50 protein-coding genes (1 of these 50 running past the window's edge) are annotated in these 56,949 nt (G+C 60.2%); 29 read left to right on the forward strand and 21 right to left on the reverse strand.

Annotated features, from left to right (window positions below; genetic code table 11):
* The first annotated feature begins 61 nt into the window (after positions 1-61).
* A complete protein-coding gene (gene secB / locus RCCGE510_RS17595; protein ID WP_007632102.1) occupies positions 62-544 on the forward strand; it encodes a protein-export chaperone SecB in 483 nt (160 codons plus the stop codon).
* 81 nt (positions 545-625) lie between these two features.
* Here the strand turns inward: secB and dnaQ are convergent, their stop codons facing one another.
* From dnaQ to RCCGE510_RS17620, 5 genes are read right to left on the reverse strand one after another with little or no spacing between them, the layout of a single operon-like run.
* Positions 626-1,348, reverse strand: a complete 723-nt coding sequence (gene dnaQ, locus RCCGE510_RS17600) for a DNA polymerase III subunit epsilon (RefSeq protein ID WP_007632106.1) — start codon at positions 1,346-1,348, stop codon at positions 626-628.
* Positions 1,341-1,952, reverse strand: a complete 612-nt coding sequence (coaE, locus tag RCCGE510_RS17605) for a dephospho-CoA kinase (protein WP_007632109.1) — start codon at positions 1,950-1,952, stop codon at positions 1,341-1,343. Before coaE ends, dnaQ begins: the two co-directional genes overlap by 8 nt.
* Positions 1,952-2,809, reverse strand: coding sequence for a shikimate dehydrogenase (locus tag RCCGE510_RS17610; protein WP_007632111.1), 858 nt, complete (start codon positions 2,807-2,809; stop codon positions 1,952-1,954). The genes coaE and RCCGE510_RS17610 overlap by 1 nt, the downstream gene beginning before the upstream one ends.
* The gene (locus RCCGE510_RS17615; RefSeq protein WP_007632112.1) at positions 2,802-3,401 is read right to left on the reverse strand and encodes a Maf-like protein; all 600 of its coding nucleotides are present in this window, start codon (positions 3,399-3,401) and stop codon (positions 2,802-2,804) included. Before RCCGE510_RS17615 ends, RCCGE510_RS17610 begins: the two co-directional genes overlap by 8 nt.
* Positions 3,402-3,434: 33 nt before the next feature.
* Positions 3,435-4,256 carry a pyruvate, water dikinase regulatory protein gene (locus tag RCCGE510_RS17620; RefSeq protein WP_007632114.1) on the reverse strand — a complete coding sequence of 274 codons (822 nt, stop codon included), beginning with the start codon at positions 4,254-4,256 and terminating at the stop codon, positions 3,435-3,437.
* Between the two features lie 400 nt (positions 4,257-4,656).
* Between RCCGE510_RS17620 and hemE the strand changes: the two genes are divergently transcribed.
* The 8 genes from hemE (at position 4,657) to RCCGE510_RS17660 (ending at position 13,455) form a co-directional block, all read left to right on the forward strand.
* On the forward strand, positions 4,657-5,703 hold the full coding sequence (gene hemE, locus RCCGE510_RS17625) for a uroporphyrinogen decarboxylase (protein WP_007632115.1): 1,047 nt from the start codon (positions 4,657-4,659) through the stop codon (positions 5,701-5,703).
* 2 nt (positions 5,704-5,705) lie between these two features.
* Positions 5,706-6,242, forward strand: a complete 537-nt coding sequence (hemJ, locus tag RCCGE510_RS17630) for a protoporphyrinogen oxidase HemJ (RefSeq protein WP_007632116.1) — start codon at positions 5,706-5,708, stop codon at positions 6,240-6,242.
* A 197-nt stretch (positions 6,243-6,439) separates the two neighbouring features.
* Positions 6,440-7,705 carry a transcription termination factor Rho gene (gene rho / locus RCCGE510_RS17635; RefSeq protein ID WP_085989767.1) on the forward strand — a complete coding sequence of 422 codons (1,266 nt, stop codon included), beginning with the start codon at positions 6,440-6,442 and terminating at the stop codon, positions 7,703-7,705.
* A gap of 126 nt (positions 7,706-7,831) precedes the next feature.
* The gene (gene mnmE / locus RCCGE510_RS17640; protein WP_007632123.1) at positions 7,832-9,142 is read left to right on the forward strand and encodes a tRNA uridine-5-carboxymethylaminomethyl(34) synthesis GTPase MnmE; all 1,311 of its coding nucleotides are present in this window, start codon (positions 7,832-7,834) and stop codon (positions 9,140-9,142) included.
* A gap of 70 nt (positions 9,143-9,212) precedes the next feature.
* Positions 9,213-11,090, forward strand: coding sequence for a tRNA uridine-5-carboxymethylaminomethyl(34) synthesis enzyme MnmG (gene mnmG, locus RCCGE510_RS17645; protein WP_007632124.1), 1,878 nt, complete (start codon positions 9,213-9,215; stop codon positions 11,088-11,090).
* A gap of 25 nt (positions 11,091-11,115) precedes the next feature.
* Entirely contained in the window at positions 11,116-11,733 is a 618-nt protein-coding gene (rsmG, locus tag RCCGE510_RS17650; RefSeq protein WP_007632126.1) for a 16S rRNA (guanine(527)-N(7))-methyltransferase RsmG, read from the forward strand.
* A gap of 19 nt (positions 11,734-11,752) precedes the next feature.
* Positions 11,753-12,547: a ParA family protein gene (locus RCCGE510_RS17655; RefSeq protein WP_007632129.1), complete on the forward strand. Its 795-nt coding sequence runs from the start codon at positions 11,753-11,755 to the stop codon at positions 12,545-12,547.
* A gap of 26 nt (positions 12,548-12,573) precedes the next feature.
* Complete coding sequence (locus tag RCCGE510_RS17660; RefSeq protein ID WP_007632132.1) at positions 12,574-13,455, forward strand: ParB/RepB/Spo0J family partition protein; 882 nt, start codon at positions 12,574-12,576, stop codon at positions 13,453-13,455.
* Between the two features lie 62 nt (positions 13,456-13,517).
* Here RCCGE510_RS17660 and holA read toward each other — a convergent pair whose 3' ends face one another.
* The 3 genes from holA to leuS are packed head-to-tail and all read right to left on the reverse strand — an operon-like array spanning position 13,518 to position 17,710.
* Entirely contained in the window at positions 13,518-14,558 is a 1,041-nt protein-coding gene (holA, locus tag RCCGE510_RS17665) for a DNA polymerase III subunit delta (RefSeq protein ID WP_007632143.1), read from the reverse strand.
* Positions 14,559-14,568: 10 nt separating this feature from the next.
* Positions 14,569-15,090 (reverse strand): LPS assembly lipoprotein LptE, encoded by a 522-nt coding sequence (lptE, locus tag RCCGE510_RS17670; protein ID WP_007632145.1) that lies wholly within the window; start codon positions 15,088-15,090, stop codon positions 14,569-14,571.
* The gene (gene leuS / locus RCCGE510_RS17675; RefSeq protein WP_007632147.1) at positions 15,080-17,710 is read right to left on the reverse strand and encodes a leucine--tRNA ligase; all 2,631 of its coding nucleotides are present in this window, start codon (positions 17,708-17,710) and stop codon (positions 15,080-15,082) included. The genes lptE and leuS overlap by 11 nt, the downstream gene beginning before the upstream one ends.
* Positions 17,711-17,911: 201 nt before the next feature.
* Between leuS and RCCGE510_RS17680 the strand changes: the two genes are divergently transcribed.
* Both RCCGE510_RS17680 and RCCGE510_RS17685 read left to right on the forward strand, forming a co-directional pair.
* Entirely contained in the window at positions 17,912-18,571 is a 660-nt protein-coding gene (locus tag RCCGE510_RS17680; RefSeq protein ID WP_007632149.1) for a YggS family pyridoxal phosphate-dependent enzyme, read from the forward strand.
* Between the two features lie 82 nt (positions 18,572-18,653).
* Positions 18,654-20,564 carry a propionyl-CoA synthetase gene (locus RCCGE510_RS17685; protein ID WP_007632150.1) on the forward strand — a complete coding sequence of 637 codons (1,911 nt, stop codon included), beginning with the start codon at positions 18,654-18,656 and terminating at the stop codon, positions 20,562-20,564.
* Between the two features lie 171 nt (positions 20,565-20,735).
* Here RCCGE510_RS17685 and RCCGE510_RS17690 read toward each other — a convergent pair whose 3' ends face one another.
* A complete protein-coding gene (locus RCCGE510_RS17690) occupies positions 20,736-21,440 on the reverse strand; it encodes a DUF1013 domain-containing protein (protein WP_007632151.1) in 705 nt (234 codons plus the stop codon).
* Between the two features lie 228 nt (positions 21,441-21,668).
* On the opposite strand from RCCGE510_RS17690, the gene acs reads away from it, so the two are divergent.
* On the forward strand, positions 21,669-23,624 hold the full coding sequence (gene acs / locus RCCGE510_RS17695; protein WP_007632152.1) for an acetate--CoA ligase: 1,956 nt from the start codon (positions 21,669-21,671) through the stop codon (positions 23,622-23,624).
* A 192-nt stretch (positions 23,625-23,816) separates the two neighbouring features.
* Here acs and RCCGE510_RS17700 read toward each other — a convergent pair whose 3' ends face one another.
* Positions 23,817-24,041 (reverse strand): DUF1674 domain-containing protein, encoded by a 225-nt coding sequence (locus RCCGE510_RS17700; RefSeq protein WP_007632153.1) that lies wholly within the window; start codon positions 24,039-24,041, stop codon positions 23,817-23,819.
* A 110-nt stretch (positions 24,042-24,151) separates the two neighbouring features.
* Here RCCGE510_RS17700 and htpX point away from each other — a divergent pair, with 110 nt between their 5' ends.
* The 4 genes from htpX (at position 24,152) to purH (ending at position 30,113) form a co-directional block, all read left to right on the forward strand.
* The gene (gene htpX, locus RCCGE510_RS17705) at positions 24,152-25,114 is read left to right on the forward strand and encodes a zinc metalloprotease HtpX (protein WP_007632154.1); all 963 of its coding nucleotides are present in this window, start codon (positions 24,152-24,154) and stop codon (positions 25,112-25,114) included.
* Positions 25,105-26,493, forward strand: a complete 1,389-nt coding sequence (locus RCCGE510_RS17710) for an RsmB/NOP family class I SAM-dependent RNA methyltransferase (protein ID WP_037079108.1) — start codon at positions 25,105-25,107, stop codon at positions 26,491-26,493. Before htpX ends, RCCGE510_RS17710 begins: the two co-directional genes overlap by 10 nt.
* Positions 26,494-26,674: 181 nt before the next feature.
* Positions 26,675-28,348, forward strand: a complete 1,674-nt coding sequence (locus tag RCCGE510_RS17715) for a heparinase II/III family protein (RefSeq protein ID WP_007632158.1) — start codon at positions 26,675-26,677, stop codon at positions 28,346-28,348.
* Positions 28,349-28,499: 151 nt separating this feature from the next.
* On the forward strand, positions 28,500-30,113 hold the full coding sequence (gene purH, locus RCCGE510_RS17720) for a bifunctional phosphoribosylaminoimidazolecarboxamide formyltransferase/IMP cyclohydrolase (protein ID WP_007632161.1): 1,614 nt from the start codon (positions 28,500-28,502) through the stop codon (positions 30,111-30,113).
* 139 nt (positions 30,114-30,252) lie between these two features.
* Here purH and RCCGE510_RS17725 read toward each other — a convergent pair whose 3' ends face one another.
* Together RCCGE510_RS17725 and RCCGE510_RS17730 are read right to left on the reverse strand one after the other, a co-directional pair.
* Positions 30,253-31,641, reverse strand: coding sequence for an MFS transporter (locus RCCGE510_RS17725; protein ID WP_007632163.1), 1,389 nt, complete (start codon positions 31,639-31,641; stop codon positions 30,253-30,255).
* A 23-nt stretch (positions 31,642-31,664) separates the two neighbouring features.
* A complete protein-coding gene (locus RCCGE510_RS17730; RefSeq protein WP_007632164.1) occupies positions 31,665-36,437 on the reverse strand; it encodes an NAD-glutamate dehydrogenase in 4,773 nt (1,590 codons plus the stop codon).
* 276 nt (positions 36,438-36,713) lie between these two features.
* Between RCCGE510_RS17730 and pdxY the strand changes: the two genes are divergently transcribed.
* The 3 genes from pdxY to RCCGE510_RS17745 all read left to right on the forward strand — a co-directional run bounded on the left by pdxY (position 36,714) and on the right by RCCGE510_RS17745 (position 40,032).
* Positions 36,714-37,589: a pyridoxal kinase PdxY gene (pdxY, locus tag RCCGE510_RS17735; RefSeq protein WP_007632165.1), complete on the forward strand. Its 876-nt coding sequence runs from the start codon at positions 36,714-36,716 to the stop codon at positions 37,587-37,589.
* A gap of 71 nt (positions 37,590-37,660) precedes the next feature.
* A complete protein-coding gene (locus RCCGE510_RS17740; RefSeq protein ID WP_007632166.1) occupies positions 37,661-38,302 on the forward strand; it encodes a carbonic anhydrase in 642 nt (213 codons plus the stop codon).
* A gap of 110 nt (positions 38,303-38,412) precedes the next feature.
* Positions 38,413-40,032: a GGDEF domain-containing protein gene (locus RCCGE510_RS17745; protein ID WP_007632168.1), complete on the forward strand. Its 1,620-nt coding sequence runs from the start codon at positions 38,413-38,415 to the stop codon at positions 40,030-40,032.
* 117 nt (positions 40,033-40,149) lie between these two features.
* Here RCCGE510_RS17745 and RCCGE510_RS17750 read toward each other — a convergent pair whose 3' ends face one another.
* The 3 genes from RCCGE510_RS17750 to RCCGE510_RS17760 form a co-directional block, all read right to left on the reverse strand.
* A complete protein-coding gene (locus tag RCCGE510_RS17750) occupies positions 40,150-40,971 on the reverse strand; it encodes a lytic transglycosylase domain-containing protein (protein ID WP_007632169.1) in 822 nt (273 codons plus the stop codon).
* A 270-nt stretch (positions 40,972-41,241) separates the two neighbouring features.
* A complete protein-coding gene (locus RCCGE510_RS17755; RefSeq protein WP_007632170.1) occupies positions 41,242-42,276 on the reverse strand; it encodes an aspartate-semialdehyde dehydrogenase in 1,035 nt (344 codons plus the stop codon).
* Positions 42,277-42,387: 111 nt separating this feature from the next.
* Positions 42,388-42,618, reverse strand: coding sequence for a hypothetical protein (locus RCCGE510_RS17760; RefSeq protein WP_037079111.1), 231 nt, complete (start codon positions 42,616-42,618; stop codon positions 42,388-42,390).
* A gap of 68 nt (positions 42,619-42,686) precedes the next feature.
* Between RCCGE510_RS17760 and RCCGE510_RS17765 the strand changes: the two genes are divergently transcribed.
* The 5 genes from RCCGE510_RS17765 (at position 42,687) to RCCGE510_RS17785 (ending at position 49,010) form a co-directional block, all read left to right on the forward strand.
* Complete coding sequence (locus RCCGE510_RS17765; protein ID WP_007632172.1) at positions 42,687-44,441, forward strand: alkaline phosphatase; 1,755 nt, start codon at positions 42,687-42,689, stop codon at positions 44,439-44,441.
* Between the two features lie 66 nt (positions 44,442-44,507).
* On the forward strand, positions 44,508-44,972 hold the full coding sequence (locus RCCGE510_RS17770; RefSeq protein WP_007632173.1) for a hypothetical protein: 465 nt from the start codon (positions 44,508-44,510) through the stop codon (positions 44,970-44,972).
* Between the two features lie 6 nt (positions 44,973-44,978).
* Positions 44,979-45,671 (forward strand): ATP-binding cassette domain-containing protein, encoded by a 693-nt coding sequence (locus RCCGE510_RS17775; protein ID WP_007632174.1) that lies wholly within the window; start codon positions 44,979-44,981, stop codon positions 45,669-45,671.
* Positions 45,668-46,936: an ABC transporter permease gene (locus tag RCCGE510_RS17780; protein WP_007632176.1), complete on the forward strand. Its 1,269-nt coding sequence runs from the start codon at positions 45,668-45,670 to the stop codon at positions 46,934-46,936. Before RCCGE510_RS17775 ends, RCCGE510_RS17780 begins: the two co-directional genes overlap by 4 nt.
* 187 nt (positions 46,937-47,123) lie before the next feature.
* A complete protein-coding gene (locus RCCGE510_RS17785; protein WP_007632178.1) occupies positions 47,124-49,010 on the forward strand; it encodes an MFS transporter in 1,887 nt (628 codons plus the stop codon).
* A gap of 112 nt (positions 49,011-49,122) precedes the next feature.
* Here the strand turns inward: RCCGE510_RS17785 and lpxE are convergent, their stop codons facing one another.
* Entirely contained in the window at positions 49,123-49,857 is a 735-nt protein-coding gene (lpxE, locus tag RCCGE510_RS17790) for a lipid A 1-phosphatase LpxE (RefSeq protein ID WP_007632180.1), read from the reverse strand.
* Positions 49,858-50,135: 278 nt separating this feature from the next.
* Positions 50,136-51,248, reverse strand: a complete 1,113-nt coding sequence (leuB, locus tag RCCGE510_RS17795; protein WP_007632183.1) for a 3-isopropylmalate dehydrogenase — start codon at positions 51,246-51,248, stop codon at positions 50,136-50,138.
* 170 nt (positions 51,249-51,418) lie between these two features.
* Here leuB and RCCGE510_RS17800 point away from each other — a divergent pair, with 170 nt between their 5' ends.
* The gene (locus RCCGE510_RS17800) at positions 51,419-52,351 is read left to right on the forward strand and encodes a pyridoxal-phosphate dependent enzyme (RefSeq protein ID WP_037079114.1); all 933 of its coding nucleotides are present in this window, start codon (positions 51,419-51,421) and stop codon (positions 52,349-52,351) included.
* 60 nt (positions 52,352-52,411) lie between these two features.
* Here the strand turns inward: RCCGE510_RS17800 and leuD are convergent, their stop codons facing one another.
* From leuD to RCCGE510_RS17815, 3 genes are all read right to left on the reverse strand, one after another.
* Positions 52,412-53,020 carry a 3-isopropylmalate dehydratase small subunit gene (leuD, locus tag RCCGE510_RS17805; protein ID WP_007632187.1) on the reverse strand — a complete coding sequence of 203 codons (609 nt, stop codon included), beginning with the start codon at positions 53,018-53,020 and terminating at the stop codon, positions 52,412-52,414.
* A gap of 133 nt (positions 53,021-53,153) precedes the next feature.
* Positions 53,154-53,576, reverse strand: a complete 423-nt coding sequence (locus RCCGE510_RS17810) for a glyoxalase/bleomycin resistance/extradiol dioxygenase family protein (protein WP_007632188.1) — start codon at positions 53,574-53,576, stop codon at positions 53,154-53,156.
* Between the two features lie 109 nt (positions 53,577-53,685).
* The gene (locus RCCGE510_RS17815; RefSeq protein WP_007632190.1) at positions 53,686-53,919 is read right to left on the reverse strand and encodes a hypothetical protein; all 234 of its coding nucleotides are present in this window, start codon (positions 53,917-53,919) and stop codon (positions 53,686-53,688) included.
* Between the two features lie 140 nt (positions 53,920-54,059).
* Between RCCGE510_RS17815 and RCCGE510_RS17820 the strand changes: the two genes are divergently transcribed.
* Positions 54,060-54,965: a CoA ester lyase gene (locus RCCGE510_RS17820; protein ID WP_007632192.1), complete on the forward strand. Its 906-nt coding sequence runs from the start codon at positions 54,060-54,062 to the stop codon at positions 54,963-54,965.
* Positions 54,965-55,171 carry a DUF1737 domain-containing protein gene (locus RCCGE510_RS17825; RefSeq protein WP_007632194.1) on the forward strand — a complete coding sequence of 69 codons (207 nt, stop codon included), beginning with the start codon at positions 54,965-54,967 and terminating at the stop codon, positions 55,169-55,171. The genes RCCGE510_RS17820 and RCCGE510_RS17825 overlap by 1 nt, the downstream gene beginning before the upstream one ends.
* A gap of 26 nt (positions 55,172-55,197) precedes the next feature.
* Here RCCGE510_RS17825 and RCCGE510_RS17830 read toward each other — a convergent pair whose 3' ends face one another.
* Positions 55,198-55,635 carry a metallopeptidase family protein gene (locus tag RCCGE510_RS17830; RefSeq protein WP_007632199.1) on the reverse strand — a complete coding sequence of 146 codons (438 nt, stop codon included), beginning with the start codon at positions 55,633-55,635 and terminating at the stop codon, positions 55,198-55,200.
* 160 nt (positions 55,636-55,795) lie between these two features.
* On the opposite strand from RCCGE510_RS17830, the gene RCCGE510_RS35615 reads away from it, so the two are divergent.
* Together RCCGE510_RS35615 and RCCGE510_RS17840 are read left to right on the forward strand one after the other, a co-directional pair.
* A complete protein-coding gene (locus RCCGE510_RS35615) occupies positions 55,796-56,740 on the forward strand; it encodes a hypothetical protein (protein ID WP_007632204.1) in 945 nt (314 codons plus the stop codon).
* A gap of 10 nt (positions 56,741-56,750) precedes the next feature.
* Positions 56,751-56,949, forward strand: partial view of a DNA polymerase Y family protein gene (locus RCCGE510_RS17840; RefSeq protein WP_276310659.1) — the start only. Its footprint extends 1,247 nt past the window's final position; 199 of the gene's 1,446 nt are visible here — the first part of the coding sequence; its start codon is at positions 56,751-56,753; its stop codon lies off the right edge, out of view.

Raw genomic sequence — 56,949 nt, forward strand, 5'->3', positions numbered from 1 at the left:
TAAGCCCCTCCCTGAAATGTTAGATGGCGGCACCATTCCCATGCCCCTCGAGGAAAAGCCAATGGCAGACGATAACAACAGCAACGGTGCGGCCAGCCCCACCCTTTCGATCCTTGCGCAATATACCAAGGATCTCTCCTTCGAAAATCCGGGTGCGCCGCGTTCTCTGCAGGCCCGCGACAAGGCCCCGACGATCAACATCAATGTGAACGTCAACGCCAACCCGCTTTCGGATACGGATTTCGATGTCGTGCTGTCGCTGAATGCCGAAGCCAAGGACGGCGACAAGACGGTTTTCCATACCGAACTCACCTATGGCGGCGTTTTCCGCGTTGCCGGTTTCCCGCAGGAACATATGCTGCCGGTTCTCTTCATCGAGTGCCCGCGCATGCTCTTCCCCTTTGCCCGCCAGATCATCGCCGACGTCACCCGCAACGGTGGTTTCCCGCCACTGATGATCGACCCGATCGACTTCACGCAGATGTTTGCCCAGCGCGTTGCCGAAGAACAGGCCCGCGCCAAGGTTGAAGCCGTTCCGAACTGAGCGGATCTTTCGTCTTGAAAATGTGAATGCCCGGGCTGGTCCCGGGCATTTTCAATTGCGGCTGGTTCAATTGCGACTGGTTTAATTGAGGTTGGCGTATTTCGCCCAGATGCTTTTTTCACCGAGCTTGGCGACGAGCGCCCCATGCGCCTGCTCCTCGGTCTGGCTGAGGCGGGTGCCAAGCGGGCGGGGCCGCTCCAGCACTCCGGCAATCACCACATCGTCTTCCTCGGCCATATCGCCACGACCGTTCTGACCTGATGTCGCGCCCATGCTCAGGCCGAAAGCTGCCTGCCTGCCGCCGATCATTTCGATATAAACTTCGGCAAGCAGTTCGGAGTCGAGCAGCGCGCCGTGTTTGGTGCGGTGCGAATTATCGATGCCGTAGCGCCGGCAGAGCGCGTCGAGCGAATTCGGTCCCATCGGATGTTTGCGCCGCGCCATCGACAGGGTATCGACGACCCGCTCCGGCAGGATTGGCGGCAAACCGATCCGCGCCAATTCGGCATTGATGAAACCCATATCGAAGGTGGCGTTGTGGGCAATCCACTTCGCATCGCCGAAGAAGGTAAGGATTTCTTCGGCGACCTCCGCGAAAGGCTGCTTGTCCTTCAGGAATTCATCGGTGATGCCGTGCACGGCGAGCGCATCCGGGTGAACCTTCTGATCGCCGGGATTGATGAAGATATGGATGACATTGCCCGTGGGGAAATGGTTGAACAGCTCGATGCCGCCAATTTCGATGATACGGTCGGCGCGGCTGTCGAGACCGGTGGTTTCCGTATCGAAGATGATCTCACGCATTCCGGAAATCTCCCTTGGCAATCCGCGTTTTCAGGTCGGCGATAATCTCTAGCACCCGTTCCTTGGTCTCCGCGATCCTCTGGCTGCTGTCGATCAGATAATCCGCCCGGCGCCGTTTTTCCGCGTCCGGCGTCTGGCGTGAGAGAATCATCTCGAATTTTTCCTCGGTCATGCCTTCGCGCGCAAGCACCCTCTCGCGTTGAATCTGTGGACTGGCGCTGACGACGACGACGACATCCACTCTTTTCTCGGCGCCGGTTTCGAAGAGCAAAGGAATATCGAGCAATACCATCTCCGCGCCGGCAGCGCGCTGCCGCGCCAGAAATTCCGCCTCGCGTTTGCGAACCAGCGGATGGACGATCGCTTCCAAGCGTTTGAAGCCATCCGGATCGAGGGCAAGCTGGCGGCCGAGTTCATGTCGGTCGACCGCGCCATCCTTCATCGTTCCGGGAAAAGCGGCATCCACTCGCGGTGCGGCCTCGCCGGTATAGAGATCGTGGACCACCGCATCAGAATCATTCAACGGGATTCCCGCTTCGGCGAAGAGCTTTGCCGCCGTCGATTTTCCCATGGCGATAGAGCCGGTAAGACCGATCGTCAGCATCAGTGGGCTTCCATATCGGCGATGATGAGTGCACGCAGTGCCGCGTCGACGACGGGACGCCGGCCGAACCATTTCTCGAAGCCGGGCACCGCTTGATGCAGCAGCATGCCGAGACCATCGACGATGGGAAATCCCTGCTCTTCCGCCTGTGCCAGGAGCGGCGTCTTCAAAGGGACATAGACGATGTCGGTCACGACGGCGTCGGCTGCAAGCGGCGTGAAATCGAGTTGCGGCGCCGGCTCGCCGTCCATGCCGAGCGAGGTGGTATTGATGAAGAGGCCGGCACTCTTCATGACTTCCGTCAGTGCTGCCGCCGGATGGGCGTAAACCTTCGGGCCAAAACGATCCGCCAGTTCACGCGCCCGTTCGACGGTGCGGTTGACGACGTGGATTTCTCTGAAACCACGATCACGGACCGCCTGGATGATCGCCCGGCTGGCGCCGCCGGCGCCAAAGACGACCGCCGTGTCATGCCGGTCCCAGCCCGGATGGCGTTCGTCGAGATTGGCGATAAAGCCGCGACCGTCGGTGTTCGTCGCGTGCAGGGCGCCATCCTCCAGCCAAAGCGTGTTTGCGGCGCCGAGCTCGCGCGACAGCGCGTCGGGTTTGTCGGCAAGCCGGAACGCCAGCTCCTTGTGGGGAATGGTGACATTGCCTCCGGCAAAGCCCGAACTGCCATCCTTCATCGTGGCAATGAAATCGGCAAAGGCCTCGGGTGCTACTTCATGCGCGCGGTAGCTGCCTGGCAGGCCGAGCGTCTTCAGCCAATATCCGTGGATCAACGGCGAGCGCGAATGCTTGATGGGAAAACCGGTGACAAACGCTTTCGGCCCGAATGTTTCACGTGAATCACCCATCGATCGCTCCGAGGTCTCGCAATTTTTTTAAGAGCGGCAGCATCGGCAGGCCGAGAATGGTGAAATAATCCCCCTCGATTTTCTCGAACAGCTGAATGCCCTCCCCCTCCAACTGATAGGCGCCGACGCTGGAAAGCGCTCTGTCGCCGACCCGCACCAAATGCCTGGCGATGAAATCTACCGTCAAGGGCCGCATCGTCAGCTCCGCCTGGGCGAGATGTTGCCACAAGACGACGCCATTGCTGACGATCGCGACAGCACTGTTCAACCGGTGGGTCACGCCGGAAAGGGCCTCAAGGTGGTTGGCAGCGTCGGCAATATTCCGCGGCTTGTGGAAGACGCGGTCGCCGAGCGACATCGTTTGATCCGAACCGATGACCAGCCTTTCCGGAAAACGGCTGCTGACGTCCTCGGCCTTGGCCTTGGCCAGGACAAGAGCCACTACATCCGGCTTGGCGCCGGCTTCTTCCAATGGCGCTTCGACCGCCCGTTCATCGATGCCTGCGGCATGCGCCTCGAACGATAGGCCGGCATTTTCCATCAGCATCCGCCGAAAGGGGCTCGACGATGCAAGGATGAGTTTCTGCGTCATGGGTTCCTCGGAGTACCGGCTGCCGGTCAGCGCTTAGCGCAGCTTTGGGCGCAGGGCAACGATTGCCGCGGCGGTTTCCTCGATTGAGCGGCGAGTCACGTCGATCAACGGCCAGTTATGGCGGGCGCAAAGCGAGCGGGCATATTTCAGCTCCTCGGAAATCGAAGCGCGATCGGTATAGTGTTCGCGATCGAAGCCATGTGTGGCGCCGAGGATGCGATTTTCCCGCACCTGGGAAATACGGTCGGTGGTGGCAATCAGGCAGACGATCAGCGGTTTGGCGGCGACGAACAGGCTCTCCGGCAACGGCACGCCATAGACGATTGGAATGTTCGCCGTCTTGATGCCGCGGTTGGCGAGGTAAATGCTGGTCGGTGTTTTCGACGTGCGGCTAATGCCGATGATGACGACATCGGCATCGTTGTAATCATCCGGCATCTGGCCGTCATCATGATCCATGGTGAAATTCAACGCTTCGATACGCGCGAAGTAGCCGGCATTCATCACATGCTGGGCTCCGACCCGACGGCTTGATGGGGCACCGAGATAGATCTGGAACGCATTCATGACCGGCTCCAGCACATTCACCGAGGCAACCCCCATCTCGACGCAGCGCTCATCGATCAGGCTCGCAAGCTCCCGGTCGACGATCGTATAGAGCACGATGCCCGGTGCATCGTCGATCGCCTGCAAAACCGGCAGCAGCTGCTTGCGGTTGCGGATCAGCGGATAGACATGTTCGATCGGCTGGGCGGATCTGAACTGTGCCGATGCGGCGCGGCCGGCGGAGATGAGAGTCTCTCCCGTTGAGTCAGAAATCAGATGCAGATGAAAGAAGTTCGTTCTGTTCTCCACGTTATTTTCCGCTGCCTGTTGAAAAGACTGGATGAAACAGAGCTAAGGCGGCGAGGCAGTGTCGGGCAAGGGAAAACATGCCTGTTTATCCACATTTCGAATTTTGCGGATCGGTTTCTGCTTGCCTTGTGGAAAATGGGGAACAAGGGGATTTGTCGAGAAGAGGTCCACAGCTTATCCACAAGCACGGGGAAAATCATCGGTCCGCAAGGATCTGGAATCATTTTCAGATTCGGTTTCTCCCCGGACTTTCGACCAAATGGCAAAATCCTTTTGATGCTTTTTGCCGGCACGCGACAAATGGCATCGGCGGTGGATAGATTTTAATCCTTGATAGACACCGACTCTAAGAAATAGAAACCTTTTAAAATATCTTTGATTTTTTATAGGGAAGAAGCGCTTGAACGACACGCGCCGAAAGATCATGAGGGTTCTCGAGGGCGAAAGCCTCTCCCCTCCGCCGCTCTGGCTAATGAGGCAGGCGGGACGATATCTCCCGGAATATCGAGAGACGCGGGCAAAGGCAGGAAGTTTCCTCGATCTTTGCTACACGCCGGATTATGCCGTCGAAGTGACGTTACAGCCAATCCGCCGCTATGGCTTTGATGCAGCCATCCTGTTTTCCGATATCCTCGTCATCCCCGATGCAATGAAGCGGAATGTCCGGTTCACCGAAGGCCGTGGGCCGGAGATGGATCCGATCGATGAAGACGGTATCGGCAGGTTGAATGGGGAAGCAGTTGTCGATTATCTCAGCCCGGTTCTGGAGACGGTGCGGCGGTTGCGTGAGGAGTTGCCAACTGAGACCACCCTGCTCGGCTTCTGTGGGGCCCCCTGGACGGTTGCGACCTATATGATTGCCGGACACGGCACGCCGGATCAGGCCCCTGCCCGTCTCTTCGCCTACAGGCATCCCCGCGCCTTCGAACATTTGCTGATGCTGCTTGCCGACGTGTCGGCCGATTATCTCGTCGCTCAGATCGATGCCGGCGCAGACGCCGTGCAGATCTTCGATTCCTGGGCTGGCGTTCTCGGCGCGAGAGAGTTCGAGGCGTTCGCGATCAAGCCGGTTGCGCGGATGATCGCTTCGGTCAAAGCCCAGCGCCCGCACGCCCGCATCATCGCCTTTGCTAAGGGCGCGGGCTACCAGCTGAAGACATACCGTCAAAAGACGGGTGCAGATGCAATCGGCCTCGACTGGTCGGTGCCGTTGGCCTTTGCCGCCGAACTTCAGAAGGACGGACCGGTTCAGGGAAACCTCGATCCAATGCGCGTCGTTGCCGGTGGCCGGGCGCTGGAAGAGGGTATCGACGATATTCTGCAGCATCTCGGCCACGGCCCGCTGATCTTCAATCTCGGCCATGGCATCACACCGCAGGCCGACCCCGAGCATGTGCGCCGGCTGGTCGATCGCGTGCGGGGCGGCCAAATGCGAGGCGGGAACTGACGATGGAAAAGCAGACCGATCGCAGGGCCGGCGCTTACGCCCGCCGGCGGGCGCATTTTGCGCTGGCCTTCTTCGCGCTGATGGCGGTCGGACTTTTTGCCTGGAACCCGGATAATCTCTATCTCTGGATCAAGGCGCTCCATATCATCGCAGTGATTTCCTGGATGGCCGGGTTGTTCTACATGCCGCGGCTGTTCATCTATCACACCGACGCGGAACCCGGTTCGGTGCAATCGGAAACCTTCAAGGTGATGGAACGTCGGCTGCTTCGAATCATCATGACACCAGCCATGATGTTGACCTGGATTTTCGGCCTCTATCTCGCCTGGTCGGTCTATGGATTCCAGGGGGGCTGGCTGCATGCCAAGATCGGTCTCGTCGTGCTTTTGACCGGTGTTCACGTGTTCTTCAGCCGCGCCGTCAGAGCTTTCGAACGGGACGAGAACCGCCGCACCGCACGCTATTGGCGTTTCATGAACGAGGCGCCGACACTGTTGATGATCGTAATTGTGATCCTCGTCGTCGTGAAGCCGTTCTGAGGCAAAATCAGCTCCAGGTTAAATTTGCTTCATTTTAAGCAGCCCTCTTGCGGCGACGATTGCGACTCGCTATTTTCCGCGCATCTCATCTACGTGGCATGTGTGTAGAGTTCAGTCGTTTGCGAGCCCTTCGCAATACCGAATACGACCCAACATCGCCTTCCCCCTTCGAAATTGAAAAGAGTATTGGTCACTTCATGGCTGAAATGAAGCTTCAGGAACTTAAGAGCAAATCCCCGACGGATCTTCTGGCTTTCGCCGAATCGCTCGAGGTCGAGAATGCCAGCACGATGCGCAAACAGGAATTGATGTTTGCCATTCTGAAGATGCTTGCCAGCCAGGATGTCGAAATCATCGGCGAAGGGGTCGTCGAAGTGTTGCAGGATGGTTTCGGCTTCCTGCGTTCCCCCAATGCAAACTACCTGCCGGGTCCGGACGATATTTATATCTCGCCGTCGCAGATCCGCCGTTTCTCGCTGAAGACAGGCGATACGGTCGAGGGCCCGATCCGCGGGCCGAAGGAAGGCGAGCGGTATTTCGCGCTGCTCAAGGTCAACACCATCAATTTTGACGATCCCGAAAAGATCCGACACAAGGTTCATTTCGACAATCTGACGCCGCTCTATCCGAACGAGCGCTTCAAGATGGAACTCGATGTTCCCACCACGAAAGATCTGTCGCCGCGTGTGATCGACCTGGTGGCGCCGCTCGGCAAGGGCCAGCGTGGATTGATCGTCGCACCGCCGCGCACCGGTAAGACCGTGCTGCTCCAGAACATTGCCCATTCGATCACCGCGAACCATCCGGAATGCTATCTCATCGTTCTGCTGATCGATGAACGCCCCGAGGAAGTGACCGACATGCAGCGCTCGGTTCGCGGCGAAGTCATCTCCTCGACCTTCGACGAACCGGCTGTGCGTCACGTGCAGGTGGCCGAGATGGTCATCGAGAAAGCCAAGCGCCTTGTCGAACACGGGCGTGACGTTGTCATCCTGCTCGACTCGATCACCCGTCTCGGCCGCGCCTATAACACCGTCGTTCCCTCCTCGGGCAAGGTGCTGACCGGCGGCGTGGACGCCAATGCTCTGCAGCGGCCGAAGCGCTTCTTCGGCGCGGCGCGTAATATTGAGGAAGGCGGCTCGCTGACAATCATCGCGACGGCGCTGATCGATACCGGCAGCCGCATGGACGAAGTGATCTTCGAAGAATTCAAGGGTACGGGCAACTCCGAAATCGTCCTCGATCGCAAGGTCGCCGACAAGCGCATCTTCCCGGCGATGGACATCCTGAAGTCCGGCACGCGCAAGGAGGACCTGCTCGTTCCACGCCAGGATCTGCAGAAGATCTTCGTGCTCCGCCGCATTCTGGCGCCGATGGGCACGACCGATGCGATCGAGTTCCTCATCGACAAGCTCAAGCAGACGAAGAACAATTCCGACTTCTTCGACTCGATGAATACGTAGTCCTTAGCCGGATTCATCCGGTGATTTGCGCTCATGAGAGCTGGCGACATCGTCACGATGTTGCCAGCTTTTTCTATTTGAGAGGATCTCGAATCAGATTCCAACCGACGGAACAGCGACCCGACCATGATCAATGATACGATATATGCGCTCTCGAGCGGCGCACCACCGTCGGGCGTTTCGATCGTGCGCATCAGTGGCCCGTTAACCAGGGCTCTATTGACCCGGCTTATCGGATCGGTTCCGGCAGACCGATATGCCTCCTACAGAACGATTCGGACTCGTAACAATCAGCCGATTGACAATGGTCTGGTGCTGTTTTTTCCTGCCCCGAACTCATTTACCGGCGAGGACGTTGCCGAACTGCAGATCCATGGCAGCAAGGCCGTGCTGGCTGCGCTGTTTCACGCCCTTGGCGATGTTCCAGGTGTTCGGATGGCGGTCGAAGGAGAATTCTCGCGCCGGGCTTTTGAAAACGGCAAGCTTGATCTGGTCGAGATCGAAGGGCTTGCCGATCTGATTAGTGCCGAAACCGAGATGCAACGACGCCTCGCGGTCGAACAGAGCGCCGGTGGGCTTTCGGCTATTTACGATTCGTGGGCGGAACGATTAACCCGTGCCCGAGCGTTGGTTGAGGCGGAACTTGACTTTCCCGATGAGGACGATGTCCCCGGTTCGGTATCGGATATGGTCTGGATCGATATGGAGGCGCTTCGGCGCGATATGGAGCATCACCTGGCTGCGGCCTCGGCCGGCGAGGTTATCAGAGACGGTTTCAAGGTTGTCATTGCCGGCGCGCCGAATGCTGGGAAATCCAGCCTTCTGAATGCTCTGGCACGCCGCGATGTGGCGATTGTCACCGAGATTGCCGGTACCACGCGCGATGTCTTACAGGTCGATCTCGACATTGACGGCTACCTGATCAAGCTCTACGACACAGCCGGCCTGCGTGAGGCGGATGACAGGGTTGAAATCGAAGGCGTACGTCGCGCCCGTTTGGCCCTGCGTGACGCAGATCTCGTTCTGCTGCTGGTCGATATGGCAAACCCCGTCGTCCCTGGTGACTTGGACCAGACCTCTGCGCATGTTACGGTTGGAACGAAGAAGGATCTTGTTGATACGTCGGATCACTATGATCTTCGGATCTCGACGGCGACAGGCGATGGTTTACCGGAATTGCGACGGCTGATCGGTGATATCGTTGCCGAGCGAGTTGGCGGTCTATCCATGGCGATTCCCAGCCGGCAACGGCATAAGGATTCGCTGGCGAAATGTTTGTCGGCGCTGGATGCGGCGGTTGCTCAAACAGCCCTGAATCTGGAACTGCGCACCGAGCAACTTCGAGTTGCCTCGGAGTTTTTAGGCAGAATTACCGGCAGAGTGGATGTCGAGCAGTTGCTCGGAGTAATCTTTTCGGAGTTTTGTATCGGCAAATGATTCACGTGAAACGCGGACCGATGTCCGCGTGGGTTTCACGTGAAACGTCTGACGTTTATGGAGTTGATATATGACTGACAATGTCTACGACGTGATTGTCATAGGCGGCGGCCATGCAGGGTCGGAAGCTGCCAACGCAGCAGCGCGCCTTGGCGCCAAAACTGCCTTGGTGACCCATAAACGCGACACAATCGGCGTCATGTCGTGTAATCCGGCGATCGGTGGGCTTGGCAAGGGCCATCTGGTTCGCGAGATCGACGCGATGGATGGCTTGATGGGTCGGGTCGCCGACGTTGCCGGCATTCAGTTCAGGATGCTGAACAAGAAGAAGGGCGCGGCTGTCCGCGGACCGCGAACGCAAGCCGATCGAAAACTCTATCGTTCGTCCATGCTGACGGCGATCGAAGCAACACCCGGTCTGGAGATTGTCGAGGGCGACGCCTTTGATCTGGATGTTGTTGATGGACGCGTCACCGGCGTCATCATGAAGGACGGTCGGACTTTTAGGTCTCCGGCGGTCGTTTTGACAACCGGCACCTTTCTTCGCGGCCTTATTCATATCGGTTCGGAGAAGACACCGGCTGGTCGTGTTGGGGAAGCGCCGTCAATCGGGCTGTCGGCGACATTGGCCAGGCTTGGATTGCGGCTGGGACGATTGAAGACCGGCACGCCGGCGCGGCTGGATGGGAAGACCATCGACTGGCACGCCGTCGGTCGCCAAGGAGCTGACGAGGAGTTGGTGCCCTTCTCCCTGATGACAGACGCGATCACCACCAGGCAGATCGAATGCGGGGTGACCAGGACGACCGAAGCCACGCACCGAATCATCGTCGACAATATCATGCGGTCGGCAATGTATTCCGGTCAGATCGAAGGTGTCGGGCCTCGTTACTGCCCATCGATCGAAGATAAGTTGGTCAAATTTGGAGAGCGGGATGGACATCAGGTCTTTCTTGAGCCCGAAGGTCTGGACGATGATACCGTCTATCCGAATGGCATCTCGACTTCCCTGCCAGCTGAAGTGCAGGCTGCATTCATCAAGACAATTCCCGGTCTGGAAACAGCGAGGATCCTTCAACCCGGTTATGCGATCGAGTATGATCATGTCGATCCCAGAGAGTTGACGCCATCGCTCGAGGTCAAGCGGCTGACAGGCCTATTTCTCGCCGGTCAAATCAATGGCACGACCGGCTATGAGGAGGCGGCGGCTCAAGGTCTGGCGGCGGGATTGAATGCTGCATTGCGAAGTTGCGATTCGGAACCGTTTCATTTTAGCCGGACAAATTCCTATATCGGGGTGATGATCGACGATCTGACCTCTCGCGGCATTACGGAGCCGTACCGGATGTTTACGTCGCGCGCCGAATATCGACTGACATTGCGGGCTGATAATGCCGACGTCCGCTTGACGCCGCTGGCGATGCAGCTTGGATGTGTGGGCAGCGAACGTAAGCAGCGATTCACGCGGTACCAGACCGAGATTGACGCAGGCCGGGCACTGTTGCAGTCGCTGACGGTTACACCGACTGAGGCGCGGCGCGCAGGTTTGAACATTAATCGCGACGGCCAGCGACGAACCGCCTATGATCTGCTCTCCTATCCGAATTATGATTTCGACACCCTTCGGAATATCTGGCCCGAGAATTTCGGTGCGATTGCTCCTAAGGTGGCGGAGGCATTGGCAGTCGAAGCGGGCTATTCCGTTTATCTGGATCGGCAAGCCGCGGCGATTGTCGATCAGCAACGCGACGAAGCCTGGCACATACCGGCTAATTTCGACTATGCTTCGCTCTCTGGCCTGTCGAATGAGCTCAAGGCAAAACTTGGTGCCGCTCGCCCCTTTAACATTGCCCAGGCTGCAATTGTTGAAGGAATGACCCCGGCAGCGATCGCCTTGCTGCTCGTGCACTTGCGTCGACGCCAGCCTTCCTCGCGTCAAAGCGCCTAACCACACGATTCGAGAGTCTTTTAGAATGGAATTGAACGGTTTGCGTGTTTCACGTGAAACACAGGAACGGCTGCAATATTTTGCGGCGCTCTTTCAAAAATGGGCAAAAACCATCAATCTGGTGGCGCCGTCGACGCTCGGTGACCTGTGGGACCGGCATATTGCGGACAGCAGCCAGGTGTTTCAGATCCATCACAAGCCGACGACCTGGGTCGACCTCGGCAGTGGAGGGGGTTTTCCGGGCGTCATCACGGCGATCTTTCTCGCCGAACTCCAAGACGGATGGGTGCATCTGGTCGAAAGCAATCATAAAAAGGCAGCCTTCCTGAGAACAGCTCTGCGAGAAACACATGCTCGAGGGAGTGTGCACAGCATACGAATCGAAGATGCCCATGCGAAAATCGGTGAATGCGGGGCTATTTCAGCTCGGGCGCTCACCGATCTCGAAGGACTGATCGAATATTCTGCGCCGTGGATGCAGGGTAAGAAGGACTGCCGCGGCTTCTTTCATAAAGGCCGGGATTACCTGAGGGAAATCGACAAAGCACGTGGTCGGTGGGAATTCGATCTGTTAGAACATAGAAGCGCCGTCGAGCCGGAATCTGTTATATTGGAAATATCGAATCTCCGGCGCTTGGTTTAACAGATCGGATATTGCGGCAATGGCTGGCGAACGACATCGGATTATCACCATCGCAAATCAGAAAGGTGGGGTTGGTAAAACGACCACCGCAATCAATCTGGCAACGGCGCTTGCTGCGATTGGCGAGCGCGTCTTGATCGTCGATCTCGATCCGCAGGGTAATGCCAGTACTGGCCTTGGTATCGACCGCCGTGACCGCAAGCTCTCCTCTTACGATCTGATGATTGGTGAACGCGGTGTCACTGAGGTGACGCTGGAAACAGCGGTTCCCAACCTTTCTATCGTTCCTTCGACGATGGATCTGCTCGGTGTCGAGATGGAGATCTCCCAGCAGAGCGATCGGGTGTTCAAGTTGCGCAAAGCCCTATCTTCACCTGAAGCGCAGGCGTTTTCATATATTCTTCTCGATTGCCCGCCCTCGTTCAATCTGCTGACGATGAATGCTATGGCGGCCGCGCATTCGGTGTTGGTGCCCCTTCAATGCGAATTCTTTGCATTGGAGGGATTAAGCCAGTTGCTTGAGACTGTCAGCCAAGTTCGGCGGACAGTTAACCCGCGCCTGGATATTCAGGGGATCGTCTTGACGATGTTCGATGCGCGCAACAATCTTGCCCAGCAAGTGGTCAATGATGTGCGCACGCATCTCGGTGATAAGGTTTACCACACGTTAATTCCGCGCAACGTCCGGGTTTCCGAGGCGCCATCTTACGGCAAGCCGGCCATTCTCTATGATCTGAAATGCGCGGGCAGCCAGGCCTATCTGCAGCTTGCCTCGGAGGTCATCCAACGCGAGCGCCAAAGACTGGCCGCGTGATTATCATTTCAGAGGTAGTTTAAATCATGAATGACGATGTATCGAAAAGGCGATTGGGTCGCGGCCTTGCGGCACTGATTGGAGAAATGGATCAGCCTGTCCCCGTCGAAGCTGAACGGACGATCAGTGCCGACAGGATGATCCCGATCGAGTTCGTCAGTCGTAACCCCCGCAATCCTCGTCGCTTCTTTGATGACACCGAACTGCACGATCTCGCTAGCTCCATTCGTCAACACGGCATCGTTCAGCCGATTGTCGTACGGACGATGGACCGCGACCGATATGAAATCATTGCCGGCGAGCGACGCTGGCGTGCTGCTCAGCTCGCCGGACTGATTGACATTCCCGTCATTGTCCGCGACGTGGATGACAAGACGGCGCTGGAGATCGCCATTGTCGAAAACGTACAGCGGGCGGATCTCAATGCTCTCGAAGAGGCGTTGGGCTATGAACAGCTTATTGCTGAGTATGGCTATACGCAGAACGACCTTGGCGAAATTATCGGCAAGAGCCGCAGCCACGTGGCAAATTCGTTGCGGCTGTTGAAGCTGCCCGATCCGGTTCGCGACCTTCTTGCCGCCGGCAGCCTGTCGGCCGGGCATGCACGGGCGCTGGTTTCGACGCCTGACCCCACAGGCCTGGCCCGTACGATCGTTGCCAAGGGCATGTCGGTGCGCGACGCGGAAAAGCTGGCGCAGAACAATATCAAGGCACAGTCCGAACCGCAGCTGGCCGCCCCGCGGCGAGATCAAAAGGATTCGGACACGCTGGCCTTGGAGCGGACGCTTTCCGATGCGCTCGGCCTTGATGTTGCGATCAATCACAAGACCAGCGGCGGTCAGATTAAAATTTCCTATAAGTCGCTAGAACAACTCGAAGAAATTTGTCGTTTGCTTGAGAGACGATAATGCACGTTGCCCGAAAGTGTTTGGTAGTTTCGGGACAACGACAGGCATTGAAACAACGAGCGTCAGGCAGATTTACGCCCGGATTGAAGGGTGGTGGAGAGAAGCGTTTGCATTGCAACGCTGTCCTCCAGCACCTGTCGCCGTCGGCTCTGCAAAATGGCCGCCTGCAGACGATTGGATTCACGAGCGATGCTTTCCGCTGTCCATTGGCGCAGTGCCTGTTCGATGATCGGCTTGCGGCGGAAATGCAGGTGACGACCCATGGTCTGCATGATTTGGGGTGTCTGCAGACGTTTATCGTCCATTTCGGCGCGCATCGTATCGAGAAGCTGAAACTGTTTCAGACATGCCTGGAGCACGAGAAAAATCGCGGTTTTCGAGCTGCTGATTTTCTGCATGGCGTGCAGAAAACCGTTGAGATCGCCACTCAGGATAGCGTCAACGGCATCGTCGACGGAGATCGCACTGGCGTCACCGATTATTTCGGTAACGTGATGTTCTTCGACCGTATCGAGGCCGCGACAATAGAGGGCAAGCTTGCGCACCTCGTTGCGTGACGCGATGCGGTCACCGCCGATCAGTGCGATCAGCGCCTGGCGCGCAGCTGGCGTGATGCCGAGCTTTTCGGCGCCGAGTTCAGCGTCGATCAAGCCATTCAAGGCACGGCTGTCATCGGCGTAAGACGGGATCGTCATGATCGATCGCGCGGTCTCGGCCGCCTTGCGCAGCAGGGAGCTCTTCCTCAAGTCACCGGCTTCGACGATCAGATGCGCGGCTTCAAGCGGTTTTTCAGCCAGCAGCGCCAAGGGATCGACGAGATACTTTTCATTGGCGGCGCCGCGGATCCAAATCAGTTTCTCACCACCGAACAGTCCGATAGACTGAGCTTCGTCGAGCAACCGCCCCGGATCCCTTTGCAGGTCGCCGATATCGAGTTTGGTCAGCGAGAAGGGATCATCGAGGGCGACCCCAGTCTTGCCGGCAAGCAGGGCAGCACGCTCAGAAACGAGGCCGCGGTCCGGCCCGTATATGACGAATATCCGATAGTTCCGCGCCGATTTCTGCAGGAAGGTGTCGAATTCGTGGGATTTTATCTCGGCCACATCACCGCCCTCAGCGGCTGAGCGCAGCGGCGATATCGGCTCCCACGAATTCCGCCACCTGATCCGCCGCCCTGTTTTCGGCATCACGGATTGCCCGCTGCTTGGCGAACTGCTGGTCGGGGAAATCCACCAGCGCCGTGGTCGCGCGGCTGCCGGCCTTGATAACGTGATTATCGGTCGCTGCGCGTAGCGTATAGGTGACGCTGACGGTCACACGACCGGCACGTGAGGTATCGGCCGAATCCCGAAGCAGCGTATCGGCGACAGACGACGTGGTGTGCATCTCGACCTGATATTCCGGTTTTTCAGGTTCGCCGGCGCCACGTGAGGCCAGGAAGATCAAGTGATTGCGGACCTGCTGCTCGACCCGGCTTGCTGCCGGCGAAAAGCCGACCGAGGAAAGCTTTTCGATGACACCGGAACTCTCGGAGTAAAGCGGTCGGACCTGGCAGGCGGAGAGAAAAGCCGCCGAGGCAAAGATCATGGCGATGCCGGCATTGCGGACCAGCTTGCAAGCGATATCAGACGACAATGTTTACAATCCTTTGGGGAACCACGATGATCTTCTTCGGTGCCTGTCCGTTCAGCGCGTTCTTCACCGCATCCAGCTCCAGCACGGCGGCGGTGACGGCATTCTGATCTGCGTCGCGAGAAATTGTCAATTCAGCGCGTTTCTTGCCGTTGATCTGTACGGGCAGGACGACATCATTTTCGATGACGAGCGTTTCGTCGTATCGCGGCCAGTCGGTTCGGGCAAGCAGCCCTTCATTGCCGAGTGCCGTCCAGCATTCCTCAGCCAGATGCGGCGTCATCGGCGCGACCAGCTGGATCAGGATCTCGGCGGCATTACGCACTGCCGCTCGATAGGTGACATCACCCTCGCCCGCCGCAACCCTGGTCATCGGCGCCGCCAGCGCGTTGACGAGTTCATAGATTCGGGCGACGGCCTTGTTGAACCAGAGCTTGTCGTAATCGTTCTCGACGGCCTTCAGCGTCCTGTGGGCGGCCTGCGAGATCGACAGCGCGTCCCCCTCGGTTGCCGGCGCAGGCGCGATGGCGGAAAGCGCGTCCGCGGCTTCGGAAACCAACCGCCACAGACGCTGGGTGAAACGATGGGCGCCTTCGACGCCGGCTTCGGACCAGATGACGTCACGCTCGGGTGGAGAGTCCGACAGAACGAAGAAACGGGCGGTATCGGCGCCATAAGAGGCGATGATATCGTCGGGGTCGACGACGTTCTTCTTCGACTTCGACATCTTCTCGATCGAGCCGATCGCAATTTCCTCGCCCGTCGTCAGGAGAAGGGCGCGGCGTTGGCCGTCGATCTCCTCGATGCGGATGTCGGCCGGCGCCACCCATTCCCGGCCGCCGCCGGTCCCGCGGCTATAGGTCTCGTGCACCACCATGCCCTGGGTGAAGAGACCCTTGAAAGGCTCGGTGGCGGCAACATGGCCGGTCTCGCGCATGGCGCGGGTGAAGAAGCGGGAATAGAGCAGGTGCAGGATCGCGTGCTCGATGCCGCCGATATACTGGTCGACCGGCAGCCAACGGTTAGCCGCCTCAGGATCTGTCGGTTTTCCCTCCCAGGGCGCGGTAAAACGGGTGAAATACCAGCTCGAATCGACGAACGTATCCATCGTATCCGTCTCGCGGCGAGCGCCCTTGCCGCAGTTCGGGCAGGAAACGTGACGCCAGGTCGGATGACGGTCGAGCGGGTTGCCAGGCTGGTCGAAGGTGACGTCGTCAGGCAGCTTGACCGGCAGATCCTTCTTCGGCACCGGTACGACGCCGCAGTCATCGCAGTGGATGACAGGGATCGGGCAGCCCCAATACCGCTGACGGGAAATGCCCCAGTCGCGCAGACGGAAGTTGACCTTGCGCTCGGCCTGCGGCGTATTGCCGAGCGAAGCGGCCGACAGCCGGTCGGCAACGATATTGAAGGCTTCCTCGGTCGTCTCGCCGTCGAGGAAACGCGAATTGATCATCACGCCCTCGCCGTCATAGGCGGTATCGCCGACGGAAAAGCTTGCCGCATCGCCATCCCTCGGCATGACGACAGGCACAACAGCCAGGCCATATTTCCGAGCAAAATCAAGGTCGCGCTGGTCGCCCGAGGGGCAGCCGAAGATCGCGCCCGTGCCGTAATCCATCAGGACGAAATTGGCGATGTAGACCGGCAGTTCCCAGGTCGGATCAAGCGGATGCCGGACGCGGATACCGGTATCCATGCCCTTTTTCTCGGCGGTCTCAAGGGCGGCCAATGACGTGCCGGCGCGGCGGCACTCCTCGCAGAAGGCTTCGATCTCCGCGTTCTTGGCGGCAGCATCCTTTGCCAATGGATGATCGGCGGCAATTGCCAGGAAGGAGGCGCCGAACAGCGTGTCCGGCCTCGTCGTATAGACGGTGACCTCGCTTTCGCCGGCAGGTGCCGTTTCCGGCACGATCTCCCAGCGGATCGCCAAGCCTTCCGAGCGGCCGATCCAGTTCTTCTGCATCAGGCGGACTTTTTCAGGCCACTGGTCGAGCGTATCCAGCGCGTCCAGCAGATCCTGGCTGAAATCGGTGATCTTGAAAAACCATTGCGTCAATTCGCGCTGTTCGACCAGCGCACCGGACCGCCAGCCGCGGCCATCGATCACCTGCTCGTTGGCGAGCACGGTATTGTCGACAGGATCCCAGTTGACCTTCGACTGCTTGCGATAGACCAGGCCCTTCTCCAGGAAATCCAGGAAGAGATGCTGCTGATGCTGGTAATATTCAACATCGCAGGTGGCGAATTCGCGGCTCCAATCCAGCGAAAGCCCCATGGCCTTCAACTGCGCCTTCATCGAGCCGATATTCTGGTAAGTCCACGAAGCGGGATGCACGCCGCGCTCCATGGCGGCGTTCTCCGCCGGCATACCGAAGGCGTCCCAACCCATCGGATGCAATACGTTATAGCCGCGTGCGCGTTTGTAGCGGGCGACGACGTCGCCCATGGCGTAATTGCGGACATGGCCCATATGGATGCGCCCCGACGGATAGGGAAACATTTCGAGGACGTAATATTTTTCGCGCGGATCTGAATTGTCGGTCTCGAAGACCTTGTCTTCATTCCATTTCTGCTGCCAGCGAGGCTCGGCGTCGCGCGGATTATAACGTTCGGTGGCCATGGTATTCGACATTCCGGAAAATCAGGGGAGGTTGGTCGAGACCTTCACCATGAAACCACGGTAGCGTCAAGTTTTGCAGGCGCTGCAAGCGGCCGATCTTCATCGCGGCTGGGCGATTTCGCTTGGGCGGGTCTTGGCAAGCACAGATTGGCTGGTTAGTTCATTGCCAATCCTTTCATGCTGGTATGTCGAGGCAGAACGATGGAACTTCAAGAACGCTTGAACGACGTGCGGTCGCGGATTGCGGCTGGGGAACGCCAGGCGGGTCGTCCGGCTGGTTCCGTCCAGCTCGTCGCGGTGTCGAAGACCTTCGAGGCCGAGGCGATCGGCCCGGCCATCGAAGCCGGACAGCGTGTCTTCGGCGAGAACCGTGTGCAGGAAAGCCAGGGCAAATGGCCGGCGCTGAAAATCAAACAACCGGACATCGTGCTGCACCTGATCGGACCGCTGCAATCGAACAAGGCGGCGGATGCGGTGGCGCTCTTCGACGTTATCGAGACGGTGGACCGGGAAAAGATCGCCCGCGCGCTTGCCGAGGAGATGAAGCGGCAGGGCAAGACGCCACGGCTCTACGTCCAGGTCAATACCGGGCTGGAACCCCAGAAGGCCGGCATCGCGCCTCACGACACGCCAGCTTTCGTCGCCCTCTGCCGCGAAGAACTCAGCCTTTCCATCGAGGGTTTGATGTGCATTCCGCCGGCCGAGGAAAATCCTGGGCCGTATTTCGCCCTGCTGGCAAAGCTCGCGCTCAGATGCGGCGTCGGAAAACTGTCCATGGGCATGTCAGGCGACTACGAGACGGCAATCGCCTTCGGCGCCACCAGCGTGCGTGTTGGATCGGCAATTTTCGGCACGCGCTGAAACCCTGCTTTCGTTGGGCTTCCTGTTCCCCTCAATGCCGCCTAGATTGAGGTCGAGGCTTGCATGTCCTGGGGAGGAGCAGATGCAGAACGGCTATCTTCAAGCCTATGCGGCTTGGAAACGCGATCCCGAAGCCTTCTGGCGCGAAGCAGCCGACGATATCGACTGGTTCAAACCGCCTGAACAGGTATTTTCATCCGACGAAGGCGTCTATGGCCGTTGGTTCTCAGGGGCCGAAACCAACACCTGCCACAATTGCCTGGACCGGCATGTGACTGCCGGGCGCGGCGGCGAGACGGCGATCATCTTCGACAGTGCGATGACCGGCGAGAAGCGCGGCTTCACTTACGACGAAGCGCTCGACGAAGTGAAAGCCATCGCCGCGGCGCTGGTCGACCTCGGCATCGGTAAAGGCGATCGTGTCATCGTCTATATGCCTATGGTCCCACAGGCGGTCTTTTCGATGCTTGCCTGCGCCCGCATCGGTGCGGTTCACTCGGTCGTCTTCGGTGGCTTCGCCGCCAGCGAGCTTGCGGCCCGTATCGATGATTGCGGTGCGAAGCTGGTGATCACCGCGAGCTGCGGGCTCGAGCCCGGCCGCATCGTCGCCTACAAGCCTCTGGTCGACCAGGCGATTGCGATGGCGCATTCGAAGCCGGAGCGCTGTCTGGTGCTGCAGCGGCCGGAGCTTCGGGCAAATCTCGCCAGAGGTCGCGACCAGGATTTCGAGGCGACGGTGGCGCGGCATCGCGGCGCCGAGGTCGCCTGTGTTTCGGTCAAGGCGACCGACCCGCTCTACATCCTCTATACCTCGGGCACCACCGGGCAGCCGAAGGGCGTCGTGCGCGACAATGGCGGCCATCTGGTCGCGCTCAACTGGTCGATGCGAAATATCTACGGCTTGAAGCCGGGCGAGGTCTTCTGGACAGCCTCGGACATCGGCTGGGTCGTCGGACATTCCTATATTGTCTATGCGCCGCTGATATCGGGCGTAACCACGGTGATCTACGAGGGAAAACCGGTCGGCACGCCGGATGCTGGCGCATTCTGGCGCATCGTTTCGGAGCATAAGGTGCGTGTTCTCTTCACCGCGCCGACGGCGTTCCGCGCCATCCGGCGGGAAGACGGTGACGGTGAACTGATGCGCCGATATGCAATGCCGGATTTACGGGCGCTGTTTCTTGCCGGCGAGAGGGCGGATCCGGAGACGCTGAAATGGGCGGAACGCATGCTCGCCATACCCGTCATCGATCACTGGTGGCAGACGGAGACCGGCTGGCCGATGGCAGCCAATCCGCTCGGCCTCGGCGCCCTTCCCGTCAAGCACGGTTCGCCGGCGCTGCCGATGCCAGGCTATGATATCGCCGTGCTCGACGATGCCGGCCATTCGATCGAGGCGGGGACGCTCGGCAATATCGTCGTGAAGCTGCCCTTGCCGCCGGGCTGCCTGCCGACCCTCTGGAATTCCGACGAGCGTTTCCGATCGGCCTATCTCGACGAATTCCCGGGTTACTACAAGACCGCCGACGCCGGTTATATCGACGAGGACGGCTATCTCTTCATCATGTCGCGTACCGACGATATCATCAATTGCGCCGGTCATCGGCTCTCCACAGGGGCGATGGAGGAAGTCTGTGCCCGCCATCCCGATGTCGCCGAATGCGCGGTGATCGGCGTGATCGATACGTTGAAGGGCCAGGTGCCGTGTGGCTTCCTGGTGCTGAAACGGAATGTGTCCCGAGACACGACGGCAATCGAATCAGAGGTCGTGGGAATGATTCGCGATGCGATCGGACCTGTCGCCGCCTTTAAGATGGCCATCATCGTTAACCGTTTGCCGAAGACCCGCTCCGGCAAAATCCTGCGCGGCACGATGCAGAAGATCGCTGATGGCATACCCTGGAAAATGCCTGCAACCATCGATGATCCAATGGTTCTGGAGGAAATTTCCGAGGCGCTGCGCCAACGCGGTCTCGGTTGCCTGCCGATGTGAATCGTTGCAGGCGCAGCAGCAGCTTGCCGTCCAAGTCGCTCTCGATCACCGACAGCTCGGCGCGGAACATCTTCACCCTGTTCGGCAGCCAATTCGAAACAGGCAATCCGCAACAAAAAACCCCGCCGGTCAGCTCATACCGGCGGGGTTTTTCATGAGATCGTCGTTGTCTCAGTACTGGTCGTCGTCTTCGTCCTTCGGCGCCGAGCGCAGCGAACTCAGCTTGCGGAAGACGGCGTCGGCGTCGATTTCCTTTTCCTTTTCCTCCTCGCGCTCGTAGCTCGGGGTCAGGCGCTCGGTTTCCTGAGCCGATTGCAGCGTCGCGCCAAGCTCGGCGGCGGTCGGCAGCGGACGGCCCTTGGAAGCCTTTTCCACTTCCATGTCGAGATCGATCTGGCTGCAGAGGCCGAGCGTTACCGGATCCATCGGCGCCAGGTTGGCGGAGTTCCAGTGGGTGCGCTCGCGGATCTGCTCAATGGTCGATTTCGTGGTGCCGACGAGGCGGGAAATCTGCGCGTCCTTCAGCTCCGGATGATTGCGAACGAGCCAGAGAATGGCGTTCGGGCGGTCCTGACGCTTGGAAACTGGCGTATAACGTGGGCCGCGGCGCTTGGATTCCGGCACGCGCACCTTCGGTTCGGAAAGCTTCAGCTTGTGGTTCGGATTGGCTTCGGCGCGGGCGATCTCGTCACGGGAAAGCTGTCCCGTCGAGATCGGGTCGAGGCCCTTGATGCCCTGCGCCGCTTCGCCATCGGCGATCGCCTTGACTTCGAGCGGGTGCAGTTTGCAGAACTGCGCGATCTGATCGAAAGACAGTGCCGTATTGTCGACGAGCCAGATGGCTGTCGCCTTCGGCATGAGCAGTGTTTGAGCCATGGATATAGTCCTTCTATCGTCCGCGCCGGTCGCGGTCCGTGGATTGTCACCACAATGTCCGGGAAATATGCCGCTATATAACCGCACTGTCGCAGAATTGCAATTCTCCCGAAATCAAATGACCTTTGTCTAATTGCGGTGGCGATGCGAGCTGCTATGAATTGCCGTGATTTGAATCCGGGCCCCTAGCTCACCTGGCCCGTCGCATGTCCCATGAGGAGGAGTTGCATGTCGGAGAAGATCTATCCGGTCACGAAGCCGGTGAAGGCGCGCGCCCTGATCGATAAGGAAAAGTACCTGAAATGGTACGAGGAAAGCGTCGAGAACCCCGACAAATTCTGGGGCAAACATGGCAAACGGATCGACTGGTTCAAGCCCTATACCAAGGTCAAGAACACCTCCTTTACCGGCAAGGTTTCGATCAAGTGGTTCGAAGACGGCCAGACCAACGTCTCCTACAATTGCATCGACCGTCATCTGAAGACGAACGGCGACCAGGTGGCAATCATCTGGGAAGGCGACAATCCCTATATCGACAAGAAGGTCACCTATAACGAGCTCTATGAGCACGTATGCCGGATGGCGAACGTGCTGAAGAAGCACGGCGTCAAGAAGGGCGATCGTGTCACCATCTACATGCCGATGATCCCCGAATCAGCCTATGCGATGCTTGCCTGCGCCCGCATCGGCGCGGTGCATTCGGTGGTCTTCGGCGGCTTCTCGCCCGAGGCCTTGGCGGGACGCATCGTCGACTGCCAATCCACTTTCGTCATTACCTGCGACGAAGGTCTGCGCGGCGGCAAGCCGGTGCCGCTGAAGGACAATACCGATACGGCGATCCATATCGCCGCCCGCCAGCATGTGCATGTCAGCAAGGTGTTGGTGGTGCGCCGCACCGGCGGCAAGACCGGCTGGGCGCCTGGCCGCGATCTCTGGCATCACCAGGAGATCGCGACGGTCAAGGCGGAATGCCCGCCGGTGAAGATGAAGGCGGAAGATCCGCTGTTCATTCTCTACACGTCCGGCTCGACCGGCAAGCCGAAGGGTGTGCTGCACACGACGGGCGGTTATCTCGTCTATGCGGCGATGACGCATGAATACGTTTTCGACTATCATGATGGCGACATCTACTGGTGCACCGCCGATGTCGGCTGGGTCACTGGCCACTCCTATATCGTCTATGGGCCGCTCGCCAATTGCGCGACGACGCTAATGTTCGAAGGGGTGCCGAACTTTCCGGACCAAGGCCGTTTCTGGGAAGTCATCGACAAGCACAAGGTCAATATCTTCTATACGGCGCCGACGGCGATCCGTTCGCTGATGGGCGCCGGCGATGATTTCGTCACGCGCTCGTCGCGCTCGTCGCTACGGCTGCTCGGCACCGTCGGCGAGCCGATCAACCCGGAAGCCTGGGAATGGTATTACAATGTCGTCGGCGACAAGCGCTGCCCGGTCATCGATACATGGTGGCAGACGGAAACCGGCGGCCACATGATCACGCCGCTGCCTGGCGCCACCGATCTGAAACCCGGCTCGGCGACCGTGCCGTTCTTCGGCGTCAAACCGCAGCTGGTCGACAATGAGGGCAAGGTGCTTGAGGGTGCTGCCGACGGCAATCTCTGCATCACCGATAGCTGGCCTGGCCAGATGCGCACCGTCTATGGCGATCATGATCGTTTCATCCAGACCTATTTCTCCACCTACAAGGGCAAGTATTTCACCGGGGACGGCTGCCGGCGCGATGCCGATGGCTATTACTGGATCACCGGTCGTGTCGACGATGTGCTCAACGTCTCCGGCCACCGGCTGGGTACGGCCGAGGTGGAATCCGCACTCGTCTCGCACCATCTGGTTTCGGAAGCTGCGGTCGTCGGTTATCCGCATCCGATCAAGGGCCAGGGGATCTATTGCTACGTGACGCTGATGGCCGGTCACGAAGGGACCGATGCGCTTCGCCAGGATCTGGTTAAACATGTGCGTACCGAAATCGGTCCGATCGCCGCGCCCGACAAGATCCAGTTTGCGCCCGGCCTGCCAAAGACCCGCTCCGGCAAGATCATGCGCCGTATCCTGCGCAAGATCGCCGAGGACGATTTCGGTGCTCTCGGCGATACCTCGACGCTCGCCGACCCGGCCGTCGTCGATGATCTGATCGCCAACCGGCAGAATAAGGCGACTGCCTGAGATATCGAGCCGTTCCGGCCCAGGTTCCTGGGACGGCTCACTTTATTTCCGCAATTGAATGCGTGGCCGGCTGGCCCGTTCAAAGGGAATGATCGTCGGCGAGATCACGTTAGCCGGATTCTCGCCAAACGGACCAGCATTCCGCCGAGCGCATCCGGCGCATCAGGTTCCCACAAGGACGAGAAAAATTACCTAGAAATCGATCGCCCGGCCATTAATCTCGTAGTCGCCGAAGCGAGCCGGCTCGGCTCCGCCGCGGCCGCCGGTCTCCGGCGGCAGCTCCAGTGGCTTCCGGTTTTTTCGCCGCTCCTCGGCTTCAGCAAGCGCACGTGTGGCAGCCGGGGACAGCATCCTGCGCGGCGGCTCCGACCCTTGGGCCGTCGGCGTTTCGCTATTGTCGTTATCGGCGCCCTGCATGGTATCTCCTGCCGGAAAATATTGAAAATGGCTGGTGAATAACCAAATCATAATGCGCCGGGGCCGGGATTGAAAGCTTGTGACGGCGAAATCGGAGATGGAGATCCGCAATGAACCTCGTCCGCACTGCCATGTTGCTTGCCTTCATGACGGCGCTTTTCATGCTTGTCGGCTTCCTGATCGGCGGTCGGGCCGGCATGATGATCGCATTCGTCATTGCCGCCGGGATGAACTTCTTCTCCTATTGGAATTCCGACCGCATGGTGCTTTCGGCCTATCGCGCCCAGGAGGTCGATGAGCGCAACGCACCGGAATTCTTTGCGATCGTCCGGGATCTCGCCCACAATGCCGGCCTGCCGATGCCGAAGGTCTATCTCTACGACAGCCCGCAGCCGAATGCCTTCGCCACCGGCCGCAATCCCGACAACGCAGCCGTCGCCGCTTCGACCGGCCTGCTTAGCGCTTTGTCTCCCGAAGAAGTCGCGGCCGTGATGGCGCACGAGCTGGCCCACATCCAGAACCGCGACACGCTGACGATGACGATCACGGCAACGCTTGCTGGGGCGATCTCTATGCTTGGCAATTTTGCCTTCTTCTTCGGCGGCAACCGTGAAAACAACAACAATCCGCTTGGTTTCGTCGGAGTTCTTCTTGCGATGATCGTGGCGCCGCTTGCCGCCATGCTGGTGCAGATGGCGATCAGCCGAACGCGCGAATATTCGGCCGACCGCCGAGGGGCCGAAATCTGCGGCAATCCGCTGTGGCTGGCTTCGGCGCTCGGCAAGATTGCCCGCGGCGCTGCCCACGTGCCGAACGCGGATGCGGAGCGCAACCCGGCGACGGCGCATATGTTCATCATCAATCCGCTCTCGGGCGAGCGTATGGACAATCTGTTTTCCACCCATCCGAACACGGAAAACCGCATCGCCGCGCTACAGGACATGGCGCAGGGCGGCATGAACGTCTCGACGCCGCCGGTGCGGGCTGATAATCCGTCGCGCAAATCGCGCTCTGTTCCGGATACGGGTCTTGGTCGCGGTGGTTCGCAACCGCCAAAAGGTCCATGGTCTTGAATTCAGACGGCACGAAGAAACCATTCCGCAAGCATAAGCCGTCCGCCGAGCGATCTACGCCGGCCAAACCCGGCCTGCAGGCGCGGGCTGCAGCGGCAAAAATTCTCGCCGCCGTCGTCGATCGCAAACTGCCGCTCGACGGCGCTCTCGACCATGAACATGGCAACCCGGCCTACCGGGCGCTCGGCGAAAACGACCGGGCGCTTGTTCGCGCCATCCTGAACACGACGCTGCGCCATCTGCCGCGCATCGATGCCGCGATTGCAGCGCTGCTGGAATCGCCGCTGCCGGAGGGGGCGCGGGCGCTGCACCATGTGCTGGCAATCGGCGCGGCGCAGATCCTCTATCTCGATGTGCCGGATCATTCGGCCGTCGATCTTGCCGTCGAGCAGGCCAATCAGGATCCGCGTAACCGCCGTTTCGCCAAGCTGGTCAATGCCATTCTCCGCCGGCTCGGCCGCGAGAAGAATGAGGTGCTCGCCGAGATCGGCCAGGTCGCGCCGATGCCCGCCTGGTTCATCACCAAGCTGGAAAAAGCCTATGGCCGGGACGCGGCGCTGGCGATTTCGGAATCTCAACTGCAGCCGGCAGCGATTGATCTGACCGTCAAATCCGACCCCGAAGGCTGGGCAGAGCGGCTGAACGGCATTGTCCTTCCAACAGGCAGCGTGCGGCTTGCCGCCTTCGATGGCGGCATTCCTTCGCTTGAAGGCTTCGACGAGGGCGAATGGTGGGTGCAGGATGCGGCGGCAAGCATCCCGGCCAAGCTTTTCGGCGATCTCTCGGGCAAACGCACTGCCGATCTCTGCGCCGCGCCAGGGGGCAAGACGGCGCAGCTCATTCTTGCCGGTGGCGCGGTCACCGCACTCGACCAGTCGGAAAGCCGGCTGAGACGGCTGCGATCGAATCTCGACCGGCTGGGTTTGAAAGCGGAGACGATTGCGGCGGATCTGACGACGTTCGAGCCGGTGGAGCGTTTCGATGCGATCTTGCTCGATGCTCCGTGCTCGTCCACCGGCACGACACGCCGGCACCCCGACGTGCTGTGGACCAAGGGGGCTGAGGATATCGCCAGGCTGGCGGCGCTGCAGGAACGGCTGCTGCGTCATGCGCTGACCCTGTTGAAGCCGGGCGGCACGCTGGTTTTTTCGAATTGTTCGCTCGATCCTGCCGAGGGTGAGGACGTCGTTGCCCGTGTTCTTGCCGACACCGATGCGCTTGAGCGTGTTCAGATCGATCCCGGTCGCTGGCCGGGCCTTGAAGCGGCGATCACGCCGCTCGGTGAATTCCGCACGCTTCCGACCATGCTGAAAATGCCCGATGGCATCGGCTCCGGCCTCGACGGCTTCTATGCCGCCGTGCTGCGGCGCGTGGCCTGATTGCAGGCTTGACGGCGCGCAGTGTCAGGCAGGTCGTTATCCGAAAACCGCAGCGTGATCCCAGCTAGGAACGCATGAATTTGCGTATATTCTAACCTTGTCACGAATTAATTCATTGTGGACGATGAAATCGACCACTTTTCACCTATTCTTAACTACGAGGGTCAATAGACAATAGAATATGCAGTCCGGTCGGCGTTTTGCGAGCATGTATGTTCGGGAGGCTTGGCGGCGCGCCTTGCGCCGCGTCGCGTTGCTGCGCCTGAAGCTCTTGCGCCATTCGATCAACGCGCCCGAGCGTCTGATCGTCGCTCCGACCGATCTCCGCAGCATCGATTCGCATGTCGCCGACGAGATCCTCAACGGACGGTTTCTCCTGGCTGGGCGGATGCTGGAAACGGGTGGAAAGTCACCCTTCACCTTCACCCTGCCCTCGCGCCCCTTCGCCATACGCCTTCACAGCTTCGGCTGGTTGCGGCACATGCGGGCGAACAAGACGGAGCGCAGCTCGGCCGCCGCCCGGGCGATCGTCGACAGCTGGCTCTCCATCCATGCCGGCCGCATGGAGGGGATTGCGTGGGAGACCGACGTTACCGCCCAGCGCGTCATCGCCTGGCTGTCGCATTCGCCGGTGGTGCTGCAGAATGCCGACCGCGGCTTTTATCGCCGCTTCATGAAGTCGCTGGCGTTTCAGGTGAGGTTCCTGCACCGCATGGCGCCGTATACGCTTGGCGGCCTGGAGCTGTTTCGGCTGCGGATCGCGCTCGCCATGGCCTCGGTTGCCATGCCTGCCCGCGCCTCCACGCTCAGAAAGGCGGCGCAGGCGCTCGACCGCGAATTCGATAGCCAGATTCTGCCGGATGGCGGGCATATCTCGCGCAATCCGCGCGTCGGCCTGGAATTGCTGCTCGATCTGCTGCCGCTCAGGCAAACCTATGTCAATCTCGGCCATGACCTGCCGCAGAAGCTGATTTCCGGCATCGACCGGATATATCCGGCATTGCGGTTCTTTCGCCATCAGGACGGGGATCTGGCGCTGTTCAACGGAGCGACCTCAACGCTGGCAAACGAGCTGATCTCCGTGCTGCGCTATGACGAGACCGCCGGCCAGCCGTTCAAGGCTTTGCCGCATTCGCGCTATCAGCGGCTGTCCGGGGGGAAGACAGTGATCATTGCCGATGCCGGCACGCCGCCTTCGGGAGGCGCACTGCGGACCGTACATGCCGGCAGCCTCTCCTTCGAGATGTCGTCCGGCCGTCACCGCTTCATCGTCAATTCCGGTTCGCCGAAATTTGCCGGGCACCGTTATGTCCAGATGGCGCGCACAACGGCGGCGCATTCAACGGTCATCCTCAACGACACCTCGTCCAGCCGTTTTTCGCCTTCGCCGTTCCTCAATCACGCGATCACCGAACCGGTGAGAACCGTCACCGTCGAGCGTGCCGAAACGGAGGATGGGCGCGACGGCATCAAGCTTAGCCATGACGGTTATCTCAGGGCGTTCGGCTTGTTGCACGAGCGTGAGCTGACACTCAATGCCGCAGGCTCGATCGTGACAGGCCACGACCGGCTCGTCGTCAGGGAAGGATATGAGCATGACGAGGCCCTCAAGGCTGTCGCCCGTTTTCATATCCATCCGTCGATCGTCCTGCATCAGGGTGATGGCGAGTCCGTGCTGTTGACGGCGCCAGACGGTGAAAGCTGGCTGTTTTCCGCACCCGGCAATGAAGTGCTGATTACCGAGGATATCTTCTTTGCCGACAGCTCCGGTATTTGCGGTTCGGACCAGATCGAAATCGACTTCGATCTTGCCGAGAAGACGGAAATCCGTTGGTTTTTGTCCCACAAGGGATAGCACCTGTTTGCGCGGCGGCGAAGCTGTGCTAACGCGGCCTCAGAATGCGAGCGTCCTGGAACAGGATGATCTCAGGCAGCAACCGGCCTGAAATCCGAATCCTGCTCTAAATGAAGCGGATGTCTCCCGAAGCCCGAACGGAGAAGGTTTCATGGCCGTTATTTCCAAGAAGATCCCCGCCCCCGACAAGGTCGAAATCAAGACCGCGCTCCTCTCCGTCTTCGACAAGACCGGGATTGTCGAACTCGCCCAAGCATTATCCGCCAGAGGCGTGCGGCTGCTGTCGACCGGCGGCACCTTTAAAGCGATCGCTGCTGCCGGCCTTGCCGTCACCGACGTCTCCGAAATCACCGGCTTTCCGGAGATCATGGACGGGCGGGTCAAGACGCTGCATCCGACGGTGCATGGCGGCCTGCTGGCGATCCGCGACGATAGCGAACACCAGGAGGCGATGAAGGCGCACGGCATCGAGGCCATCGACCTCGCCGTCATCAACCTCTATCCCTTCGAGGAAGTGCGCGCGGCCGGCGGCGATTATCCGACAACCGTCGAGAATATCGATATCGGCGGGCCGGCGATGATCCGCGCATCGGCCAAGAACCATGCCTATGTGACGATCCTGACCGATCCTGCGGATTATGCCGAGTTCACGGAGCAGGTTTCCGCAGATGAGGGCAAGACTGCCTATGCCTTCCGCCAACGCATGGCCGCCAAGGCCTATGCCCGCACCGCGGCCTATGACGCTGTGATTTCCAACTGGTTCGCAGAGGTGCTGTCGATCGACACGCCGCGCCACCGGGTTATCGGCGGTGCGCTGAAGGAAGAGATGCGCTACGGCGAAAACCCGCACCAGAAGGCGGCCTTCTACGTCACCGGCGAAAAGCGGCCGGGTGTTTCGACGGCTGCGCTTCTTCAGGGCAAGCAGCTCTCCTACAACAACATCAACGACACCGATGCCGCCTACGAGCTGGTTGCCGAATTCCTGCCTGAGAAGGCGGCTTGCGCCATCATCAAGCATGCCAATCCCTGCGGCGTCGCCACTGGATCGAGCCTGGTCGAGGCCTATCGGCGGGCGCTCGCCTGCGATAGCGTTTCTGCCTTCGGCGGCATCATCGCGCTCAATCGGACGCTGGATGCCGAAACGGCTGAGGAGATCGTCAAGCTCTTCACCGAAGTGATCATCGCGCCCGATGTCACCGAGGAAGCGAAGGCGATCGTCGCCCGCAAGCCGAACCTGCGGCTGCTGTCTGCCGGCGGCCTTCCCGATCCGCGCACCGCGGGCCTGACGGCAAAGACCGTTTCCGGCGGCCTGCTGGTCCAGAGCCGGGACAACGGCATGGTCGAGGATTTGGAGCTCAAGGTCGTCACCAGGCGCGCGCCGACGGCGCAGGAGCTGGAAGACATGAAGTTCGCTTTCAAGGTGGGCAAACACGTCAAATCGAACGCCGTGGTCTATGCCAAGGACGGCCAGACGGCCGGTATCGGTGCCGGTCAGATGAGCCGTGTCGATTCCGCCCGCATCGCCGCGCTGAAGGCCGAAGAGGCGGCCAAGGCGCTCGGCCTTGCCGTGCCGATGACGCATGGTTCGGCGGTCGCCTCCGAAGCCTTCCTGCCGTTTGCCGACGGTCTTCTGTCGATGATCGCTGCAGGGGCGACGGCGGTTATCCAGCCGGGCGGTTCGATGCGCGATCAGGAAGTCATCGATGCCGCCAACGAACATGGCATTGCGATGGTCTTTACCGGCATGCGCCATTTCCGGCACTAGAACAGGATGATTTTAGGCCTGTTGGCCTAAAATCTGAATCCTGTTCTACATTAAAAGTTTAGAGCATGATGTCATCCGAAAACCGCTCACACTTTTCGGCATCATGCTCTGAACGCGTGCCGGAACACTGCGGGCGTTGCTATGGGCGATCGGCCGGATAGGGCGTGCGGGCGAGTAGCACCAGTCCGCCGGCGAGAAACAGGATCAGCGTTGCCATTCCAAGCCGCGGTGATCCGCTCATATAGGTCACCAGCGAGAAGAGCAGCGTCGCCATGAAACTCGTGGCGCGCCCCGAAAGCGCGTATATGCCGAAGTAGCGGCCGGCTTCCTCCGGGCTGACGCTGCGAGCGAGGTAAGAGCGCGACGAGGCCTGTACCGGCCCGAAGGCAAACCCGATCAGCAGACCATAGAGGATATAGGCCCTCTCGGCCGCAGTGCCGAAGAGGCCGCCGGAATCCGCCGTCGGCAGCGGCATCAGTCCGAACAGGGTATAACCCGGCCCTGTCGAGATGATGCCGATGGTGGCGAGAAGCAGCATGGTGAGGCTGATGACGACGGTCACCTTCGACCCGACGTTCTTGTCGATACGGCCGGCAATCAGGCAGCCGAAGATCGCGACGACGTTAAGGATGATGCCATAAATGCCGATCTCGATCGTCGCCCAGCCGAACATCCCGGCCGCGAAGATGCCGCCAAGGATCAGCAACCCGTTGACGCCGTCCTGATAGACCATCCGGGCGATGAGGAATTTCAGGATGCCGCGGCGCTCCTTGAGTTCAACACGCGTGTTTTTGAGCTCTCGCAGGCCCGAGCGGACGGCAGTGCCAAAGGGAAGACCCCTGCCGACATCCGGCGTGAAGAAGAACATCGGCAGGATGAAGATCAGATACCAGACGGCCGAGACCGGCCCGGTGATGCGTGCATCCTGGCCGGTGTGAGGATCGAGACCGAATAGCGGATCGAGACCGAGGATGGTCTTGCCGGTCTCAGGGCTCGCCGCCAAAAGTGTCACGACGGCGATGAGCACGATGATGCCACCGAGGTAACCAAGCCCCCAGGCTGTGTTGGAGAGCTTGCCGACCTCGTGTTTGGCGACCAGGCGCGGCATCATCGAATCGTTGAACACGATCGAAAACTCGGCCGAGATCGAGGCGAGGATCATGAAAATGACGGGATAAACAATGGGCGAGCCGGGGGCTGCGAACCACAGGCCGAAAAGGCTGGCGATCTTGATGACCGCGAAGAAGCCGATCCAGGGTTTGCGGGCGCCCGACTGGTCGGCAATCGAGCCGAGAACGGGCGAGAGCAGGGCGATGATCACCGATGAGATCGTCGCCATGTTGCTCCACGTCGTCTGCGCGGAAATCGGGTCATCGGTCAGGCGGGAAACGAAATAGGGTCCGAAGATGAAGGTGGTGACCACCGTAAAGAAGGGCTGGGCTGCCCAATCGAAGAACATCCACCCCCAGATGCCCTTCTCCGTGGCCTTCGGGGGCTGCGTTCCTGTCCAGTCGATGCGATTCAACATCCGCTCCTTTTTCGCGGACTGTCTCACCTCACCCGGTCGCGCGCAAGATCGGTCAGGATACCTGCAGCAACGGTAATACGCGCAAGGTTGGGATCGCCGCTGTCGCTGAGGCTCGAAAGCTCTTCGACGATTCGATTGATGCGGATACGATCCTGGGCATGCCACGCCTGGACCGGAAGCTTCTCCTTGCCGTGGTCGGACAGGGCCGAGATGACGATGTCGCGTCTTGCGCTGGCGATCTGGTCGATGCTGCGGGCAAGCGCCAGGTTCTCGTAATGGTCGGAGGTGAGGATACGCCCACCCGCTGCCAGCAGCCGGGCGATGCGGAAAGTCTGCGAGACGGCAAAGTAGTTTTCGGCGGCCCGCAACAAGGTCTCGCCGGTGCGCTCGGCAATCTGCATGATCTCCGGCACCAGCGCGAAGCTCTGGAGATTGGCGATCTCGGCTGCGAGCTTTTCGGGCACGCCGGCCTGGCTATACTCCGCCTGCCGGGCGGCGACATCGCCGGCCGATTGTTCGGCAAAGGCAGGCTTTAGCTTCTTAAGCGCAGCCTGGAGCCGGCCAATCACCTCGGCCATATCGGCCTTGGTCATGCCGGTCTTCAAGAGCAGGCGCGTCAATACGGTAAAGCTATGGCTGATTTCCTCATAGATGCGGTTCTGCAGCTCGCCCGATATCCGGCCGTCGAGCGCATCCGTTTCGGCCCAGAGCCTGTTCAGGTCGAAACCGTCGCGGGCAACGATCGCGGCACGGACCACTTCCGGTGCCGAGGCCGCCGTCGCGTCTATCATGGCGACGGTGAAGCTCGGCCCGCCGCGGTTAATCGCCTCGTTGGCAAGCACCGTTGCAACAATTTCACGCTTCAGCCGGTGGCCGGCGATATCGCCGGCATTCGACTTCTGCATCTTGACGGGGAAATAATTCAACAGCGTTGCGGTAAAATAGGAATCGTCCGGCAGATCGCTGGCGGCCAGCGCGTCGAAGAGCACGATCTTGGCGTAGGATACCAACACGCCGATTTCCGGCCGCGTGAGCGGCTTGCCGGCGGCATAGCGTTCGGCGAGGCTCTGCTCGTCCGGCAAAGTCTCGACCTTGCGGTTCAGCTGGCCGGCGCCCTCGAGCACGCTCATGAAACGGCCGAGTTCGAGACCGTTTGCCGTGCCCTTGCGTTCCGTCAGCGAGATCGCCAGCGACTGCAGGTAGTTGTTGCGCAGCACCAGGGTCGCCACTTCGCTGGTCATCGAGGGTAGCAGCTGGTCGCGTTTTGCCCGCGTCAGGCGCCCGTCATGCATGGCGGCTGCCAGTGCAATCTTGATGTTGACCTCGACGTCCGAGGTGTTGACGCCGGCCGAGTTGTCGATAGCGTCGGAGTTGCAGCGCCCGCCCTTGAGACCGTAGGCAATGCGGCCCTTCTGGGTGACACCGAGGTTTGCGCCCTCGCCGATCACCTTGGCGCGCACTTCGACCGCCGCAACGCGGATCGGGTCGTTGGCGCGGTCGCCGACTTCGGCGTCGGTTTCGGACGCCGCTTTCACGTAGGTGCCGATGCCGCCGAACCAGAGCAGGTCGACCGGGCTCTTCAAGATCGCCGTGATGATTTCGAAGGGTGTCGCCACGGCCTTGTCGAGGCCAATCGCGGCAACCGCTTCCGGGGTCAGGGTGACCGATTTTGCAGCGCGGGAGATGATCATCGCGCCTTTGGAGAGCACGGTTTTGTCAAAATCCTGCCAGCTTGACCGCGGCAGGTCGAAGAGACGCTGCCGCTCGGCCAGCGTCTTTTCCATGTCGGGATCGGGATCGATGACGATATCGCGGTGGTCGAAGGCTGCTATCAGCCTGATCTTCGGAGAGAGCAGCATGCCGTTGCCGAAGACGTCGCCGGACATGTCGCCGACGCCGGCAACGGTGAAGGGCGTCGTCTGGATGTCGATATCCATTTCGCGGAAATGACGCTTGACGGTTTCCCAGGCGCCGCGGGCGGTGATGCCCATCTTCTTGTGGTCGTAGCCGGCCGAGCCGCCGGAAGCGAAGGCGTCGTCCAGCCAGAAGCCGGCTTCCTGGGCCAGGGCATTGGCGGTGTCGGAGAAGGTTGCTGTGCCCTTGTCGGCGGCGACGACGAAATAGGGGTCGTCACCATCGAGCCTGACCGTATCTTTCGGCGGCACGACGTCGGCGCCCGATATATTGTCGGTGATCGATAGCAGCGTGCGGATATAGGTCTTGTAAGCCTCACGGCCGGCATTGAATATCTCGTCGCGGCTGCCGCCGATGGGGAGCTTCTTCGGATAGAAGCCGCCCTTTGCACCGACCGGCACGATGACAGCGTTCTTCACCTGCTGGGCCTTGACGAGGCCGAGGACCTCGGTGCGATAATCTTCGGCACGATCCGACCAGCGCAGGCCACCGCGCGCCACCTTGCCGAAGCGCAGGTGCACACCTTCGACTTCGACGCCATAGACGAACATTTCGCGGAAAGGTTTCGGCTGCGGCAGGCCGTCGACCAGGTGCGGATCAAGCTTGAAGGCCAGCATCGACTTTGGCGAGCCGTCCGGGTTCTTCTGGAAATAATTGGTGCGAAGCGTCGCATCGACGATATTGACGTAACGGCGCAGGATACGATCGTCGTCGAGGCTCGGCACGTCGGCAAGCTCGGCCTCGATCGCCTGGTGCAGGTCGGCAAGCTTCTTGACGCGGGCCTTCTCGGAAAGCCTGGTATCGAGCGTGTCGTGGAACAGCCGGAAGATGGAAGCGGCGACAGCAGGATATTTGTCGAGTGTGGTTGCGATGTAATCCTGCGAATAGGCGATGCCGGCCTGGCGGAGATAACGGGCATAGGCACGCAGCACGTTCGTCTCGCGCGCTGAAAGCCCGGCCGAGAGGATCAGCCGATTGAAGCTGTCATTGTCGATCGTGCCGGCGAAGGCGGCGACGAAGGCTTCTTCGAGGGCAGCGCCGTAACGCTGCAGGTCGATGTCGCCGCCATTGCGGGCCTCGAGCTCCATATCGTGCAGCACGACAAGCTTCGTTTCGTCATTGGCCGGCACGCCGATGTCGAAGGTGCGTTCGCTGACGACATTGAAGCCGAGATTTTCCAGAAGCGGCACGCGGCGCGACAGCGCCAGCTGGCCGCCGGCGTGGAAGATCTTCAGCGAAAGGATGCAGCCCCGTTCTTCCGGACGATGGTAGAATTGGATGCGAAGCGGCTCGCCGGCGGCGCAGGCGCCGATATCGGCGAGGTCGGCCACGGTTTCCTCCGGGGTGAAGGAATCCTGGAAAGCCTGGTCGACCGATATTTTCGGTGCCTTGGCCCCGGCCAGCGCCTCGAAACGGTCGTCCCAACGGGCGGTGATTTCGCGGATCACCTGCTCGAGCTTTGCCTGCGGAATGCGTGGCGTCTTGCCGCCGGAGCGGCCGATGATGAAATGCACGCGCGCCACGCCGCCTTCCGGAAAAGCCGGGTAATAGGCGGAGACACGACCGTCATAGACAGTCTTCAGATAGGTGCCGATCCGCTCGCGGACGATCGAGTCGTATTCCTCGCGCGGCACGTAGATGATCACCGAGACGAAGCGGTCGAAATGGTCGATGCGCGGCAGGACGCGCACGCGCGGACGGTCGGCCAAGTCGTTGATCTGTTCGGCAAAATTTGCAAGCAGCGTGGTGTCGATCTGGAAAAGGTCATCGCGCGGATAGGATTCCAGCGTGTTGTCGAGCATGCGGCCGGAATGGCTCATCGGGTCGAAGCCGAAATGCTCCTTCACCTTCTCGATCTTGGAACGCAGCAGCGGGATTTCAGAGGCGAGCGACGTATAGGCCGTCGAGGTGAAGAGCCCGACGATGCGCAGTTCGCCGGTGACGTTGCCCGCAGCGTCGAAGCGTTTGACGCCGACATAATCCATGTAGGCCCGGCGATGGACGATGGATTTCACATTTGCCTTGGTGACGATCAGGAAATCGGGGCCGTCGAGGAAGGCCAGGATCTCAGGCGTCGTCGTCACGGCGTCCTTGCCGGTGCGCAACACCAGGACATCGGGGTTGGAGAGCATGCCGAGGCCAGCACCCTTGTCGCGCTCGACCCGCGCATCGGAACCCTTGCCGGAATACACATATTCACGCATCCCGAGGAAAGTGAAATTCTCATCGCGCAGCCATGTCAGGAAGGCGATGGCTTCATCGCGATCAGCCTTCTTGCGGGTGGTGCCATTGGCCGAAAGCTCGGCGATCACCCCGTCGATCTTGGAAAGCATCGGCTTCCAGTCGGACACCGACAGGCGGACCTGCTCGAGCACGGTTTCGACGCGTTTGACGAGATCTGAGGCCTGGACGGAATTGAGCGGCGCAATATGAAGCTGGATATGGCTGACGCGGTTGGCCGGGTCACTCGGATGATCGGCGGAATAGATCGCAGGCGCCTTACCCTTTTCCATGACCAGGATTGGATGCACGGCCATGAACAGGTCGCGATAGGTGCTCGTCACTTCGCCCATGACCGATTCAAACAGGAAAGGCATGTTCCGGTCGGTGACCGATAGCACCGAAACGGCAATGCCATCAGGCGCCACATCGGCAATGGTATCGACGCTGACACGAGGCGCCTTGCCATTCCAGGCGGCAAGTTCCTTTGCCGAATGCACGGCGGAGAGCGCCAGCATTTCCGGCGTATAGAGTTCGAGATCGTCATTGCTGGCCCGGCCGAAGAGTATTTCCGGATCGAGATGCGCCTCGCCCGTCGCCTTGGCGATCTTGCGCGCGCTTTCGATCTGCTTTTCTCGTTTCGGATTGTTTCTGGCAGCCATGGATCGCCTCCCACAATGGACTGATTTTCTGCAAGCTAGCAGAAGATTATTCGAAAAAATCTCTAAAATAGGGACCCAAGGGATCGTTTTGATGCTTTTTTGACGCCGGAAATGGGAAGTTGTCGGAGGTTTTTTCGCTTTCGTGGCCAAAACGAACGGGAAGGCCCGCTTTTTATTTTTTCTTCCGCCGCACATTTTCATGCTCACGTGAAGAATGGTTGACAGCGCGTCGTCAAAAAGATCATCAAACGCAGTCATCATTCGGATCTTGGTATCATGTCGGAAAATGCAGCGGGCGCAGTCATTGTCATCTCCAGCCATGTGGTGCGTGGGTCGGTTGGCAACCGGGCGGCGGTCTTTGCACTGGAGACGCTCGGTCATCCGGTCTGGGCGCTACCGACCATTGTGCTTCCCTGGCATCCTGGCCACGGCCGTTCGACGCGGCTGACGTTTGCGGAAGCGGATTTCGACGCGGCGATCGACGATCTGATCCGCGCGCCCTGGATCGGCGAAGTCAGGGCGGTGCTTTCGGGCTATTTCGGCAATGCCGCCCAGGCGCGCTCCGTCGCCAGGCTGATCGCTGCGCTCCGGCAAGATAATCCGGATCTGCTTTATGTCTGCGATCCGGTCATGGGCGATCTCGGCGGCCTCTACGTGCCGGAAGCGACCGCTGAGGCTATTCGCGACCATCTCATCCCGCTCGCCTCGCTGGCGACGCCGAACCGGTACGAACTCGCATGGCTTTCGGGGGCAGCGCTTGAAGACAACAGCGCGATCATGGAGGCGGCGCTGGCGCTCGGACCATCGCGCATGCTCGTCACCTCGGCCGTGCCGATGATGGCGGGCGGCACCGGCAATCTCTATCTTTCCGGCCGTCACGCGCTTCTTGCCGAGCACCGCGTCATCGACAATCCGCCGAATGGTCTCGGCGACCTGCTTGCCGCCGTCTTCCTGTCGCGCCTGCTTTCCGGCCTCGAGGACGAAAAGGCGCTGCAGCTTGCCACCGCCAGCGTCTTCGAGGTGCTGGCGCGTGCGGTCAAGCGCGGCAGCAACGAATTGATGCTGGCAAGCGACGCTTCCAGCCTTTCGACACCGATGGCCATGGTGCAGATGCGCCGGCTCGTACACCCGGCGCAGCGACGGAAAAAATGACGCATCCGTCAATGCGTTCATTTTGCAGTGCAGCAGTTGATCTTGTCTTCGGCCCGCGCTAATCCAGAAGCATGCAGCGTTTTCCAAATCCTCTTCTGGACGGCTATCGCAACTTTATGAACGGACGTTATGCCGACGCCCGCGACAGGTATCGTCAGCTTGCCGAAAACGGTCAAAGTCCCCATACGCTGGTCATTGCCTGTTCGGATTCACGTGCGGCACCGGAGCTGATCTTCGATGCCGGCCCGGGCGAGCTCTTCGTCATCCGCAATGTTGCCAACATGGTGCCGCCTTACGAGCCGGACGGTCATTTCCATTCGACGTCGGCTGCGCTCGAATTTGCCGTGCAGGCGCTGAAGGTCTCGGATATCGTCGTGATGGGCCATGGACGCTGCGGCGGCATCCGCGCAGCGCTTGATCCGAATGCCGAACCGCTGTCGCCCGGCGATTTCATCGGCCGCTGGATGTCGCTGGTCAAGCCCGCCGCCGAGCAGATCCAGAGCAACGATGTGATGACGGCCGCCGAGCGGCAGACGGCGCTGGAGCGGGTCTCGATCCGCAATTCAATCGACAATCTCAGAAGTTTTCCCGACATCAAAGCGCTCGAGGAAGCAGGAAAAATGCATCTCCATGGCGCATGGTTCGATATTTCGACCGGCGAACTCTGGGTGATGGATGCTGAGACACGTGACTTCATTCGTCCAGAAATCTAGGGCTAGAAATCTAGGGATCTGCCGCTTTATCAGTTTATTAAGAATTGCTGCTAAGATTGCCGTCAATTGGTTGCGCACGACCGACGTTTTGATCACCGTGGCGATTGGCGATGAAGTTCGAAACCATCAAACGGGTCATCCTGGCCGCTATCATGCTGCCCTTCGTCTTCATGCTCATTGAAGGCGTCATCGTCATAAGGTCTTCGCTCAGACAGTACAGGGATCTCGAAAAGGACCGGCAGTTCGCCGACGTGCTCGCCCGTGGCGGGTCGATCGCGGCCACGGAGATTTTGAGTGAAATTGGCGCCACCCGCCTCTACCTCGCACGTCCCAACAGCAGGACTGCCGCCGACATGCAGCGAAGCCGGGTGACGCTCGATCGCGAGCGCCTTGCCTTCTACGCCAGCCTGCCGTCCCGCGACGCGCTCGACCAAGGGCTGGCCGGCGAATTATCGATTCTCAGCCTTGCCTATAGCCGCATCGTCGCCGCCCGTAACGCTGTCGACCAGGGCCTTTATGCCGGCAGCGATCCGGGGTCTATCTATTGGTATGCAGCTCTCAAGCAGCTTGCCGTCGTCGATGCGCTCTCACCACGGATCAGCGATCCGGTGCTGCTTGAGAAATCCAACCAGCTGATGGGCATTCTTCTGACCTATTACGGCGAAAGACTGATTACCGGCGTCGGCACTCGCTACCTTGATCACGGCGTTTCAGCCAGATTTCCGGTGGAACTGTTCGTACAGGGCAAGGTCATGCTCGGTGAGGGCATGGACCATATGGCCTTTCATTCCACGGCGCCGATCGTGCGCGACATCGTTGCCTATCTTGCCGGCAGCGACCAGGTGAAGGCGAATGCGATCACCGATGCCATTCTTGCCGGATCGCAGCCGACGCGCGAAGTGCGCGACGTCTGGGCCACTGCGCAGAGCGAGCGCATGATCTTCCTGCAGCAGAAGATGGTCGAGGCCGCAAAAGATATTCACGAGACCGGCGAAAACTTTTCGACGCGCGCACATATACATCTGACGCTGATCCTGGGGCTGTGTGCCGGCCTGTTGATCCTCGCCACATTGGTGATGGTGCTGGCGGCAAGAGGCCTGCGCCTGATCGACCGGCTGACGCGGGATCGCGAGACACTGGTCGGCGAATTGCGCAACGCCGCCCAGACCGATCTTCTGACTGGCCTGTACAACAGGCGCGGCTTCGAGGTTGCCGCATCGGCGCTTCTGACGCAGGCCGAGCACGGATCGCGCTGGATCTCCGTCGTGCTCTTCGACCTCGATCATTTCAAGAAGGTCAATGATATCAACGGCCATGATGCCGGCGATGCCGTGCTCCGGCAGGTTGCGGGCGTCGCGCGGCAAAATTTTCGCTCCTTCGATCTGCTGGTACGCCATGGCGGCGAGGAGTTTTTGGCGCTTCTGCCGGATTCGACGCCTGACGATGCCGCAATCGTTGCCGAGCGGGTGCGACTGGCGATCGAGGCGGCGGAAATATTTTTGGAGAGCGGCGATGTTCTCAAGGTGACGGCGAGTTTCGGATGCGCCGGCCGGGCCAATGAAGCCGCCAACCGGAACTTCGAGGATCTGGTCAAGCGCGCTGACCTGGCGCTCTACGCCGCCAAGGCCTCCGGCCGCAACTGCGTCGTTTCGGGACCGATCGTGCAGGCGCCGGCGCCGGAGGAGCGACGCAAGAAGGCGTCGGGCGGCGGTTTTGATATTCGAACATGAAAAACGCCGCATGTCGCAGCGGCGTTTTCGGGTATCGTTGTCGATGAAGACCTAAAGCCTTTTGTATTGCGCATGTGGTTGTCCCGGAACCGCTTCACACGACCCGGGCGACATGCACTATTTGCCGTCGATCTGCTGGCCGATATAGGCGATCGACTGCTGGTAGACGCTGGCGGCGTTCCAGCCCTGGATGGCGACGAAATTCGGCTCTCCAGGCTGATAGCCGGCGCCGGGGCGCCAGCCATGGCCTTTGAGGAAATTCGCAGTCGAAGCCAGGGCATCGGCGCGGGAACCGACCATGTCGACGCGGCCGTCGCCGTCGCCATCGGCGCCGAAGCGCACGACATTGCGCGGCAGAAACTGCGTCTGGCCGATTTCACCGTGGGCAGCACCCTTGGCCTGCGGGCTCAGATAACCCTCGGAGACGAGCTGGAGCGCGGCATAGAGCTGATCGGTGAAATATTCCGAACGACGGCAGTCATAGGCAAGGGTCGAAACAGCCGACAGCGTATGCTGGTTGCCCATATAGCTGCCAAAACCGGTCTCCATGCCCCAGATCGCGATCAGCGGGCCGGGCGGAACACCGAAACGGCGTTCGATCGAGGCAAAAAGCGCCTGGTTGGCGGCCTTCATGCTGCGGCCGCGGGAAATGACGGTGGCACCGCCGCGCTTCTGCATGAACGCGTCGAACGAGAGTTTGAAGCTCTTCTGGCCGCGGTCGGCGGCAATCGTCGGTTTGTTGTAATTGACATTGGCGAAGGCGCGGTCGAGGACCGAGCGGCTGACGCCGTTTGCCGCCGCTTCCTGCTTGAAGTCGGCGACCCATGCACTGAAACCGCTGCTATTGTTGCCGCATTGGGCGCCCTGGGCCGCTGCCGGCAGCGCTTGGAGAACGCCGGCTGCCATAGATGCGGCCAGAAGGAATGTTGTCATGCGCATGAGAAACCCCGCTCCGGTCTGCTGAAGCGCGCCGCGGCCGATCAGAACCATGCGACGCGCCTTAAATCTTTGTCCTATTCATGCCGTTGTCCCAAAACCGCTATCGGTTTCGGGCGGCATAGCTTGGCTTGACGCCAGGCAGAATGCCAGCCGAAGGCGATCTTGTCACGATCACCTTAGTAAGCGCTTATGGATAAGGGCGCTTACGGTTCGGCAAAAAGCCCTGCCTTCGTCAGCAGGGCTTTAGCATGTTATGGTTTACAAATGGTATCAGGCTGCCTGCTTGCGCGGTTTGACAAGGCCACGATTGACGAGCAGCTCGGCGATCTGGATGGCGTTCAATGCCGCACCCTTGCGCAGATTGTCGGAGACCACCCAGATGTTGAGGCCGTTTTCGACCGTCGCATCCTCGCGGATGCGCGAGATGTAAGTCGCGTCCTCGCCGGCGGATTCATAAGGCGTGATGTAGCCGCCGTCCTCGCGCTTGTCGATGACGAGGCAGCCCGGCGCGTCGCGCAGGATATCACGGGCCTGGTCGGCGGTGATCTCGTTTTCGAACTCGATGTTGACCGATTCCGAATGGCCGATGAAAACCGGCACGCGCACCGCCGTGCAGGTTACCTTGATCTTCGGGTCGAGCATTTTCTTCGTCTCGGCCAACACCTTCCATTCTTCCTTGGTGTAGCCGTCTTCCATGAAGCTATCGATGTGCGGAATGACGTTGAAGGCGATACGCTTGGTGAACTTCTTGTTCTCGATCGGATCGGCGACAAAAACGGCGCGCGTCTGATTGAAGAGCTCGTCCATGCCGTCCTTGCCGGCGCCGGAGACCGACTGGTAGGTCGAGATAACGACGCGCTTGATCTTGGCAAAATCATGCAGCGGCTTCAGCGCCACCACCAGCTGGGCAGTCGAGCAATTCGGATTGGCGATGATGTTGCGCTTGGTGAACAGGCTGATGGCATCCGGGTTCACTTCCGGCACGATCAGCGGCACGTCGGCGTCGTAACGCCAGGCCGAAGAATTGTCGATGACGACGCAGCCCTGCTGACCGATCTTCGGCGAAAACTTCTTGGAGACCTCGCCGCCGGCCGACATCAGGCAGATGTCGGTATCGGAGAAATCGTAATTCTCCATATTGGAGACCTTCAGCGTCCGGTCACCGTAGGAAACTTCGGTACCCTGCGAACGCGAGGAGGCAAGCGCCACGACCTCATCGGCGGGGAAGCCCCGCTCGGAGAGGATGTTGAGAATCTCCCGGCCGACGTTCCCGGTCGCTCCCGCAACTGCTACTTTGAAACCCATTTCTCAAGCTCTCTTTCTCTTCTCTCCTCTGGTCCGGTGAGGGGAAAGGCGCGACGGATCGCGTCTTCCTGTCCCCAGCCGAGCCGGGGAGAGAGCGGCAGGCCAGAGACGTCAGACGGTTTTCGTCGTCGTTTTGGCCTTGGTTTTGGCAGAAACCGGAACGGCAATATCCACCCCGGCAAACTGTGCCCGGTCATTGCGGTCGGCAATGGCGTGTTCGTCGTGAACCATGGATATTCCTTTTCCGTTGTTGCTCTTAGAAGGTTTTCCACAGGAGTCAAGGTTTTTGCGATCAGAGCCGGACGGCGAAAGCGACTGCCCAATGGTGCGACGTTTTGTCATGCCGCTGTCATCCTCGAGAGATATCCCGGCCCGGTTGTTACTGTCTGCAACGAAAACGGGGGTTTTCCATGCGTACGATTTTTGCCGCGTTTGCGGCCACCACCATCCTTGCGGGCGCCGCTCAGGCGACGACGATCTATCCGTTCGATCGCGCGACGATTCTTGCCGGTTCGCCGTTCGATTTCAAGGTCGAACTCAACAAGCAGGTCAAGCCCGAAGACGTGAAGATCACGATCAACGGCCAGGACTACAAGACCGTCCTCGGGGTCGAGGCGCAGTTCGTCGAGCTGGAAAAGGGCAAGGATGACAAGGCTCTCGGCTCTGCTCTCCTGCTGCGCGGCCTGAAGATTTCCGCTTCGGGCGACTATAAGGTCGAAGTTGTCGCCGGCGACGAAACGAAATCCGTCACCTGGAACGTTTACGAAACCGCCGGTCAGCCGAAAGCCAAGAACATCATCTTCCTGCTCGGCGACGGTCTTTCCGTTGCGCATCGCACCGCCGCCCGCATCATGTCCAAGGGCATGACCGAAGGTAAGGCGAATGGCCGTCTGAACATGGACGATCTCGATCGCATGGCCTTTATCGGTACCTCGGCGACGAATGCCGTTGCCACCGACTCTGCCAACACCATGTCGGCCTACATGACGGGCCATAAGACGGCCGTCAACGCGATCGGCGTTTACGCTGACCGTACGCCGGCATCGCTGGACGACCCGCGTGTCGAAACCTTCGCGGAAGCCGTTCGGCGCATGACAAAGAAGTCAATCGGCATCGTCGCAACCGCCGAAGTCGAAGACGCGACGCCGGCCGCCGTTGTTTCCCATACCCGCAACCGCAATGACAAGGCCGACGTCGTCGGCATGCTGCTCGACGTCAAGCCGGAAGTCCTGCTCGGCGGCGGCTCGGCCTATTTCCTCGGCAAGGAGGTCGCCGGTTCCAAGCGCAAGGACAACCAGGACTACATCAAGCTGTTTCAGGATGCCGGTTACAAGCTTGCGACCGACAAGAACGAGCTCGCAGCCAATGCATCGGCCGAAGGCAATCTCCTCGGTCTCTTCCACACCGGCAACATGGACGTCACGCTCGACCGCGAGTTCCTGAAGAAGGGCACCGTCGACAAGTTCCCGAACCAGCCGGGTCTCGTCGCCATGACCAAGGTTGCGCTCGACCGCCTCTCCAAAAATCCTGATGGTTTCTTCCTGATGGTCGAGGGCTCCTCGATCGACAAGATGTCCCATCCGCTCGATTGGGATCGCGCCGTGGTCGAAACCATCGAATTCGACCAGGCGATCGGCGTTGCCCGAGAATTCCAGAAAGCGCATCCCGATACGCTGATCGTCGTCACCGGCGACCATACACATGGTGTCTCGATCATCGGCACCGTCGATGACGAGAAGCCCGGCACGGAAATGCGGGAAAAGGTCGGCACCTATGCCGAGGCTGGTTTCCCGAACTACAAGGACGAAAACGGCGACGGTTATCCCGACAGGATCGACGTCAGCCGCCGCCTGTTCCTGAGTGCCAATAACGGCCCTGACCACTACGAGACCTTCCGTCCGAAGCTCGACGGTCCATTCGTTCCGGCCGTCCAGAACGAGAAGAAGGAATATGTCGCCAACGAGCAGTACAAGGATGTTCCCGGCGCGGTCTTCGTTCAGGGCAACCTTCCGAAGGGCAGCGAGAGCGGCGTCCATGCGGTCGACGACGTCGTCCTGCAGTCGGCAGGACCAGGCTCGGAAGAGTTCCATGGCTACATGGAACAGAGCGACGTCTATCGGGTGCTTGCCGATACTTTCGCGCTCGGTGCCAAGCAGACGAACTGATCCGAAGCTGATCTCGATCATCGTCCCGGCCGTTCAGCGGCCGGGATTTGCTTCCTGGAGGTCGCCATGGACATATTCTCTTCGCTGCATCTCAGCCGCCGCCGGCTGATCGGTGCCGCCGTTGCGCTTCTTCCCTTTACCGCTTCCGCCGTTCGCGCTGGCGACGCTTCGCTCTCCTTCGACGAGCTCTACGGCAAGTTCGGCGTGCTCGGCCTCGAATTCTCCGACAAGGTGAAGCGCCTCGCCGGCCAGGAAATCGGCATGAAAGGATTCATGGCGCCGCCGCTGAAGGCCGAGGCGCAGTTCTTCGTGCTCACCGAAGTGCCGATGTCGCTCTGCCCCTTCTGCTCCTCGGATGCGGACTGGCCGGATAATATCGTCGTCGTCTATCTCTTGGAGAAACAGACCTTCGTGCAGCCGCGCCAGATGATCGAAGTGCGCGGCACGCTGGAGTACGGCTCCTGGACAGAACCGGAAACCGGCTTCGTCAGCCTGCTGCGCATCCGCCAGGCCGAATATTTTTCCGTCTGAACCGATATGCTCGCTCTTTTTATCGAACATCTTGATGTCACCTTCCCGGGCCTGTCTTCGCCGGCGCTGGCGATCGGCCGCCTGTCGATCGCTGCCGGCAGCAGGGTCGCCATTACAGGCGCGTCCGGCTCCGGCAAGAGCACCTTCGTCAACATCGTTGCCGGGCTGGAGCGAACGCGCCAGGGCTGTATCCGCTGGAACGGCGAGGATATCGCCAGTTTTTCGGAAAGCCGGCGTGACCGGTTCCGCGCCGCCAACATCGGCCTGGTCATGCAGGAGTTCCATCTCTTCCCCGGCCTGTCGGCGGCGGAAAATGTGCTTTTGCCGGCCCGGCTTGCCGGTGCGGCGACCGCTGCCGTCATCGAGCGGGCGCATGCGCTTTTGAGCACGGTCGGTCTTTCCCGCCCCGGCCAGAAGATCGAAACCATGTCGCGTGGCGAGATGCAGCGCGTGGCGATCGCCCGGGCGCTGCTGCGCAAGCCCGGCGTCATCATCGCCGACGAGCCGACGGCGAGCCTCGATGCCGAAAGCGGCGAGACAGTCGGCGATCTGATCCTTGATCTTGCCATTGCCGAAGGCAGCACGCTGATCGTCGTTTCACACGATCAACGCCTGGCCAGTCGACTCGACCGGCGCATCATCTTCGGCTCCGGCCGGATCGTCGACGATTCGGCGGCAATGGCGGGAGAGGCTGCATGATCCGCTTCATCCTTGCCGATCTTCGCCGCCTCTGGGCGGGGTCGCTGGTGGTCGTGCTCTTGGTGGCGCTGGCGACTGCGCTCGGTGTTTGCGTCGTGTTGCAGGAGCGGGCGCTTCGTCTCGGCAGCGCGCGCGCCGCCGACAAGTTCGATCTCGTCATCGGTGCCGGCGGCAGCGAGACGCAATTGGTGTTGTCCTCCGTCTTCCTGCGGCCCTCACCTTTGCCGCTGATGCCGGGCGAGGTGTTGGCCAGGCTTGCCGCCGATCCGCGCGTCGATTGGGCCGCGCCGATCGGCTTCGGTGATTCCTTCTCCGGCTATCCGATCGTTGGGACGACGGTGACGCTGGCGGATAAGCTCGCCGGCGGCTTCGCCGAGGGCAAGGTTTTCGCGCGCGAGGGCGAGGCGGTCATCGGCTCCGCCGTCAAGCTGTCGCTCGGGGCTGAGATCAAGCCGATGCACGGCTCCGTGGAAGAGGGCGGCGAGACCCATACCGAACTCGTCTATCATATCGCCGGTCGCTTGCGGCCGACGGGTACCGCCTGGGATCGGGCCATTCTGGTTCCGGTCCAGGCTGTCTGGCATATCCATGGCCTGGGGGCGGGCGGGCATGAAGGCGCCGGGGCGGCCAGACGCGATCATGAGCACGCGGGCGCCGATCACGATCAGCATGAGCATCACGGCGAGATCGACCCGGATGCCGCCCTTGACGAGAACTGGGCTACGGATGCTCCCGGGCTTCCCGCCATTCTGGTCAAGCCGAAGACGATCGCCGATGCCTACAAGCTGCGGCAGGACTATCGCAGCGGCAATACCGTCGCCGTCTTCCCCGGTGAGGTGCTGACCAATCTCTACGCCACGCTCGGCGACGCCAAGCAGATCCTCGTGGCTGTCGCCGCCGGTGCGCAAGCTCTCGTTGCCGCCTCGCTGGTGCTGGTCACGGTCATCCATATCGGCCAGCGCCGCCGCCAGATCGGCGCGCTGAGGGCCTTCGGCGCTCCGCGCGGCGCGATTTTCGGCATCGTCTGGCTGGAATTCTTCTTCCTGGTGGCAGTCGGCATCGGGCTCGGATTCGCGTTCGGTTATGCCGCGGCGCTGACCCTATCCGCCATGGTCTCGCAAACGAGCGGGATCGCCATGCCGGTCGGCTTTGCCCGTCAAGACACCGGGCTTGCGGCGGTGCTGCTCGCCTTTGCCACACTTCTTGCCGCGCTGCCGGCGGTGCTTGCCTACCGGCAATCGCCAGCGCAAGCGCTGAGGGCGTAACCAGGGCGGGAGGATCGCTCTGCTGGCTACCAAAGCTCGCCACCGTTAGACTAAAGTCATAATCCCAAAGCCTCTCTCTTTTTGATCTGTCGTTTCTGGCACACTCTCGTCAGGCGTGTCGCGGCCAGGGGTCTGCTTTGAGGAGAGCAGGTCGCGCGCGTTTTCATCACTCTGTGGAGGACAGACAATGGCAAATGTCGCAAGCATCGACGGCGCGAAGGCCGGTCCGATGACGAGGGAGGAGAAGAAGGTCATCTTCGCTTCTTCGCTCGGCACCGTTTTCGAATGGTATGATTTCTATCTCTATGGTTCGCTCGCCACCTATATCGGCGCGACCTATTTCACCCAATATCCCGAGGCGACGCGCAACATCTTCACGCTGCTCGCCTTTGCCGCCGGTTTCCTGGTGCGTCCCTTCGGTGCGCTGGTGTTCGGCCGTCTTGGCGATCTCGTCGGCCGCAAATATACCTTCCTGGTGACGATCCTGATCATGGGTTTGTCGACCTTCCTGGTCGGTATCCTGCCGGGTGCCGCCACTATCGGCATTGCTGCGCCGATCATCCTGATCGCGCTGCGCCTGCTCCAGGGTCTGGCCCTTGGCGGTGAATATGGCGGTGCTGCCACCTATGTCGCCGAACATGCGCCGAACGGGCGCCGCGGTTATTTCACCTCATGGATCCAGACGACGGCGACGCTCGGCCTGTTTCTGTCGCTGATCGTCATCGTCCTGGTTCAATATCTGATGGGCGCGGTTCAATTCGCCGCCTGGGGCTGGCGCATTCCGTTCCTGGTCTCGGTCGTTCTGCTCGGCGTCTCTGTATGGATCCGCCTGAAAATGAATGAATCGCCGGCGTTCCAGAAGATGAAGGCGGAAGGCAAGGGCTCCAAGGCGCCGCTGACCGAAGCCTTCGGGACATGGAAAAATGCCAAGATTGCGATCATCGCACTTCTCGGCGCCACCATGGGCCAGGCGGTTGTCTGGTACGGCGGCCAGTTCTATGCATTGTTCTTCCTGCAGAACGTCCTGAAGGTAGACCTGCAGTCGGCCAATATCATGGTCGCCATCGCGCTCTTCCTCGCCACGCCATTCTTCGTCATCTTCGGCGGCCTCTCCGACAAGATCGGCCGCAAGCCGATCATCATGGCGGGCCTTCTCATCGCGGCGGTGACTTATAATCCGCTGTTCAAGGCGATGACCTGGACGGCAAACCCGGCGCTTGCCGAAGCACAGGCCTCGATCCGGGCAACGGTTACGGCCGATCCGGCGGATTGCAAATTCCAGTTCAATCCGACCGGCACGTCGAAGTTCACCAATTCCTGCGACGTGGCAACGTCATTCCTGACGAAAAATTCGGTGCCTTATGACGTCGTTCCTGGTCCCGCCGGGCAGCCGGCAACGGTGAAGGTCGGCAACGGGACGATTGCGAGCTTCGACGTCGTCGCCGCCGGCGACAAGGCCAAGGGCATGACCGCCGCCTTCGAGAAGGGCGTCAACATCGCGCTCCACGATGCCGGCTATCCGCTGAAGCGCGGCGCCGCCAAGGTGCCAGATGCCAAGCTCGATGCCTTCATCGCGGCCAATCCGGAACTGTCGCTCAATGCCGATACCGTGCGCGCCGGCGAGAAGGAAACCCTACCGGCCGCCAAGCTGGTCGAGACCAAGCTGCTGACGGCGGATGAGGCCAATGGCGTCACCGACATGGCGGTCTACAACGTCGCCAATGGCGGTACCTTCGCCATGACCGCCGACCCTGCCCGCGTCAACTGGACCGGTACGATCGCCATATTGTTCGTGCTCGTCCTCTATGTGACGATGGTCTACGGCCCGATCGCCGCTCTGCTGGTCGAGCTGTTCCCGACCCGCATCCGCTATACCGGCATGTCGCTGCCCTATCACATCGGCAACGGCTGGTTCGGTGGCTTGCTGCCGGCGACGGCCTTTGCGATGAGCGCGGCTGCGGGCGATATCTATTACGGTCTCTGGTACCCGATCGTCTTTGCGTCGATCACGCTGGTGATCGGACTGCTCTTCCTGCCGGAAACGAAGAACAGGGATATCAATGCCATGGATTGAACGGCGCTTCGGTGCTTGAGAAAAAAGGCCCGGCGCTCACAAGGCGCCGGGCCTTTCATATTATAGCGCCGTGTCTTTTTGAGACACGCAAAGGACGCTGAAACCTTTTGATTTATGCAGTTGGAAACAGGCGCTTGGCGAGCGGCCAGCCATCCGGCATCAGTTTGAACAGCAGGCCGCAGCGGGCAAAAATGATCGCCGTCAGCAGCGAGAACCAGGCACCGAAGGCAAGGCCGGCGATGACGTCGCTCGGATAATGGGCGCCGACCATGACGCGCGTCATGCCGAGCCAGATGGCGCCGGCGATGAAGACAATGCGGTAGCGCGGAAACAGCAGGGCAAAGGCGGCGAAGAAGGCGCCGACCGTTGTGGAATGGCCGGATGGGAAACTTTCGAAAGCGGCATGGCCTGAAAAGGGCGTGAAGGAGAACATGCCGTAGTCGTGAAAATGATCGGGACGCGCCCTGCCGATCGCCCGCTTCAGCAGATTGGCAAGAAGCCCGGAGAAGACGACCGTGGTAAAGAGATAGGCGCCGATCCAGCTGACATAGAGTGCCTGCGCCTTGGAGCGTGCCGTCTTCACAAGCTTGTAGCCCGCCCGGCCCTGAAAAAACAGCAGGATGCTGGTGTAGATCAGCCAGGCGGAATCGCCGAACCCGGTCATCAACTCGCCGAGATGTTTCACCGGCGCGGGCATTTCGCTGGCGCCGATCGGCGCATCGAAGAGCAGCATGGAGAGGATCACGGCATTGAGCGTGATGAAGAGGCAGGCCTGCCATCGCAAAGGCGGCATGCCGACGCCGCTTCGGCGCCAGCGCCTGTCCAGGGAAGCCCAAAATGCCCGCATTACCGTCGTCCGTTCGAATTCGCCCTACAGCGCCGCACGTCTTTCCGGACATGCAAAACACGCTGTCGAACTTTGAATTGGCGCATAATCCTTTGCGAAAATCGCTTCCGATTTGGGGTTATGCGCTCGCTGAAATCCGGCGCAAAAATACACGAGATTGTGGCCGAGAATAGTCCGTTTCGGAGAATTCGACCGAGCGGGTTGCGGCTTCTCGGCTCTGGATGAAAAAGCCCTTCGCATCCGGGATGCGAAGGGCCGGAACTGTTTCACGTGAAATATCAGGCGGAAAGCGCCTTGAACTCGGCGAGAATCGCATCGCCCATCTCGACGGTGCCGACCTGCCTTGCGCCGTCGGCCATGATGTCGCCGGTGCGGATGCCCTTGTCGAGCACGTTGGCGATCGCCTTTTCCAGATCGTCGGCTTCCTTCACCAGATTGAAGGAGTAACGCAGGCACATGGCGAAGGAGGCGATCATGGCGATCGGGTTGGCGATGCCCTTGCCGGCAATGTCGGGGGCCGAGCCGTGCACCGGCTCGTAAAGCGCCTTGCGCTTGCCGGTCTTACCGTCAGGCGCGCCGAGCGAGGCCGACGGCAGCATGCCGAGCGAGCCGGTCAGCATGGCAGCGACGTCGGAGAGCATGTCGCCGAAGAGATTGTCGGTGACGATGACGTCGAACTGCTTGGGCTGGCGCACCAGCTGCATGCCGCCGGCATCGGCCAGCATGTGTTCGAGCTGGACGTCAGAATATTTCGCCTTGTGCGTCTCGGTCACCACCTGGTTCCAGAGCACGCCTGATTTCATGACGTTGCGCTTTTCCATGGAGCAGACGCGGTTCTGACGCGTGCGGGCCATTTCGAAGGCGACGCCGGCGATGCGCTCGATCTCGTAGGTGTCGTAGACCTGGGTGTCGATGCCGCGCTTCTGGCCGTTACCGAGATCGATGATTTCCTTCGGTTCGCCGAAATAGACGCCGCCCGTCAGCTCGCGGATGATCAGAATGTCGAGGCCTTCGACCAGTTCCGGCTTCAACGACGAGGCCGAGGCAAGAGCCGGATAGCAGATGGCGGGGCGCAGGTTGGCAAACAGCTGCAGATCCTTGCGCAGCCGCAACAGGCCGGCTTCCGGGCGCACTTCGTAAGGGACGCTATCCCATTTCGGGCCGCCGACGGCACCGAAGAGAACGGCATCGGCGGCAACCGCCTTCTGCATATCGGATTCCGAGATCGCCGCGCCATGCGCATCATAGGCAGAGCCGCCGACAAGGCCTTCGTCAGTGACGAAACCGCCATCCATCGCCTCGTTCATATAGGCGATGATCTTGCGGACCTCGCCCATGGCCTCGGGACCGATGCCGTCACCCGGCAGCAGGAAAAGATTGCGCACAGTCATGAAACCCTCCTGGGAAAAACAAGTTGCGGTTTCTTAGACCCCGGAAATCGGCATTTCAAGCGAGAGAAGCGATGAATCGGTACGCTTCGCGTTGAGCTGTGACGGTTGCTCCTGTGCCCGCAAAAGGATTAAAACCGGCCAGCCCACCCTTTTGTCCGCGGATGTTTCCCATGCCTTCAGCACCTCTCCATCACGATACGCCTTTGGTTCAGACAGCCCCTGGCTACAGTGCCAGCGGTAAGCCGCTCTGGCTGAAGCTCGATGCGCTGCAGCCTTCCGGCAGCTTCAAGCTGCGCGGCGTCGGCCGGCTTTGCCAGCATGAGGTGGAAAATGGTGCGCGCGAGATCTTCTGTGCGTCCGGCGGCAATGCCGGTATTGCCGCGGCTTACGCCGGCCGGGCGCTCGGTGTGCCGGTCACCATCGTCGTGCCGGAGACGACGGCCGCCGATGTCCGGCAGACGATTGCCGCAACCGGCGCGAAAGTGCTCGTTCATGGTTCGGTGTTTGACGAAACCAATGCCCATGCGGTCGAACTCGCCCTGAGCCGCAAGGCAACCTATGTGCACCCCTTCGACCATCCGCTTCTGTGGGATGGCCATGCGACGCTGATCGACGAGGTGGTGGCGAAGGGTGTCAAATTCGATTGCGTCGTCACCAGCGTCGGCGGCGGTGGGCTGCTTGCCGGCATCGTCGAGGGGTTGAAGCGAAACGGGCTTTCCGATGTGCCGGTGATCGCCGTCGAAACCGAAGGAGCGGCCTCGCTGAACGCCAGCCTCGAGGCGAAGGAGCGGATCACCCTTGCCGCCATTACCTCGATTGCCACTTCGCTCGGCGCGCGGCAGGTGGCGCAGCACGTCTTCGATCTGCCGAACCAGCATCCGATCGAAAGCATTGTCGTCAGCGACGCCGATGCCGTTGCCGCCTGCCTGAAATTTGCCGATGCGCAGCGCATTCTGGTCGAGCCGGCCTGTGGTGCGGCACTGGCCGTCGCCGATGTGCGTGCCGGGCTGCTTGCCCGCTTTAACAATCCGCTGATCGAGGTCTGCGGCGGCATCGGCGTGTCGCTCGAAAAGCTTAAGGTCTGGAAAGAGAAGTTTCTCTGATCTGAGATCAAAGAAAAAGCCGGGCAAAACCCGGCTTAATCTAAAACCAGTTGAAGCAGCTCAAGCCGCCCAAGGGTGCGAAGCGGCATTCTTCTTTTCGAAGCTGTCGATCGCCCTGCCCTTTTCCAGGGTCAGGCCGATATCGTCGAGGCCGTTCAGCAAGCAGTGGCGCTTGAATTCGTCGAGATCGAACTTGATCAAGCCACCATCAGGGCCGGTGATCTCGAGGTTCTCAAGGTCGATGGACAGGATGGCATTGGAGCCGCGCGAGGCGTCGTCCATCAGCTTGTCGAGATTTTCCTGGCTGACCATGATCGGCAGGATGCCGTTCTTGAAGCAGTTGTTGTAGAAAATGTCGGCGAAGCTGGTCGAGATGACGCAGCGGATACCGAAATCGAGCAGCGCCCATGGCGCATGCTCGCGCGAGGAGCCGCAGCCGAAATTGTCGCCGGCAACCAGGATCTTGGCATCGCGGTAGGCCGGCTTGTTCAGCACGAAATCGGGATTTTCGGAGCCGTCTTCGTGATAACGGGCTTCGGCGAAAAGGCCGGTGCCGAGGCCGGTGCGCTTGATCGTTTTCAGATAATCCTTCGGAATGATCATGTCGGTGTCGACGTTGACGACCGGCAGAGGCGCGGCAACGCCCGTGAGCTTCACGAATTTATCCATGACCCATGCTCCATTTCAGCAAATCTACTTCCTGATTTTGCATCTAGTCCAGTTTTCCGCCGAAATGAAGGAGAATCTTTGAAAGGTGGTGGCCACGCGACGTTTCGCGCGACCTGCCAATGTGGGTATTTCGTTATTTGGTTGGCGCGTTCAGGCCCCAGAGGACGCCATAGGGATCACGAAGCTGGCCGTAGCGGTCGCCCCAGAACATCAGTTCGACCGGCATGACGACCTCGGCGCCGGCGGCGACCGCGCGCTCCCACCAGAAATCGATATCGTCGATAACCAGCTGGATGGCGAAGCCTTCATGGCCTTTGAAGGGATGGCCGTATTCGGGATAGGCATCCGACAGCATGAGGGAGCTGCCGTTGATATAAAGATGCACATGCATCGTCCGGCCGCTCTCGTCGACCGGCACGATATAGGCTTCTTCGGCGCCGAAGGCCTTCTTGTAGAATTCCGCGGCTTTTACGGCACCGCCGACCGTCAGATAGGGAAGCAGGCCATTCTTGACCGGCGGCATCTTGACTGGATTGTTTTCCGTTGTCGCATCCATGTTCGTCCTCCATTTGTTTTAAAGCGCCGGCAGAATGCCCGGCTGCCTCTAAGACGTATGATGGAAACATGATGCGACAGTGTCGGTCGGTTTTTTAAGCGTGAGCTGCTCAGAGATCGATGATCGTGCCGCGGCCGTCGTTCCAGATGCGCATCTCCGGCTTACCGTTGTTTGCCTTGGCGCGGACTGGAACGGGCTTCATCTTCATCGAAAGCGCGCGTCCGACCATGAGCACGGTCAGGATGCCGCCGACGGCAAGTGTCACCGAGAAGGTGAAAACCAGCATGGCCACGAAAACGGTGGCGCCGGCAAGCATGAAGAAGATGGAGCGAATGTTTTGCATGGGTTTGAGACCTTTCTTCGGAAAGGAATGTGGTCCTTCTCTTTCCTCTCTGCAAGGCAAGCGTGGCTTTTTGTTGTTCTGCGGGTCGTTCCCGGGCGGACTGCTTGCTTCGGCCTTCAAAGCTTGGCACTAATTCGGCCATGAGCCGAAACCCCGCGACCCGTTCCGCCCGCCTGCGCCGTTCGGTGCTGAGTGTGCCCGCCATCAATCTGCGCGCCCTCGAAAAGACCCATACGGTCGATTGCGATGCGGTGATCTTCGATCTCGAAGATTCCGTGGCGCCGGAAAAGAAGGGGCAAGCGCGGGAAAACCTGAGGCGCTTCTTTTCGGATCGACCGCTCGAAAACAAGGAGCGGATCATCCGCATCAACAGCCTGTCATCGGATTTCGGCCCGGCCGACATGGAGCTGGTGACGGCGCTTGGTCCCGATGCCGTGCTGCTGCCGAAGGTCGACGAACCGCAGGATATCACTGATATCGGCGATCTTCTCTTTGAAGCGGATGCGCCGGACGATCTGCGCATCTGGGCGATGATCGAGACTCCGCGCGGTATCTTGAATGCAGCGGCAATCGCGGAAGCCGGACGCACGACGGGCTCGCGGCTCGACTGCCTCGTCGTCGGGCTCAACGACCTTCGCAAGGAAACGGGCGTGATGGCGCAGCCGGGGCGGAGTTATCTCGTGCCGTGGCTGATGCAGGTCGTCCTGGCGGTCAGCGCTTACGGGCTCGATGCGATCGACAGCGTCTTCAACGATTTCAGGGACGAGCAGGGGTTCGATGCCGAATGCCTAGAGGGCCGGGCCATGGGCTTTGCCGGCAAGATGCTGATCCATCCGACGCAGATCGAGCCCGCCAACTGCCATTTCGGCCCGGATCCTGCGGCGATTGCGGAAGCGGAGGTGATCATATCAGCCTTTGCCGACCCCGCTGCCGAAGGTCTGAACGTCATCAATTCCGGTGGGCGGATGATCGAGCGGCTGCATCTTGTCCAGGCCGAAGCTCTGGTTCATAAAGCTCGCCTGATTTCTGCAAGAAAGCCCGCCTGATGAAACTCTACCGCTTCCTGACCGGTCCCGACGATGCTTCCTTCTGCCATAAGGTCACCGCCGCCCTCAACAAGGGCTGGTTGCTGGAGGGCTCGCCGACCTATGCCTTCAATGCCGCGACCGGCGCGATGCAGTGCGGCCAGGCCGTCGTCAAGACCGTCGAAGGCAAGGATTATCATCCCGAGATGAAGCTCTCCGAGCAGTAGTAGCACGTTCCGCCTAACGCGCGATATCAGCGCTCGGCGGCTTCCTCGGCGCTTTCCTCGATCCGCTCCATATCATCATCGCTCAGCCCGAAATGGTGGCCGATCTCGTGGATCAGGACGTGGGTGATGATGTCGCCGAGCGTCTCGTCATTCTCTGCCCAGTAATCGAGAATGGGGCGGCGGTAGAGGCGGATGCGGTTGGGCATCTCGCCGGTTTCCACGGTGAAACGTTCGGAAATGCCCCTGCCCTCGAAAAGACCAAGCAGATCGAAAGGAGTTTCCAGCGCCATGTCTTCGAACACGTCGTCATCGGGGAAATCTTCGATCTCGATCGTCAGGTTGGTGGTCAACTGGCGGAATTCTTCCGGCAGATGGCTGTAGGCCTCCATGGCCAGCGACTCGAAGGCGCTTATCGTCGGCGCATGGCGGTCCCGCCAATCATCGCTCTGGTCTATGCGGGCCATGAATAATCCTTCCTTTGCGGGCCATATAGAACCTTTATCGCCGATTTTCGAGTGCGGAATCAAAGGCAGGAATAAATTCATATAAAATGGCCGTTGACTCTTCATTGGCTCTCTGGAATCTATAAGAACATAACAGGAACAAGATGAATTGGAGAACGCCATGGCGCAGCACGCCCTGGCGCGCGAGCGGCTTTTTGCGCTCCGCGAAACCATCGCCAGACTGGAGGGAAAGCCCGCGCCGGCGCTTGCGGCGGCCGAGCGGGAAACCCTGGCGGAAGGCGGCAAGGCGCCTCGGAGACGCGTTCTGCCGCCACTGGCGTTTGGGGTGGAATGTCTTGATGAGGGGCTGGAAGGCGGCCTGCCGCTCGATGCAATCACCGAATTCCGCTCGGCTCTGTCTCGCGATGCAGGTGCGGCAAGCGGGCTGGCGATGGCTGTCGCCGCGCGGCTGCAGAAGCAGGAAGCGGATGCCGGCAGGCTTTCGCCGTTCCTCTGGATCGGCGATGCTGTCGGCACGCTGGAGGCCGGTCGTCCCTATGCCCCTGGGCTTCTGGATTTCGGACTAAGCCCGGAGCGGTTTCTCCATGCGGCACCGCGCAAGCTGGACGAGGCACTCTGGCTGGTGGAGACCGCGGTGGAAAGCGCTGCTTTCTCGGCCGTCATCTTCGAAGTGCGCGGCAATCCGGCCCATTTCGGCCTGACCGAAAGCCGCAGGCTTAGTCTTCGGGCGCGTGCTGCCGGCCGCCCGCTCTTTATTGTCCGTCAAGCGGGAGCGGAGGAGGCAAGCAGCGCGGCCTTCCGTCTGCATGTCGAACCGGCCCCGTCCGGTCTGCGGCCATTGCCGGATGGATCGAAGCTTTCCGGCAGTGTCGGCAATCCGATTTTCCGTCTCACGCTGGAGAAGAGCCGCAATCCGGCCCCGCTCTCCTTTTTTCTGGAGTGGAACCCCCATGAACGCGAATTTCTCCCCGTCGCCGAACCAAACCTCGTTCGTCCTCCAGGCGAACAGTCAACGCATTCTGGCGCTCAGCTTCCCGCATCTGCCAACGGACCGCATCGCCCGCAGGCGGTGGGGGCTCTCCTGGCGTTCGAAAGGGCGTCCTGAAACGCCGCCTATCGTCTGTTCCGGCAAGCTCAACAATGCCATGCGGCTGACGGCCCTGGACGAGTTGGCCGAGAGGCTGGGCCTGAAGAAGGAGCAGGGCGTTGCCGAAGCGCGCGCCATGTACCCAATGCTCGAGGTCGCGGAAGAGGATCCGGCCGCCGACCGCCGGTTGCTGGAGGCCATTGCCGACTGGTGCGACCGCTATACGC

The sequence above is a fragment of the Rhizobium sp. CCGE 510 genome (genome assembly GCF_000292525.1).
Taxonomy (GTDB): Bacteria; Pseudomonadota; Alphaproteobacteria; order Rhizobiales; family Rhizobiaceae; genus Rhizobium.

What these genes read in the sequence shown, in the direction of transcription:
- secB (WP_007632102.1), top strand. Translation starts at nt 62, where the DNA reads ATGGCAGACGATAACAACAGCAACGGTGCGGCCAGCCCCACCCTTTCG.
- dnaQ (WP_007632106.1), bottom strand. Translation starts at nt 1,348, where the DNA reads ATGCGTGAGATCATCTTCGATACGGAAACCACCGGTCTCGACAGCCGC.
- coaE (WP_007632109.1), bottom strand. Translation starts at nt 1,952, where the DNA reads ATGCTGACGATCGGTCTTACCGGCTCTATCGCCATGGGAAAATCGACG.
- RCCGE510_RS17610 (WP_007632111.1), bottom strand. Translation starts at nt 2,809, where the DNA reads ATGGGTGATTCACGTGAAACATTCGGGCCGAAAGCGTTTGTCACCGGT.
- RCCGE510_RS17615 (WP_007632112.1), bottom strand. Translation starts at nt 3,401, where the DNA reads ATGACGCAGAAACTCATCCTTGCATCGTCGAGCCCCTTTCGGCGGATG.
- hemJ (WP_007632116.1), top strand. Translation starts at nt 5,706, where the DNA reads ATGGAAAAGCAGACCGATCGCAGGGCCGGCGCTTACGCCCGCCGGCGG.
- rho (WP_085989767.1), top strand. Translation starts at nt 6,440, where the DNA reads ATGGCTGAAATGAAGCTTCAGGAACTTAAGAGCAAATCCCCGACGGAT.
- mnmE (WP_007632123.1), top strand. Translation starts at nt 7,832, where the DNA reads ATGATCAATGATACGATATATGCGCTCTCGAGCGGCGCACCACCGTCG.
- mnmG (WP_007632124.1), top strand. Translation starts at nt 9,213, where the DNA reads ATGACTGACAATGTCTACGACGTGATTGTCATAGGCGGCGGCCATGCA.
- rsmG (WP_007632126.1), top strand. Translation starts at nt 11,116, where the DNA reads ATGGAATTGAACGGTTTGCGTGTTTCACGTGAAACACAGGAACGGCTG.
- RCCGE510_RS17655 (WP_007632129.1), top strand. Translation starts at nt 11,753, where the DNA reads ATGGCTGGCGAACGACATCGGATTATCACCATCGCAAATCAGAAAGGT.
- RCCGE510_RS17660 (WP_007632132.1), top strand. Translation starts at nt 12,574, where the DNA reads ATGAATGACGATGTATCGAAAAGGCGATTGGGTCGCGGCCTTGCGGCA.
- leuS (WP_007632147.1), bottom strand. Translation starts at nt 17,710, where the DNA reads ATGGCCACCGAACGTTATAATCCGCGCGACGCCGAGCCTCGCTGGCAG.
- RCCGE510_RS17680 (WP_007632149.1), top strand. Translation starts at nt 17,912, where the DNA reads ATGGAACTTCAAGAACGCTTGAACGACGTGCGGTCGCGGATTGCGGCT.
- RCCGE510_RS17685 (WP_007632150.1), top strand. Translation starts at nt 18,654, where the DNA reads ATGCAGAACGGCTATCTTCAAGCCTATGCGGCTTGGAAACGCGATCCC.
- RCCGE510_RS17690 (WP_007632151.1), bottom strand. Translation starts at nt 21,440, where the DNA reads ATGGCTCAAACACTGCTCATGCCGAAGGCGACAGCCATCTGGCTCGTC.
- acs (WP_007632152.1), top strand. Translation starts at nt 21,669, where the DNA reads ATGTCGGAGAAGATCTATCCGGTCACGAAGCCGGTGAAGGCGCGCGCC.
- RCCGE510_RS17700 (WP_007632153.1), bottom strand. Translation starts at nt 24,041, where the DNA reads ATGCAGGGCGCCGATAACGACAATAGCGAAACGCCGACGGCCCAAGGG.
- htpX (WP_007632154.1), top strand. Translation starts at nt 24,152, where the DNA reads ATGAACCTCGTCCGCACTGCCATGTTGCTTGCCTTCATGACGGCGCTT.
- RCCGE510_RS17710 (WP_037079108.1), top strand. Translation starts at nt 25,105, where the DNA reads ATGGTCTTGAATTCAGACGGCACGAAGAAACCATTCCGCAAGCATAAG.
- RCCGE510_RS17715 (WP_007632158.1), top strand. Translation starts at nt 26,675, where the DNA reads ATGCAGTCCGGTCGGCGTTTTGCGAGCATGTATGTTCGGGAGGCTTGG.
- purH (WP_007632161.1), top strand. Translation starts at nt 28,500, where the DNA reads ATGGCCGTTATTTCCAAGAAGATCCCCGCCCCCGACAAGGTCGAAATC.
- RCCGE510_RS17725 (WP_007632163.1), bottom strand. Translation starts at nt 31,641, where the DNA reads ATGTTGAATCGCATCGACTGGACAGGAACGCAGCCCCCGAAGGCCACG.
- RCCGE510_RS17730 (WP_007632164.1), bottom strand. Translation starts at nt 36,437, where the DNA reads ATGGCTGCCAGAAACAATCCGAAACGAGAAAAGCAGATCGAAAGCGCG.
- pdxY (WP_007632165.1), top strand. Translation starts at nt 36,714, where the DNA reads ATGTCGGAAAATGCAGCGGGCGCAGTCATTGTCATCTCCAGCCATGTG.
- RCCGE510_RS17740 (WP_007632166.1), top strand. Translation starts at nt 37,661, where the DNA reads ATGCAGCGTTTTCCAAATCCTCTTCTGGACGGCTATCGCAACTTTATG.
- RCCGE510_RS17745 (WP_007632168.1), top strand. Translation starts at nt 38,413, where the DNA reads ATGAAGTTCGAAACCATCAAACGGGTCATCCTGGCCGCTATCATGCTG.
- RCCGE510_RS17750 (WP_007632169.1), bottom strand. Translation starts at nt 40,971, where the DNA reads ATGCGCATGACAACATTCCTTCTGGCCGCATCTATGGCAGCCGGCGTT.
- RCCGE510_RS17755 (WP_007632170.1), bottom strand. Translation starts at nt 42,276, where the DNA reads ATGGGTTTCAAAGTAGCAGTTGCGGGAGCGACCGGGAACGTCGGCCGG.
- RCCGE510_RS17760 (WP_037079111.1), bottom strand. Translation starts at nt 42,618, where the DNA reads ATGACAAAACGTCGCACCATTGGGCAGTCGCTTTCGCCGTCCGGCTCT.
- RCCGE510_RS17765 (WP_007632172.1), top strand. Translation starts at nt 42,687, where the DNA reads ATGCGTACGATTTTTGCCGCGTTTGCGGCCACCACCATCCTTGCGGGC.
- RCCGE510_RS17770 (WP_007632173.1), top strand. Translation starts at nt 44,508, where the DNA reads ATGGACATATTCTCTTCGCTGCATCTCAGCCGCCGCCGGCTGATCGGT.
- RCCGE510_RS17775 (WP_007632174.1), top strand. Translation starts at nt 44,979, where the DNA reads ATGCTCGCTCTTTTTATCGAACATCTTGATGTCACCTTCCCGGGCCTG.
- RCCGE510_RS17780 (WP_007632176.1), top strand. Translation starts at nt 45,668, where the DNA reads ATGATCCGCTTCATCCTTGCCGATCTTCGCCGCCTCTGGGCGGGGTCG.
- RCCGE510_RS17785 (WP_007632178.1), top strand. Translation starts at nt 47,124, where the DNA reads ATGGCAAATGTCGCAAGCATCGACGGCGCGAAGGCCGGTCCGATGACG.
- lpxE (WP_007632180.1), bottom strand. Translation starts at nt 49,857, where the DNA reads ATGCGGGCATTTTGGGCTTCCCTGGACAGGCGCTGGCGCCGAAGCGGC.
- leuB (WP_007632183.1), bottom strand. Translation starts at nt 51,248, where the DNA reads ATGACTGTGCGCAATCTTTTCCTGCTGCCGGGTGACGGCATCGGTCCC.
- RCCGE510_RS17800 (WP_037079114.1), top strand. Translation starts at nt 51,419, where the DNA reads ATGCCTTCAGCACCTCTCCATCACGATACGCCTTTGGTTCAGACAGCC.
- leuD (WP_007632187.1), bottom strand. Translation starts at nt 53,020, where the DNA reads ATGGATAAATTCGTGAAGCTCACGGGCGTTGCCGCGCCTCTGCCGGTC.
- RCCGE510_RS17810 (WP_007632188.1), bottom strand. Translation starts at nt 53,576, where the DNA reads ATGGATGCGACAACGGAAAACAATCCAGTCAAGATGCCGCCGGTCAAG.
- RCCGE510_RS17815 (WP_007632190.1), bottom strand. Translation starts at nt 53,919, where the DNA reads ATGCAAAACATTCGCTCCATCTTCTTCATGCTTGCCGGCGCCACCGTT.
- RCCGE510_RS17820 (WP_007632192.1), top strand. Translation starts at nt 54,060, where the DNA reads ATGAGCCGAAACCCCGCGACCCGTTCCGCCCGCCTGCGCCGTTCGGTG.
- RCCGE510_RS17825 (WP_007632194.1), top strand. Translation starts at nt 54,965, where the DNA reads ATGAAACTCTACCGCTTCCTGACCGGTCCCGACGATGCTTCCTTCTGC.
- RCCGE510_RS17830 (WP_007632199.1), bottom strand. Translation starts at nt 55,635, where the DNA reads ATGGCCCGCATAGACCAGAGCGATGATTGGCGGGACCGCCATGCGCCG.
- RCCGE510_RS35615 (WP_007632204.1), top strand. Translation starts at nt 55,796, where the DNA reads ATGGCGCAGCACGCCCTGGCGCGCGAGCGGCTTTTTGCGCTCCGCGAA.